The following is a 41,278-nucleotide window of genomic DNA, read 5'->3' as shown; positions in this document are numbered from 1 at the left end:
TACCAGCGTCGTCGAAGGCATCAACAACACCATCAAGGTCATCAAGCGTCGGGCCTACGGGTACCGCGACGAGGAATACTTCTTCCTCAAGATCCGCGCCGCGTTCCCCGGTAATCCTCGATGAACCTTTTTTATTCCAGCGGGAGCGCTCGCGCGGCTGCGTCAGGCCGCCGTGACGACGAGCCGTTCCGGCGCGAGTACGCCGTTCGCCTTGCGAGCCACGCCGAGCAGCCGAGTAGCGTCATAGACGCGCACACGCTCACCCTCGGCCGCCTCGATCGGATCGAGCGCCGACAGCGGCAGACGCTGGCCGTGCAGGAACCGCTTCGCGCTGGTTTCATCGAGACGAACCAGCGGAAACGTCGACAGCAACGCGTCGACTGGCTGGAGCCACGCATCGCGCGACGCTTCGTCCGCATCGGACAGCGCATCGAGCGTCACCGCATGCTCGAGCGTCAGCTCACCGACGCCCGTGCGGCGCAGCATCGTCAGATGCGCACCACAACCGAGTGCCTCGCCGATATCCTCCGCCAGCGTGCGCACGTACGTGCCCTTGCTGCAGGTCACGCGAAACGTCACGTCGGGCACGTCGCACGCGAGCAGGTCGAGTGCGAGAATCGTCACGTTGCGGCCCTCGCGCTCGACGGTTTGCCCCGCCCGCGCATATTCGTACAGCGGCTTGCCATCTCGCTTGAGCGCCGAATACATCGGCGGCACCTGCACGATCTCGCCGGTGAAGCGCACGAGCGCGGCTTCCACCGCCGCGCGATCGCACTCGACCGGCCGCGTGTCGATCACCTCGCCTTCCGCGTCGCCGGTAGCCGTACGCTGGCCCAGACGCATCGTTGCTTCATAGGTCTTGTCCGCTTCGAGCAGATCCTGCGAGAACTTCGTCGCCTCGCCGAAGCACAGCGGCAGCAGGCCCGAAGCCAGCGGATCGAGCGTGCCGGTGTGACCGGCTTTCTTCGCGAGCAGCAAGCGCTTCGCGCGAATCAGCGCGTCGTTGCTCGACAGGCCGACGGGCTTGTCGAGCAAGAGGACGCCATCCAGCACGCGCCGGGGCACGCGCGGACGTTGGGATGCTGCAGTCGTCATAGGTCGAGCTCAGTCGTCCTTGGCGGCCGCGTCGGCCTCGTCGTCATCCTTCGCGCGCGTCGAGTTCGCTTCCTTGATCAGGCGCGACATTTCCACGGCCTTCTCGATCGTCTGGTCGTAGTGGAAATGCAGCGTCGGCACCGTATGGATGTGCAGGCGCTTGAACAACAGGTTGTGCAAGTGACCCGACGCGTGGTTCAGCGCTTCCTGCGTCTTGTCCGGATCGCCGGTCAGCGCGGTGAAGTAGACCTTCGCATGTGCGTAATCCGGCGTGAGCTCTACGCTCTGGATGGTCACGATGCCGATGCGCGGGTCTTTGACCTCGCGCATGATGAGTTCGGACAGATCGCGCTGAATCTGGTCAGCGATCTGCACGTTGCGATTGGGGGAAGTACGTTTCCTGGACATGATCGATCCGTGATCCGTTTATCAGGATAAAGCGGCGGCCAGTGTTGGCACGCCACCATGAAAATGGGCGGGACAGGCCCAAGCCTGCCCCGCCCATGAGCCGATGCGCGAGGGTTACAGCGTACGCGCGACTTCGGTCACTTCGAAGACTTCGAACTGGTCGCCTTCGACGATATCGTTGAAATTCTTCACCGACATACCGCACTCGAAGCCTTGCTTCACTTCCTTCACGTCGTCCTTGAAGCGCTTCAGCGATTCGAGTTCGCCCGTGAAGATCACGACGTTGTTGCGCAGCACGCGCACCGACGACGAGCGCTTGACGACACCGTCCGTCACCATACAGCCGGCGACTGCACCGATCTTCGGTACCTTGAAGACCTGGCGCACCTCGACCATGCCGGTGATGACTTCGCGCTTTTCCGGCGCCAGCATGCCCGACATCGCCGCCTTCACCTCATCCACTGCGTCATAGATGATGTTGTAGTAACGGATGTCGATGCCATTCGATTCGGCCAGCTTGCGCGCCTGTGCATCCGCACGCGTGTTGAAGCCGATGATGACAGCCTTCGATGCCGTTGCGAGGTTGACGTCGTTTTCGCTGATGCCGCCCACCGCGCTGTGCACGATCTGTACGCGCACTTCGTCGGTCGACAGCTTGAGCAGCGATTGAACGAGTGCTTCCTGCGAGCCCTGCACGTCCGCCTTGATGATGAGCGGCAGGTTCTGCACTTCACCTTCGCCCATCTGCTCGAGCATGCTTTCCAGCTTCGCGGCCTGCTGCTTCGCAAGCTTGACGTCGCGGAACTTGCCCTGACGGAACAGTGCGATTTCTCGCGCCTTGCGCTCGTCCGGAAGCACGATCACTTCTTCGCCCGCGCCCGGCACTTCCGACAGACCCTGGATTTCGACCGGGATCGACGGGCCAGCTTCCTTCGTCGGCTTGCCGTTCTCGTCGAGCATCGCGCGCACGCGGCCGTAGGCCGTACCCGCCAGCACGACGTCGCCTCGGTTCAGCGTACCGGACTGCACCAGGATCGTCGCGACCGGGCCCTTGCCCTTGTCGAGCTTCGCTTCGATCACAATGCCCTTGGCCGGCGCCTCGACCGGTGCCTTCAGTTCCAGCACTTCGGCTTGCAGCAGCACGTTCTCGAGCAGATCGTCGATACCCGCGCCCGTCTTCGCCGAAACCGGCACGAACGGCGAATCGCCGCCGTACTCTTCCGGCACGACGCCTTCCGCGACCAGTTCCTGCTTGACGCGATCGAGATTCGCGTCCGGCTTGTCGATCTTGTTGATCGCGACGACGATCGGCACGCCGCCTGCCTTCGCGTGGGCGATGGCTTCCTTCGTCTGCGGCATCACGCCGTCGTCGGCTGCCACCACCAGCACCACGATGTCGGTCGCCTTCGCGCCGCGTGCACGCATTGCCGTGAACGCTTCGTGACCCGGCGTATCGAGGAACGTGATGACGCCGCGCGGCGTTTCGACGTGGTATGCGCCGATGTGCTGCGTAATGCCGCCCGCTTCGCCAGCCGCAACCTTCGCGCGGCGGATGTGGTCGAGCAGCGAGGTCTTGCCGTGGTCGACGTGACCCATGACCGTGACGACCGGCGGACGCGGCAGTTGCTCCGCATCGGTACCCGTTTCGCCTTCGACGAGCAGCGCTTCCGGATCGTCCAGCTTCGCGGCAACCGCGCGGTGGCCCAGTTCCTCGACGATGATCATCGCCGTTTCCTGGTCCAGCACCTGGTTGATCGTGACCATCTGGCCCATCTTCATCATCACCTTGATGACTTCGGAGGCCTTGACCGACATCTTGTGCGCGAGATCGGCAACCGACACGGTTTCCGGCACGTGAACTTCACGGACGATCGGCTCGGTCGGCGCCTGGAACGTGGAGCTGTCCTGGTGACGGCCGCGACCCTTCGGGCCGCCGCGCCAGCCGCGGTCGACGCCACCGCTCGAATCGCCGCGCGTCTTGATGCCGCGACGCTTCGACGCGTCGTCCTGCCAGCCGCCCTTGCCTGCGCCCGGCTTCTTGTTGCGGTCGCCCGCGCCTGCCGGCGCAGTCGTAGCCGGCGCTGCAGCACCGGCCGGCTTCTTCACGGCCGGACGCGCCTGCGCACCTTCCGGCTTTGCCGGCTTGTGCAGCGTGCCCTTCGCTTCGGCCGGCTTCGGCGGCTCGACCGGCTTCGGCGGCTCGACTGCCTTGACCACGGCCTTGCGCGGCGTGTTCATCATCTCGCGAATCGCACGCGCTTCGGCTTCTGCCGCCGCACGACGCTTGCTGATCTCTTCCTGCTCGGCGCGCGCCTTGTCCGCCGCCTCGCGGGCAGCGTCTTCAGCCTTCTTCGCCGCTTCACGCTGAGCCGCACGTTCGGCGGCTGCGCGTGCTTCGTCCTGCGCGGACTGCGTGCTCGCCGCCTCCTGCTGCTCGGCTGCAGCAGCCTGCTGTGCGGCTGCCTGCTGCTGTGCCGCCACAGCTTCGGCCGCAGCACGCTTCGCCGCTGCCTCTTCCTCGGCGCGACGACGCTCGGCTTCGGCCGCTTCCTCGCGGGCGCGGCGCTCTGCTTCCTCGCGCTCGAGACGTTCCTGACGCTCGCGAAGCTCCTGCGCCTGCTTCTCGAGCAGCTCGGCCTCGCGGCGCGCTTCTTCTTCACGACGCTTCAGATCCGCATCGTCGTCCGCTTCGGCGACCTGCGCCTGACCCTGCTCCGCACCCTCGCTCACGTCGTCGCGCTTGACGAACGTACGCTTCTTGCGGACCTCGACCTGAATGGTGCGAGCCTTGCCCGTCGCGTCAGATTGCTTGATCTCCGACGTATGCTTGCGGGTCAGCGTGATCTTGCGCTTGTCGCCGTCGGTTGCGCCGTGCGACTTGCGCAAATGATCGAGCAGACGCGCCTTGTCCGTTTCGGACAGCGCATCGTCTTCACTCGCTTTCTGGACGCCCGCTGCCTGCAGCTGTTCGAGCAGCACACCAGCAGGCATTTTCAGTTCCGCGGCAAATTGGGCTACGTTGTTACTCGCCATTCATTCCTCTTAGTGCAAGGACCGATTCCTTGCGGTTAGCATCGGGTCAGGCCATACGGCCGCCATCAAATCAGTGCGCCATGGTCATTTCTCACTGGAACCAGTGTTCACGTGCTTTCATGATCAACGCCTTAGCGGCATCCTCTTCCATCCCGGTCATGTCGACCAGTTCATCTACAGCCAGCTCGGCGAGATCGTCGCGCGTCTGCACGCCGTGTTCGGCCAGCTTCGCGAGCAGCTCCGGCGTGATGCCGTCGAGGCTCTTGAGATCCAGCGCTGCGTTCTCGACCTTTTCTTCGTTCGCGATGGCCATCGTCAACAGCGCGTCGCGTGCGCGGTTGCGCAGTTCGTGCACGGTGTCCTCGTCGAACGCCTCGATTTCGAGCATTTCGTTGAGCGGCACGTACGCGATCTCTTCCAGGCTCGTGAAGCCTTCGTCGATCAGGATGTCGGCAACTTCTTCGTCGACGTCGAGACGCGCCATGAACAGTGCACGCAGCCGGTCGCGCTCTTCACCCTGCTTCAGGGCGGATTCGTCCGGCGTCATGATGTTGATCTGCCAGCCGGTCAGTTCGCCTGCAAGACGAACGTTCTGACCGCTGCGGCCAATCGCGACAGCCAGCTCGTTCTCGTCGACGACGACGTCCATCGAGTGCTTTTCTTCATCGACGACAATCGATTGGACAGCTGCCGGCGCGAGCGCGCCGATCACGAACTGGGCGGGATCCTCCGACCATAGCACGATGTCGATGTTTTCGCCACCGAGCTCGTTGCGTACGGCCTGCACGCGGGAACCGCGGATGCCGACGCAGGTGCCGATCGGATCGATCCGCTTGTCGTATGCGATGACGCCGATCTTCGCGCGCACGCCCGGGTCGCGGGCAGCCGCCTTGATCTCGAGCAGGCCCTGCTCGATTTCCGGCACTTCCATCTCGAACAGCTTCATCAGGAACTCGGGCGCCGTACGCGACAGCTCGATCTGCGGGCCGCGCGCAGTGCGGTCGACCTTCGCGATGTAAGCGCGCACGCGGTCGCCCACGCGCAGGTTTTCCTTCGGGATCAGCTGATCGCGGCGCAGCAGCGCCTCGACACGGCCCGATTCGACGATGAAGTTGCCCTTGTCGAGGCGCTTCACCGTACCCGTCATGATCTTTTCACCACGCTCGAGGTAGTCGTTCAGGATCTGCTCGCGCTCGGCATCGCGCACCTTCTGCAGGATCACCTGCTTGGCGGCCTGCGCGCCGATGCGACCGAACTCGATCGACGGAACGGGTTCCTCGACATACTCGCCGACTTCGACGTCGGGCTTCTGCTCACGTGCTTCGAACAGCAGGATCTCGCGATCCGGCTCCTGCAAGCCTGCCTCGTCGGGCACGACGAGCCAGCGACGGAAGGTTTCGTGCTCGCCGCTTTCGCGATCGATATGGACGCGGATTTCGGCGCCTTCGTCGAACAGCTTCTTGGAAGCGGACGCGAGCGCAGCCTCGAGGGCGCCCAGCACCACATCCTTGTCGACGTTTTTCTCGCGCGCCAGCGCATCCACCAGCATCAACACTTCGCGACTCATTATTTGCGGCTCCTAAAGTCAACTTGCGGAATCAGGCGGGCTTTGTCGATATCGGCCAGCGTGAAATCCAGCATGGCTGCCTCGCCCTTCTTCCCCTCAAATTCCAAACCGATCGTTTCGCCATTCGGCGCGTGCAGAATGCCCCGGTACGTCTTGCGCCCGTCCAGCGGCTTTTTCAAGGTCACGGAAACTTCGCTGCCGGCGAAGCGCTCGAAGTCGGCCAGCTTCTTCAACGGGCGGTCGAGCCCCGGGGACGAGACTTCGAGCCGTTCGTAATCGATATTTTCGACCGTCAAGACGTGCTGGAGCTGACGCGTAACCTTTTCGCAATCTTCGAGCGAGATGCCGGCAGGCTGATCGATGTAGATGCAAAGCATGCCGCGCCCGGTGCGCTCGAGTTCCACCAGCTCGTAGCCGAGCCCGGTGACCGTGGTTTCTATCAGTTCCGTCAGTTGCACAGTGTCCTCTCAGGTGTTCGCGCCCGCCGCTCGCGATTACACCCGCGGGCGCGCGCCTTAGCCGGCGCAGGAAGCGCTACCCGAGATGCCTAACCGTTTCAGCAAAAAAAAATGGGCGGAACGCCCATCTTCTTACTGGTGGTCGCACCTGAGCCGCACATTGAATCCGTACGCCCAGCGACTCCGCGATTATAGCGATTTTTGGCGCAAACGCCAAGCCAGCCGGTAAAAGCAGCGCGTCGGCTGCCTTTACGGACCGAAAATGCGAAATCGGGCTGGTCGGTCGACCGGCGCATTCCGCCGCGCCGGTAATCGGCATTGCTGCGGCACGCGGCATGGATACAGCCGAAATCATCGGCGCGATGCGTCGTGCCGGCAAAAACCGGCCGGACGCCGATCGAACCGGCACGCCGGCGGCGCTACGCCGCCGTGCGCCAACAGACGCTTAGCGGCCGCGCGTGCGACTGCGCTGCGGACGCTGGCCACCGCGCGCGCCGCCGCCGTTACCGGCGCCGTCCGCGCGATTGCCGTTCGGATTGCGATTGCCGCCGCCCTTGCTGCCGCCGCGCTTGCCGCCCGCGCCATCGCGCTTCGGGCCTGCGCCATACGACGCGCGATTGCCGTCGACATCGCGACCACCGCCGGTGCGGTTGCCGTCACGGCCGCCGCCCGCTCGGTTGCCATCGCGGCCACCGCCCGCGCGGTTGCCGTAGCCCGACGGCGCAACCGGCAGGCTGCCGTAGCCGCTCAGGCCCGGCAGACCCGGCCCGCCGCGTCGACCACCACCGCGACGCGGCTGGTCGAGTTGTCCGTGCGTCGTCAATACGGGCTCGCGATTGATGAAGCCCATCGACGTCTGCATCGGATCGGGCTGGCGACGCTCGGCCGGAGCGGCACTGCCGCGCTTGCCCTTCTCCTCGGATGGCGCCTTCAGACCAACGGTCGCCATCAGCTTGCGCACCTGCGCGTCGTCGAGCTCTTCCCAACGGCCGCGCTTCAGGCCGCGCGGCAGCGGAATCGGGCCGTGACGCGTACGGATCAGCCGGCTCACCATCAGGCCGACCGCCTCGAACATCCGGCGCACTTCGCGGTTGCGGCCTTCGGCCAGCGCGACGTGATACCAGTGGTTCGTGCCTTCGCCGCCGCCATCACGGATGCGCAGGAAATTCGCCGGACCGTCGTCGAGCTCGACGCCGTGCAGCAGCTTCTGCCGCATGCCTTCGGCCAGCTCGCCGACGACGCGCACCGCGTACTCGCGCTCGACGCTGTAACGCGGATGCATGAAGCGGTTTGCGAGGTCGCCGGAAGTCGTCAGCATCAGCAGACCTTCGGTATTGAAGTCGAGGCGGCCCACCGCGAGCCATTTCGCCGTCTTCATCGGCGGCAGGCGGTCGAACACCGACGGCCGGCCTTCCGGATCCGCGTGACTGACGATCTCGCCCGTCGGCTTGTGGTACAGCAGCACGCGCGGCGGCTTGTTCGGCAGCTTGCGCTTGACCGGCTTGCCATTGATCCGCACCTGGTCGGTCGGCATGATGCGCTGGCCAATGTGCGCGGGTTCGCCGTTCACCGACACGCGGCCGGCGACGATCAGCTCTTCCATTTCGCGGCGCGAGCCCATGCCCGCTTCCGCCAGCACCTTGTGAAGCTTCGGCGCGTCGTCGTCCGGCGACAGCACGCGCTTGTTCGCCGGCTGGCTACGGCCGCGACGCAGCATGGGCGCACGCACGCCGCTACCGCCCGCGGAGTTGTCCGCGTCGAATGCCGGCGACGTCACGTAGGCGAACAGCTCATCCTGGGACGCATCGCCTTCCACCTTTGCCACGCCGCCCTCAGCCTTCGGTGCGCTGCCGCGACGCCCCTGGCCGCCTTGGGCGCCCTGAGCCTTGGCTGCGCCTTCGCGCTTGGCCGCCGGCTTGCGAGCACCCTTGGCTCCACCTTCCTTGCGCGGCGCACGCGTCGGCTGCTGCACTTCATTGGCCTCGGCCGGCTGCGCGTCAGCGCCTTCGCCGCCCTGCGGCTCGCCTTCAGCGCCCTTCGACTTGGCTGCCGCGCGACGCCGCGCGATCAGGCTGCGCGGGCCCCGCCGCAAACCGCGGCGGGGACGCTCGTCACCGCCCTCGGCCGAAGCGCCCTGCTCCGGTGCATCGTCGGCACGCGCTGCCTGCACGGCAGGCGCGGACGATTCAATATCGTGGATATCTGTCAAAACAACCTCAAAATGTCAGGTCTCGCGCCCGGCGCGGGCGCGGCAAGAAATTGGCCGCGATCAGGCGCGACGCTGTTCAGGTTCTGCTTCGTCGTCCGGCAGCGCATCGGCACCGATGGGTGCACTGGCGCTTCGCACGGCATCGGCGAGACTGTCGGACGTGTCGTCCAGCATCTCGTCGTCCGCAGGACGGGAACGGGGGGCGTCGGCCTGGCCAGCCTCGCCGGTCATGTCGCCGGCCGCTTCCGCTCCGTCTCCGGCAGCAACGTCGGCAGCCGGCTTGCGATCTTCCTCGCTCCAATCCGCATGCAGCGGCTCGCGGTGCACACCGGCTGGCACTGCTTCGGCGCCAGCCTGTTCCATTTGTTCCGTTTGCCCGCGAACAACATCGAGCGTATCGCGGCTCGCGATTTCATGCGTCGACGCGACATCCGCTGCGGGATCATCCGGCAATCCTGCCGATTGACCGGCGGACGCCTCATCCGTTTGCGCCACGTCACCCGTTGCGTCATCGGCAAGCGGCGTACCCTCGTCGAAATCCATCGCCTGCTGCGCCAGCAGCGCGGCCTCGATGTTCGCGGCCGGCTCTTCGAGCGCAGGCAGATCATCGAGCGCTTTCAGGCCGAGGTCGTCAAGGAACTGCTTGGTTGTCGCATACAGCGCCGGGCGCCCCGGCACGTCGCGATGACCGATCACTTCGATCCAGCCGCGATCCTCGAGTTGCTTCACGACCTGCGTATTGACCGTCACGCCGCGAATCTCTTCGATGTCGCCGCGCGTGACAGGTTGCCGGTACGCGATGATCGCGAGCGTTTCGAGCACCGCACGCGAATATTTCGGCGGCTTCTCAGGATGCAGGCGATCCAGATAGTGACGCATCGCCGGCTTGCTCTGGAAGCGCCATCCGGTCGCCAGCGCCACCAGTTCAACGCCGCGGCCGGACCAATCCTGTTTCAGATCTTCGAGCAACGTGCGGACCGTGTCAGCCGACACGCCGTCGGCAAAGAGCTTGCGCAAATCGCCGAGTTTCAGCGGTTCCTGCGCGCAGATCAAAGCAGTCTCGAGGACGATCTTCGCCTCTTGGGTATTCATGCAGCTAGGCCAGACCCTGTGGTCAAACGAACCGGATCAACAAACAGACGAAAGGAACGGAAGACGCGCTCGCCCGATTCTGATCGGTCATATTGATGGGAGCACGAACCGGGGGCGGCGTACCAACTTCAGGCCAGGCCCAAACCGGACGGAACAGCACGGCTCAACGACGGAACCGCGTGACTGAGCGCCATATTACGCAAAATTGCCCGGTGCGTAAAGATGAGCCGAACGGGATGCCGCCGGCGCGCCGTGCCCGCTCCGGCCCCGCTTCAACGGCCAGCCGCAAAGCGCGCGAGGAACCGCCGCAACCGCTCGACACCCGCATCGAGGCGTGCCGGATCGCACGCGTAGCACCAGCGCACGAACCCTTCCCCCTCCGGGCCGAATGCACTCCCGGGCGCGAGGCCGAGCCCCGCTTCGCGCACCAGCGTCTTGCAGAACGCGAGGCTGTCTGACGCGCCCGGCAGGCGCAGAAACAGGTACATCGCGCCCGGCGGAGGCGGCACCTCGACACCCGGCAGGGTGCGCAGCGCGGCGACTAGGTGATCGCGCGCATCGCGCAGCGCCGCGACGAACGACCGCACGAACGACTCGCCATCGCGCAGCGCGACCTCACCCGCGGCCTGCACGAAGCCCGGCGCGCAGGACGTGTTGTATTCGACGAGCTTCGACAGGTCAGCCATGACCGCTGCCGGCGCGACAAGCCACCCCAGACGCCAGCCCGTCATCGCCCATGCCTTGGAAAACGAATTCACGACGACGACCCGCTCGTCGCGCGATGCGATGTCGAGGAACGATGGCGCGCCGTGCGCGTCGTCGGCGTCGAAAGCGAGCCGCTCGTACACCTCGTCGGCAACCAGCCAGATGCCGTGGCGGCGGCAATGGGCGAGCACGGCTTGCTGGTCGTCGCGCGACATCGTCCAGCCGGTCGGATTGTTCGGCGAGTTGATCAGCAGCATCCGCGTATCGGGCTTCAGCGCCGCAAGCAGCCGCCCGACATCGAGCTGCCAGCCCGCATCGCCATAGCCGAGCGGCACGCATTCGACCTGCGCCCCCAGGATCTTCGGAATCTCGACGAGATTCGGCCACAGCGGCGTGACCGCGACGACGCGCTCGCCCGGACCAACCAGCATCTGCGCGACCAACATCAGCGCGCTCACGCCCGAACTCGTCACGGCCACGGTGTCGGCCGCCGTCGCACCGTGCCGGGCGCTGACGTAGGACGCGATCGCGTCGCGCAGCGGCGCAGTGCCGAGGTTGTGCGTGTAGAAGGTTGCGCCATCGCGCAGCGCCGCCGCCGCCGCGTCGCGGATGAAATCCGGCGTCACGCGATCGGATTCGCCGAACCAGAACGGCAGCATGTCCGGCACGCCAAAGCCGGCGTTTGCCACTTCCCGGATCAGCGACGGACGCAACGCGTGCACTGCGTCGCGGGCCGCCGGCGAGCGAGCCGCCGGCGAGCCGGCCACCGGAAGAGAATCTGCGGGATGCACCATCGAGAGCCACCGTCGAGGAACACGATCCGCGTAGTGTACCGACCCGCAAGCAGGGCCGGCGCAGGTCCATCCGCATCAGTCGAGGTCCTCTGCCCTCGCCGGCATCTGCCGCACGAGTTCCCAGATCGCCTGCGCAGCGGGCGACAACGACCGGTCGCGGCGGCGCACGAGTTCGACCGTGCGTTCGGTGCGTGGGGTGAGCGGTCGGGCGACGAGCGTCGAGCCGGCAGGTAAAGGCAGCGACAGCCACGGCTGCACACTCACACCGACACCGGCCTCGACGAGTCCGAACACGGTCGCCGAATGCCCGAGCTCCTGCATGACCGTCGCATTGACACGATGGGCGGCCAGCGCGGCATCGATCAGCGGCCGGCTTCCCGATGCATGATCGAGGAGTACGAGGCGCTCACCGTCCAGCGCCGTCCAGGGCACCTCGGCACGCGCCGCGAGCGGATGGTCAGCGCGCGCGACCAGGCAGAACGAATCGGTCATCAAGGATTCGCAGACGAGGTCGGCCACCGCAAGCGGACCGATCACGACGCCGAAATCCACCTCGCTCGACTTCACCTTGCGCAACACGTCGCTCTGCACGTCGTCGCGCAAACCCAGCGTCACGAACGGAAACTGGCGCTCGCACGACGCAACCACGCGCGGCATCAGCCGGCACGCGATCGTCGGACTGGCCGCAACGATCACGCGCCCACGGCGCTGCTCGCCGATCTCGCGAATCTCGCGCAGCGTGTCGTCGAGATCGTCGAGCAGACGGGACACGCTCGCGATCAGGTTCGCACCGACATCGGTCAGCTGCACGTCGCGCGTCGTGCGGTCGATCAGCTTCAACCCGAGCTCGGCCTCGAGCTCGCGCACGCAGCGACTGACCGCGGACTGCGTGAGCCCGATCTCATCGCCCGCACGACTGAAGCTCTTGAGCCGCGCTACCTCGATGAAGACGCGAAGCTGGCGCAGCGTAACGTTCATTTCCCGACCTCATCAATCGTCGATATCGATGCAGGATTTTAATGCGCGATCCGGCTCCGAGGTACGAATCAGGCACCTGCCCCACATGTTTCGCTGCGGTGCAATACATCCGCGAACGCACGTGGTGCGGGCGAACTGCACAAGATTGGTGATTGTCCCGATTTGCTGGCGGGTTATTTTGGCGTCTTATACGCCCCTAGCTGACTTAGCCGTTAGCTCGCTGCCAAGCGGCTCTCAAGGGGATTACCTCCGACATGGCACGCTTCGTGCATTACCTGACGCACAGGGCGCAGGTTTCGTCGGACGGAAGAGCAGAAACGCCGCTGCCGGCCAACCGGACGCCCCCACCCGGCACTCGACGATCGAGTGCTTGAAGAGTGCGCGGCGCAGGGCAGCGCACCGGAGTTAGCTTCGCTGAGGTGAGGACATGATGCTGTTCGACGATTTGAGAGATAACGAGTGGGCGCTGGTCGAGGGTCTGTTTTGCTCGGAACCCGCACGGAGTGAGCGGCGCGGCCGCCCCCGCGTGGAAGCCCGCTCGGTAGTGAACGCCGTGCTGTGGGTGTTGTCGACGGGTGAAGGCTGGTCGAAGCTGCCGGGCCGCTATCCGTCGCCGCCGACTTGCCGCCGTCGCTTCGACGAATGGCAGGCGGACGGCACGCTCGCCGAAATCGTGAAGCGACTCGGCACGAGCGGCCGGCAGATCTCCTTGCGCGGGCGCATCGGCGCAAGCGCTGCGAAGCCGCCCGCACCGCCGAGCCGCGACCGGCTGCGCGGCGCCTTCTGGACCAATCCGGAATCCTGGCGCGCACCTGTCAAGATGGCGTAACGAATGCTCGATCGGGCGGCTTCGGCCGCCCGGTTTCTTTCAGCGACGCGACCTGATCGCGACGCCCGCGTTGCCGTCGATTACCGCTGTCGTGCCGCGATACATCTATTTACCAATATTTACAGCAAGCCTGCACTCCCACGCTTACCTTAGCGAAATATCAACAGGCCGCGTCGACGGCTTGAAGGGAGCCCCCGCCATGAAACCAATGTCACTGCTCGTTGCATGCGGCATTGTCATCTCCGTGGCGTTGTCCGCTCCAGCCCACGCCGACGATCGCGTGAAGCCGCCCCATCGCCAGCAGGATCATCGGAACACCCTCCGCCAGCCGCCGTCCGTCAACCCGCCCAGCCGGCAAACCGTGCCGCGTGGCGACCTGCGCGGAGACATCGCCAGCAACGCGCGAGCGCGCATCGGCTCGCAGCCGACCGACGTACCGCGTCATCCGTAGTCCTGCCAATTTCGGGATTTCGCCAAAGAAAATGCCTGCGTTCGGGAACTGCGCCGCGCGCGACGAGTCACAACGTTGCCATGAGCACAGCGTGGCAACAGCAAAAGTATCCGGTACGCCCGTATCCTCGCGATACGGGCTTTTTTTTGGGTATCGCCAGCCGCGCGGCGATGCGCGTGACGGATGATCTGCCGCTACAGGCGGCTTTCGAGAATCGCCACGGCACTCGCTTCGCTCAATGCGTAGTCGGCCATGCGGCGATCGGTCCAGGAAAGTAATTTCTCGTCGCGCTCGAGGCGCGAGAATTCGGCTCTGCCGCTTTCGGTCAGCACGGCAATGTCGACCGGCGCATGGAAGCCTGGTGCGGGGGCAACGGTCTTCTGCCTGACCGTGTCCATCAGCCCGAGCGAACGGAGATACTCGAACACGCCCGGGCGGCGCGCCCACGGTACCTGGCGGTACTGCACTCGTCTCAATGCGTCGAGCACCGCTTCGTTGGAATACGTGGCCATCTCGATTCTTTCTTAAAGTGCAGCGACAATGCGAAGCGGCGCGCCGGGCGGCGTCTCCGCCCGCCTATACCGCCACCGATTCTGGACGCCGACGTTCGGCGTCGCGTCAGGGCCGGATCGTCAGCCGTCCATAAAAAGACACCATACCCCAATCAAATTGATTCTGTTCGATTCATTTGTACTTCTCTTCATCTGTTTCATGCTCTGCCGCAAGCGGCGACGAATCATCGCGATCGCCGCCGTTGCGCTGTTCTGGCTGCTCGCGACAGGCTGGCTCGCAGCCCCGCTGATCGCCTGGACCGAGGCGGGCGTCACCCCCGTCGAGCACCCGGACATGCATGGACGAACCACACTGATTCTCATCGGCGCAGGTACGAAGCGCACCGACTCCGGGCTGCGGCCGCCACCTGACGGCACCGCCCGCATCCAAAAGGTCGCAGCGCTCTACCGCACCTGCCGGCAGCAAGCCGACCACTGCACCGTGGTGATGTCGGGCGGCGATCCGCAGCATCACGGCGAAACCGAGGCTGCCGTATACGGGCGCCAGCTCGTCGCCGAAGGTGTCGCGCCCGCGGACCTCGTTCTGGAACCGGATAGCCGCACAACCTACGAAAACGCGAAATTCACTGCATCTATACTACGCCCACAGTATGACGACGCACGCATTCTCGTCACTTCGTCATACCAGATGCGCCGCGCGCTGCTCGATTTCCAGCGGTTCGGGATCGATCCGCAGCCCGTTTATGCGAATCGCCGGCGTGCACAAACAGGCTGGCTGCCGCGCTGGTGCAATGTAGTCAATGCCGAGCAGGCATTGCACGAACTGGTCGGCATCGCGCAGTTCCATGTCTATCGATGGCTCGGGTGGTTCTGACGGCTCCGGGGAAACCGGAGCGGAAATGACTGCGGCGGCGACGATGGCAGGCGCGTGACGAGGGGTGCGAAGTGTTGCGCGACTTCAACGGGGCCTTGCGTAGCGCCACGATCCGATGCACATTGATCCGTCACTTTTGTTACACTCGACACGCACTCGATTGCAGTCGCCAGACAAAACGGCAACACTCGGGTTCATCACCACTTAGCGGAGGTAAAGCAATGAAGAAGACGTCCCTGGCTATCCTGGTAGCGATGTCGGCGCTGACTGGCGCAGCGTATGCGCAAGAGAGCACGGAAATCAAGACGATTACCGATCCGGCCAAGATCTCCGAGATCGAGCAACGCGCACAGGCGCTGCAGCAGCAGCAAGCGGCTGAAGCCGCTAAGCCGGCGGTGCAGGAAGAGCATCACCACGGCAAGAAGGCTGCTCACCACAAGGCAGCTGCGAAGAAGGCCGGCAAGAAGGCTGCCAAGGCTGCAGACGCTGCCAGCCAGTAAGTTTGGCGGCACCGCACAAGCGAAAAGCCGAATCCGGGCAACCGGGTTCGGCTTTTTTGGTTGCGGTGCCCGTGCGCTGTGCTAAAGTCGCGCACCGAAATTTTCCACCCGTGCGCACCCCGGTGCGGAGGACAGCATGAGCAACATTCAACTCGACATCGAGTGGACCGAAGCCGCCACTCGCCAGATCAAGCAACTGATGCCCCGCGGCTCGGCTGACGCGTTCCTCGCGCTGCCGCCGATTGAGTGCCTGCCGATGGAGGGCGACGTGCTTTTCCTCGGCCCGCAAGGCAAGCAGCAGCCGTTCATCGTCGCCGAGCGCCAGTACCATCACGACGGCGACGCCGACTGGACGATCATCCTGATCCTCGACGTACCCAACACGTCGCACTGACGCACGCCGCGACCGGACGTGTCCGGTCGCCCCACCCGGCTCAGACGAGCTTCGACAGCACGCGGATTTCGGAACGCTCGATCCAGTCCGCGGCCGCTTCCCGATAAGCGAGAATGTGCGCAGAACGCGCATGAGTAGCCAGCGCCTCCTCGCTTTCCCAGCGCTCGACGAATACGAATCGCGCCGGTTCCTTCAGGTCCCGATGCAGGTCGTACTGCAACGCTCCTGCTTCGTTGCGGGTCGGCTCGACGATCGCTTCGAGCTGGGCACGCAACTTCTCCTCGGCGCCCGGCTTTGCCACGATCAGCGCCACGACTGCAATTTCCGCCATTCCCGCCTCCCCCTCATCCGGAAAAGTCCGAGAATACGCGAATCGCGCATTAGCTGCGCCGGCACGGTATCGCACGACAGCCCCAAAAAAAATAGCCCGCGCTTCAGAGAAGCGCGGGCGAAACCGTCGCCCTACGAGGATAGGCGACGGGGCCATCGAGATCCGCACGCTGGCGCGGATCGTCATCAGTTGCGCCGACGCTTGTCGCGTCGACATTCGAAGACATCGATATCGTTGATCGAGCGCTCGCGGCGCACCTCCGATATCTGACGTCACCCTCCCTGTTTCAACAATTCCAACATATAAAGCAGGTTGCGTGCCAAGTGTCACAAACCGACCACCCCATTGATTTATAAGGACAAATTTTTGGCCGTCGACGATGCGACATGGGTTTTCCCGCCGTAACGCGCGGATGTTACGTAACGTCACGAGGAGGGACCGAACGTTCAGCACGCGTGTGCGCCGGCGAGTGGCCAAGAAAAAAGCCCGCCATGTGGCGGGCTTTTCATTGATGCGGAGAAACGTCGAAATCAGCGAAGCTGATTCACGAGCAACCCCATGATCTGGCGAGCCGGCGACGACGTGTCGATCGCACCCGAATCGTCGACGATCGCCACGCGCGTCTGGTCGGCCGTGAGCGCCTTCACGTTGACACGGTATTGCTTGGCCTGCTTTTCCTTCTTGCCATGGAACAACTGGCTCCAGAAGCCCTGCTCGGCCGAAGTCAGATCCTTCGGATCGACATAACGCACGAAATACAGGCCCTTCGTGCGATCACGATCGTCGACCGTGAAGTTCGCACGATCAAGCGCGAGACCGACGTGCAGCCACGACCGGTCGTACGGCTCGCCGAGCGTGACTTCCGACGGGACGGCAGCATCGGCCGCATCGTTGCCTTGCGCCGACGTGCGGGAGACGTTTTGCGCAGCAATTGCTGCAGCAGCCTTCGACGATGCGTCGTCGGCCTTCTTGTCCTTCGCCACCGGTACCGTGTTGTCCTTGATGTTCGCGATCGGCGGCTCGCCGTTCTTCGCGCGCTGCTCGTTCTGTGCGAGCACGGCCATCAATCGCTTCAGGTATTCGGTTTCGAGCGCCGGGTCATTCGGCTTCGCTTCCCACTTGCTCGAATCGTTGTTCGAGCCCGTGATCGCTTCGCGCATCCCCTTCTGGCTGATGAACACGTAGGTGCCGCCATTCGGCGCCGAATCGAGACGCGTACGGTACTTGTTGCGCTCGGCCGTCACGTACGAGTTGCCCATCGCCTTCGAGATCACGCTACGGATCAGGCCGTCATTGATCTGCGGATGGGTTTCGTTCCAGTCGGTTTCCATCACACCCTTGTCGCGCTGGTCGACGACGAGCAGGAAGCCCTGTTCCTGCCAGAAGCGGCGAACCTGCGGCCAGACGTCGGCGGGCTGCTTGCCGTCGATCACGAGCCAGCTCTCGGTGCCGTCGCGCTGGATATGCATGCCGGCGACAGCCGGAGCAACGGTGTCCAGCGCAGGCGCTGCCTGCTGGACCTGCTGAAGCGCGGACAGGGAAGTCGCGCCGCCCTGGGGCGGCAGCGAACGCTGATCGGCCGTCTCGTCGAGCATGTTGGGCGGCACTGCGAGCGACGCTTCCTTCGATTTCGAATCGCTCTTGTAGTCCACTTTCGTGGGCGACGACGTACCGCAACCGGCGACGAGCGCGCCGGTGGCGAGCACTGCAGCGAACCGCATGGTAAGACGAAGATCAGTCATGTTCGGGGAATCCTCTTCCGCTAAATCACGGCGCTTTCCGTGGATCAACCTTGCATTTTACCGGGGCCGCGCCGCGATGTGCAAAAAAGCGACCGGCAAGAAAAAACCCGCGTCAGCCTGAACTGACGCGGGTTCTTTGTCTGGTCGGGGCGAGAGGATTTGAACCTCCGACCACCTGCACCCCATGCAGGTACGCTACCAGGCTGCGCTACGCCCCGAAAGAAAAAAATTATAACAGACAGTTTTCCGATTTAGAACGGGTCGCATGCATTTTGGGAACATTCTTGTGAAATTTTTTGGCGTGAAGACGCCGAGGCGAGCAACGACGGGGCAATTTGCGCACCGATTACACGCCCCCACCTCGCATTCACCGCTTGCGCGCAACACAGATGACCGTCAGCCCGGCGACGCGGTTGAAACGGAATATCGGTAACTCGATCCGGCAGATCGACTTGAGCAGGCTGTTGACGAACGGATGGTGACGACGCAATTGCGAGGCCGGCTCGCTCGGCTGCCGACGCACCCGCTCGCCGAGCCGCAACGCTGCCGCAAGCGGAAACGTGAGACCGAAATAATAGGCGCCGTGTTCGACCTCGAGCCCCGAGCGACGCACTACATCTTCGAGACTGCCGAGCGTATATCGACGCTTGTGCTCGAGAAAATCGTCATGACCGCTCCAGAGAAACTGGAACGCGGGAACCGTGATCAGAAAGCGGCTGCCCGAAGGTGCGCCCTTTACGTACTGTGTGAGCAGACCGACATCGTCGTCGACGTGCTCGAGCACGTCCATCAGCAACACGAGATCGGCGTCGAATCGGTCAACGGACCGCCGAAAGTGGATGGGCTTGCCGGACGCCTCGCCGTCGGTATCGTCGGCGTAGCTCGTATCGACACACCACGCCTCCGTCGCCTGCGTACGCTCCAGCAAGTGCTTCGAGAAGAAGCCCGAGCCCGCACCGACATCGAGTATCCGGTTCGCGCCTGGCGCCCCCAGGAACCGACGGATCGCACTCGCCTTCGACGCGTAGTACCAGTGATCGCCCACGCCCGCACCCAATACGTCGACTTCCTTGAGATCCATGACGTTTCCCCGTGACGGCTACTGTGCTTTGGTCGTTACAGCCACTGATGCCGATCTTACCTCGCTGCTGCCGCCGATCCTACCTGTCGACAACGCGCAGCCGACACCCGCGACCCACATTGCGACCTAATCGAAAAGGACGATGGCCGGTTCGCCGTAAATCGCTACCGTGCGGTTACCCGGTGCGAGATCGATGCGCACGGTCGAACCGTCCGACTGCATGTCGATCGATCCGGCCGCCTCGGCTTTGCCGCGTCGGGTGATACGGGGGCGGCTTCCGACACCACCGCAATCGCGACCTCTTGTAACCGTCTCCGACACAGGGCATTGAATGCATCGAAAAAACGAAATTACCCGTCGACATTTTCTCCGGCTGGGCGCCGGTACGATAGGCATGGCGCTGGGAAGCGCATCGCTTCTGACGGCATGCGGAGGCGACTCGATTTCGGTCGCGCCGGTCACGACACCGCGGTTGCGTTCCGCATCGAATTTTCGCGACACGGCCGGGCCGGATGAAACCGGCTACGTGACAACGAGCGGCGCGAAGATGAAAAAAGGCGTGATCTATCGCTCATCCGCGCTCGCGCTGTCGGCCGCGGACATCGCCACGGTCGGCACGCTCGGCATCAGGCAGGTCCGCGACCTGCGCACGCCCTCCGAGATCAAGACGCAACCGGATGTGCCGCTGGCCAGCGCCACCTGGCAAAACCTCAACGTGCTCGGGGCTGCCAGCATCGATCCGATCCCGACCACCGGCGCCACCGCGACGGCATTCATGTTGAGCATGTACCGCGCGTTCGTCACGTCGGACACCGCGCATGCCAGCTACCACGCGCTCTTCACCGGTTTCGCCGGCTCAGGAGAAAACCTGGTGTTCCACTGCACGGCCGGCAAGGATCGCACGGGCTGGGCAACCGCGATCCTGCACACGATCCTCGGCGCGTCCGAACAGACGATATTCGCCGACTATTTGCTGACGAACGTCTATAGCGCATCCGAGATCGCCGATTCGGTCGCCCAGGCGCAAAAAGCCGGCGGGCAAAATGCGGCAGACATGATGGCCGCGCTTCAAGGCGCGCACCCCGACTATCTGCAGGCGGCATTCGACCAGGTCACCGCCTCGTACGGCTCGATGGCGTCGTATATCTCGAACGGGTTGCAGCTCGACCAGGCGACGCTGAACGCGATCCGGCAGCACATGCTGGCCTGATCAATCCACGGGCTGCTGCGACGGGGTCGGATCGCCCCCTCGCCTCGACCGCCGCAGCCGCTACCCGTCGCATCCGGCGAAACCCGCATCGGCCAACGCTGCAGCGGCTTTTCCCGGTCGCAGAAACATTCGCCGACGACGGGCCGCGCAAACCAAACGACCGTTTGATTCAGCCGTCCAACCACCCCGAATCCATTGTCCGGAAGCCAGCCGGACCGCCGCACCCCGGCGCCCGTTGTTTGGTAACGCCGCTCTAGGGCGCTATGCCACACTGCACGGCATCGACGCTCGCGCCGTGCAGTGGTGCGCGCCGCCGTCGATCACGACAAGACATGGAGACAGACGATGCGGAATGCGGTCCGGCGCGGCCATCGCTCGCCTTTGGCAATTTTCGACTGGATTTCCGGCCCGCCACGCGCGGGCCGCCCCATCTCGCCCACGAGGTCCCGCGTGTTCGGCTGCGGCGTGCTGGCGCTCGCGCTGCTGTGCGCCGGTTGCGCGGAATCATCCGCGCAGCGTGACGGCAACACGTCGGTCGCGTCGACGAAGATCGAACGCACCAAGGCCGAACGTCTCGCCCGTGAGCAGCAGGTCGCACGCACAGTGCCGTCGCTCGCATCGATCAACCTCACGCAACCGCGCCCGTTCACGCTGCGCGACTCGGGCCAGAACGGCGCGATGACGTTCTTGCGTGACGTCGATTTCCGCATCGTCAACAACCTCGGCTTCTTCATTCATCAGTTGTCGGCCACGCTGGTGCCGACGCAAGCCGGCGCGCCGATCGTGTTCGACGATCCGACCAGTTTCCAGATCGACGTGCATGAAGGTACGGTCACGCTCGACGACGCGAAGCTCACCGCCCTCTTCAACACGTACATCTTCGGCTACCGCAACGCGCCGCTGCGCAAGCTCGCCGTATCGGCCGGCGACGGCGTGATTCACCTGCAAGGCGAGATGCAGCGCGACGGCTGGGTGCCGTTCTCGTTGACCGGTACGCTCGCGATCCGTGACGGCAGCCAGCTCGTGTTCCATCCGACGGGCGTGCGCGTATCGGGCATCAACGCACAGCCGGTGATGCGCGCGGCCAACGTGAAGATGGCCGACCTGCTGAAAGTCCAGACGCCGATCGCGCAACTCGCCGGCGACGATCTCGTGATGTCGGTCGACAAACTGATGCCGCCGCCGCGCCTGAAGCTCACGATCACCGCGCTGCGCGTGACGCCGGCCGGCCTCGACCTGAAGCTCGACGACGGCACGCATGCGGGCTTCGCAATGCCCGCGAATGCGCCGCAACAAGCGATGTACATTCGCGGCGGCGACGTGAAGTTCATGCGCTCGATGCCGATGAATGCGGACATCCTGATCGGCCCGGTCGATTCCACGAAGCGTGACCAGACTTTCGTGTTCGACCTGTATCACTATCGCGACCAGGTGTCGGCCGGTTACTTCAATTTCGACGAAAGCGGCGCGATGGCGATCCGGATGCCCTCATATGCAGGCCCGGCCAGCGGCGCGTTGCTCGGCAACGCAGCCGCGCGCCTGAACGACAGCTTCCTCGCCGCGCAACAGAATGCGCTGCGCGACATACGCCAGCACTGGGAAGCCTACGCACTCGCGGCGAACCCCGCCCACCCCGGCATGCAGAAGGTCGCGATGCGGCGCACGTCGACCACGCCGTTCAACGAGCGTCACGTGTCGAACCGCAACCCGACGATCCATCTGCGCAACGTCGATTTCAACCTGTCCGGGGATATCGGCTTCCACGTGGAGGACCTCGACGTGGAACTCGTATCGAAGCGGCCCGGCGAACCCGTCGATCTCGACGATCCGAACCAGTACGACATCCGCATTCTCGGCGGCACCGTCGTCGAGTCGTGGAAGGCGATGTCCGCGCTCTTCAACAACTATCTGCTCGACTACTCACCCCGCTCGCTCAACGACCTGCAACTGAGCGCGGACGGCACGAACCTGCGCGTCCAGGGCGGCATCAAACTGTGGAACCACGTGCCGGGCGTCTGGCTGCCGACCGACATGAAGGGCACGCTGTCCGTGCTCGACGACCGGCATCTCGCGTTCAAACCGTCCCAGGTGTCGGTGCTCGGCATCCCGCAGGCGAAGCTGCTGCGTTCGCTCGGCATCGAGCTCGCTTCGCTGACACCGTTGCAGCGCCGCGGCGCGGAACTGCGTGGCGACACGCTCGTGCTCGACCAGTACACCGTGTTCCCGCCACCCGTGCTGAACGGCAAGCTCGGACAGGCAACGGTCGAGCGCGACGGGCTGCGCCTCACGTTCAGGCGCGTGGCAGGCGCGCCCGCGCCGCAGCGGCCGCAGATCGATGCACCGAGCTACATGTGGATGGAAGGCGGCGACATGAAGATGTTCAACGTGCTCGAACTGAACGTCCGCGCGTTGATCCGGAATTCGGCCGAGGCCGGCCCGATGCGTTTCGACCTGTACGACTACCGCAACCAGGTCGCGCAAGGCTCGGTGCGGATGCTGCCGGACGGCACGCTGGTCGTCGACATGGGGCAGAAGAATCCGCTCGCGTCACGCTGAAACGCGCGCGACACGCATGAAAAAGCCCGGTGGCGCGCCGCCAACCGGGCTTTTCATTTCATCCTTCGCGCTTCGCGCTCAGTCGTGCTTCAGTCCGTCGATCACGTCGAGCAGCGCCTGTCGCAATGCAATGACGTCGACGGTCGAGCCCGGCTTGCCTGACACGCGCGCATCGGTGGCCGGCATCTCCGGCTCGACGGGTGCCGCCGCGGCCCGCTCGCCGGCCGGCGAATCGAGCCGGTTGCGCGCGCCGTTGATCGTGAATCCCTGCTCGTACAGCAACTCGCGAATCCGCCGGATCAGCAGCACTTCGTGGTGCTGGTAATACCGACGATTGCCACGCCGCTTCACCGGCCGCAGTTGAGTAAATTCCTGTTCCCAATAACGCAGCACATGCGGCTTGACCCCGCAAAGTTCGCTGACTTCACCGATCGTGAAATAGCGCTTCGCGGGAATCGGAGGCAAGACGACTTTCTCAACCGTAGTGGTCATCGTCGGTTAACCGTCGGTAAAGGGTGCGCGGCGGCCGCGCGGGTGCGTCAGCGGGGGGCTTACTCCGCGCCGTTTTCGACCAGCGCCTTCAGCTTCTGGCTCGCGTGGAAGGTTACCACCCGGCGGGCCGCGATCGGAATCGCCTCGCCCGTCTTCGGATTGCGGCCCGGACGCTGCGGCTTGTCGCGCAACTGGAAATTGCCGAACCCCGACAGCTTGACGCTCTCGCCGTTTTCGAGCGCGTCACGGATCACCTCGAAAAACGCCTCGACCATGTCCTTCGCTTCACGCTTGTTCAGCCCGACGCTGTCGAACAGCAGCTCCGCCAGCTCCGCCTTCGTCAGCGTGGGCGTCTCGGTGGACGCCGGCGCCGAAGCGTCGCGGTTCATGGCGCTGCGTTGCGCCGTCAGGAGGGCTTCGAATTCACTCGAGGTCATGTCGTTCATATCTGCCATACAGCGCGTTAAATCAAAACTTACGATCGGAACAGGCCGCCCGCAAGCGGGCGGACCTCCTCCTTAGCCGCGCAGGCGGGCACCGGTACGAGCCATCCGCTCGACCAGCGTCTGGATAGCCTGATCGACGACCTCGTCCTGTAGCGTGCCAGCCGCGTCCTGCAGCGTCACGCGGAAGGCAAGGCTCTTCTCGTGCGCGGCAAGACCACCGGAAGTATTTGATTTTGCACGAAATTCGTCGAAGAGTACAACCTTCTGAACGAATCGGCAGGCCTCTTCGGCAAGCGCCTTCTTCATTTCGTCGAAAAGTGCCTGAACCTCGACCGCCTGATCGACGACGACGGCGATATCGCGACGAACCGGCGGGAATTTCGATACGTCGGTCGGCGCGGGCAACGCACGTGCAATCAGCGCGTCCGCGTCGACCTCGAACATCACCGGCGCGTGCGGCAGTTCGTACTTCTGCATCAGGCGCGGGTGCAGTTCGCCGATCCAGCCGACCGCACGGCCATCGACTTCGATGCGCGCGCTGCGGCCCGGATGGAGGGCCGGATGCTCCGCCTTCACGAAGCGTGCGGTCGCGGGCGCAAGCAGTGCCTCGAGATCACCCTTCACGTCGAAGAAATCGACCGCGCGGGTCGCCGTGCCCCATTGCTCGTCGAGCGCCGGACCGTAGGCAAGCGCACCGACGCGCTTCGGCTGCACGTAGCCTTCGACCGTCAGCTCGCCGGCCTTCGCCGCCGTATCGGTGAGAAATACGCGGCCAGCCTCGAACACGCGCACGCGATCCGCGCGGCGGTTCAGGTTGTGGCGCAGCACGGAAATCAGGCTGCCGAACAGCGTCGTGCGCATCACCGACAGCTGGCTCGCGATCGGGTTCAGCAGGCGGATCGGGTGGTCGTTGCCCGCGAAATCCTGCTCCCACTCCGCATCGACGAAGCTGAAGTTGACGGTTTCCGCGTAGTCGCGCGCGGCCAGCGCGTGACGAATGTCGTGGATCGAGCGCCGCGTCTCGTTGGTCGCGCGCATTTCGCTCGTCGCGACCGGCGGACGCGCCGGGATCTTTTCAAAGCCGTAGATGCGCGCCACTTCCTCGATCAGGTCTTCTTCGATCTCGATGTCGAAGCGATGCGACGGCGGCGTGACGAGGAATGCGTCGTCTTCACGTTCGAACGGCAGGCCGAGGCGCGTGAAGATGCTGGCGATCTCGTCGGCACCGATCTGTACGCCGATGATGCGGTTCGCGCGCGATACGCGCATCTTCACCGGCGCGCGCTGCGGCAGGTTCACGGACTGATCGTCGACCGGGCCGGCCTTGCCGCCGCAGATTTCGAGAATCAGTTGCGTGATGCGCTCGACGTGCTCGACGGTCGTCGCGTAGTCGACGCCGCGCTCGAAGCGATGCGCCGCATCGGTCGAGAAGTTGTACTTGCGCGCACGGCCGCGGATGCTGTCCGGCCACCAGAACGCGGCTTCGAGGTAGATGTTGGTCGTATCGAGCGTGACGGCCGTGCTGTCACCGCCCATGATGCCGGCCAGGCTTTCGACCTGCCGGTCGTCCGAAATCACGCCGACCGTTTCGTCGAGTTCGACCGTGTTGCCGTTGAGCAGCTTCAGCGATTCGCCGCGCTTGCCCCAGCGCACCTCGATACCGCCGTGGATCTTGTCGAGATCGAACACGTGCGACGGGCGGCCGAGCTCGAACATCACGTAGTTCGAGATGTCGACGAGCGCCGATACGCTGCGCTGGCCGGAACGCTCGAGGCGCTCGACCATCCACTGCGGGGTCTTCGCATGCGCGTTCACGCCGCGGATCACACGCCCCGAGAAGCGGCCGCACAGATCGGGCGCGGCAATGCGCACCGGCAGCGTTTCGTCGAGCTCGACGCGCACCGGGCGGATGTCGACCGGCGTCAGCGGTGCGCCGGTGATCGCAGCCGTCTCGCGGGCGATACCGAACACGGACAGGCAGTCGGCCTTGTTCGGCGTCAGCTTGATTTCGAAGATCGTGTCGTCGAGGTTCAGCGTCTCGCGGATGTCCTGGCCGACCGGCGTATCTTCCGGCAGCACCAGCAGGCCGCTGTGATCCTCGGACAGCTTCAGCTCGCGCGCCGAGCACAGCATCCCCTGGCTCTCCACGCCGCGCAGCTTCGACAGCTTGATCGCGAACGGCTTGCCGCCCTCTTCTGCCGGCGGCAGTTCCGCGCCGACCAGCGCGACCGGTACCTTGATGCCGGGCGCGACGTTCGGCGCGCCGCAGACGATATTCAGCGTCGCGCCGGTGCCGGCGTCGACCTGGCAGACATTGAGCTTGTCCGCATCCGGATGCTTGACGACTTCGAGCACGCGGCCGACGACGATCTTCGACGTCGGCGGCGCAGCCTTGCTCAGCGATTCGACTTCGAGCCCCGCCATCGTCAGCGCGTGCGACAGTTCGTCGGTCGTCAGCTGCGGGTCGACAAAGGTTCTCAACCAGGATTCAGGGAATTGCATGGATGTCTACGTTCGAAACAGGTTAGATCGACGCCCGGGCCCCTCGGAAACGTCCGTCGAGGCGTGCACGGGCACAGGTCGGCGCGGCGCGCGGCGTTACGCGAACTGGCGCAGGAAACGCAGGTCGTTCTCGAAGAACAGCCGGAGATCCTGGACGCCGTAGCGCAGCATCGTCAGGCGCTCGAGGCCGCTGCCGAACGCAAAGCCGATGTAGCGCTCGGGATCGAGGCCCATGTTGCGAATCACGGTCGGATGCACCTGCCCCGAACCGGAGATCTCGAGCCACTTGCCGGCGTTCTTGCCTTGCTCGAACATCATGTCGATCTCGGCCGACGGTTCCGTGAACGGGAAATACGACGGACGGAAGCGCACGAGGATGTCGTCGCGCTCGAAGAATTTCTTCAGGAAGTCGGTATAGACGCCCTTGAGGTCGGCGAAGCTGATGTTTTCGTCGATCCACAGCCCCTCGACCTGATTGAACATCGGCGAGTGGGTCGCATCGCTGTCGACGCGATACGTGCGGCCCGGCGCGATCACCTTGATCGGCGGACGGTTCATGCGCGCGTAACGCACCTGCATCGGGCTCGTGTGCGTGCGCAGCAGCAGCTGGCGGCCGTCGGCATCCTTGCCTTCGACGTAGAAGGTGTCCTGCATCGAACGCGCCGGATGGTTCTCCGGGCTGTTCAGCGACGTGAAGTTGTACCAGTCGGTCTCGATTTCGGGGCCATCGGCCACATCGAAGCCGATCGAGCCGAAAATCTGTTCGACACGCTCCCACGTGCGCATCACGGGGTGCAGGCTGCCTGCACCGGCGCCGCGGCCCGGCAACGTCACGTCGATCGCTTCGGCAGTGAGGCGCTGATTCAGCAGCGCGTCGGCCAGTGCCTGGCGACGGGCGGTCAGCGCAGCTTCAACCTGCTGCTTCACGACGTTGATGCGTGCGCCTTCGGTCTTGCGTGCTTCGGGATCGAGCTTGCCGAGGCCCTTCAGCAACTCGGTCAGCGCACCCGACTTGCCGAGAAATCGTGCTTTCTCGTTTTCGAGCGTGGTGATGTCGGCAGCCTGTTCGAAGGACTGCTGCGCGTCGGCGACAATCTGGTCCAGATCCATAGATCCCATCATTTCCAACGTCATTCGGTCTTGGCGAGCGAAATCGCCCACCAAACAAAAAAGGGGCTCGGAAGAGCCCCGTTTTCGCTGCAGCGGCCGAGACTACCGGAACCTCGCTGCAACTAACCACGCAGTGCTAATTTCGCAATTAGGCTGCAACGGCGGCTTTCACCTGCTTGACGATCGCAGCAAAAGCAGCCTTGTCGAACACCGCCATGTCGGCCAGCACCTTACGGTCGAGTTCGATCGACGCCTTCTTCAGGCCGTTGATGAACACGCTGTAGGTCATGTCGTGCTGGCGAACTGCCGCGTTGATACGCGTGATCCACAGTGCGCGGAACACACGCTTCTTGTTGCGGCGATCGCGGTACGCGTACTGACCAGCGCGCATCACCGCCTGCTTGGCGATGCGGTAGACGTTATTGCGACGGCCGCGATAACCCTTGGCCAGGTTGATGATCTTCTTGTGGCGGGCCCGTGCGGTTACCCCACGTTTGACTCGAGGCATGTTTCTCTCCTTAGAGTATCAGTTAGGGGTTACGCGAACGGCAGCATCGCGCGGACGGAGTTCAGATCGGAATCATGAACTGCCGTTGCGCCGCGCAGGTGACGCTTGTTCTTCGTGGTTTTCTTGGTCAGGATGTGACGCTTGAAGGCTTGACCGCGCTTGACGGTACCGCCCGGACGCACCACGAAGCGCTTTGCAGCACTCTTCTTGGTCTTCATCTTAGGCATGACGAACAACTCCAGTTTATTAGATGGCGATGGGTGTGCGGTTGGCTTGCGCCCTTGACCCGCCCTTCGAAACCCAGTCCACTTGTGTACGGCGGACCACTTGCGCAGCCGCCGTCATTGTTGGCACGCCGCCCTGACAGGGCAACGCGCCGAACCACTTCGAACCTGCGCGCGACGCGCGCGGGCTCGTTACTTCTTTTTCTTCGGCGAGAGCACCATGATCATCTGGCGCCCTTCCATCTTCGGCATCTGCTCGACCTGGCCGACTTCCTCGAGATCCGTGCGCAGACGCTCAAGCATCCGCATACCGATTTCCTGGTGAGCCATTTCGCGGCCGCGGAAACGCAACGTGATCTTCGTCTTGTCGCCTTCTTCGAGGAAGCGCACGAGATTGCGGAGCTTGACGTTGTAATCCCCGTCATCGGTACCCGGCCGGAACTTGACTTCCTTGACCTGGATGACCTTCTGCTTCAGCTTCGCTTCGTGCTGCTTCTTCGATTCCTGGTACTTGAACTTGCCGTAATCCATCAGACGGCAAACCGGGGGAACCGCTTGCGGCGCGATTTCCACCAGGTCAACATCCAGTTCTTCCGATTTACGGAAAGCATCAGCGAGTTTTACGATACCGAGCGGTTCGTTCTCGATCCCGACCAGACGCACTTCCGGCGCAGTGATTTCACCGTTGATGCGGTGCGACGACTTATCAGTAGCGATGTTACGTTTCCTCTAAAAATTAAAAAAACGAGCCGCGCTGCCAGGGCGGTTACTTGAACGAGCGCAGGTCTTCCTGCAGACGCTCAACGAAGGCTTCGACCGGCATCACGCCAAGATCGACGCCGCCACGGGCACGCACGGCTACCGTTTGCGCATCACGCTCCTTGTCCCCCACGACGAGGAGATAAGGCACCTTTTCCAGCGTGTGCTCGCGTATTTTATAGCTAATCTTCTCATTGCGCAAATCGGCCGTCACTCTAACCCCTTGTTTTTGCAACGATTGGGCCAGAGATTGCGCATATTCGGCCTGACTTTCGGCGATATTGAGCACAACTGCCTGGAACGGCGCGAGCCAGGCCGGCATCGCGCCAGCATGGTGCTCGATCAAAATGCCGAGGAAACGCTCCATCGAACCGACGATCGCACGATGCAGCATCACCGGACGGCGACGGCTGCTGTCATCCGCGACATACTCGGCGCCGAGGCGCTCCGGCAGGACCATATCCAGCTGCAGCGTGCCGCACTGCCACGAGCGGCCGAGCGCATCCTTGATGTGGTACTCGATCTTCGGACCGTAGAACGCACCTTCACCCGGCAGCTCTTCCCACGTGAGGCCGCAGGCCGTCAGCGCGTCGCGCAGGCCCTGCTCGGCGCGATCCCACGTCTCGTCCGTACCCGCACGCTGGTCCGGGCGCAGCGACAGCTTGATGTCGATGTGCTCGAAACCGAAGTCCTTGTACACGCTCATTGCCAGCGTGTTGAACGCGATCGATTCCGAGATGAACTGGTCTTCCGTACAGAAGATGTGCGCATCGTCCTGCACGAAGCCGCGCACGCGCATCAGGCCGTGCAACGCGCCCGACGCCTCGTTGCGGTGGCACGAACCGAATTCCGCGTAACGCAGCGGCAGGTCGCGGTACGAGCGCAGGCCGTGCTTGAACACCTGGACATGGCCCGGGCAGTTCATCGGCTTGATCGCGTAGTCGCGCTTCTCCGACTCCGTCGTGAACATGTTCTCGCGGTAGTTCTGCCAGTGGCCCGACGCTTCCCACAACGAGCGGTCCATGATCATCGGCGTCTTGATCTCGAGGTAGCCGGCTTCGTTCACGCGGCGGCGCATGTACTGCTCGACCTGCTGCCACAGCGCCCAGCCCTTCGGATGCCAGAACACCATGCCCGGCGACTCTTCCTGCATGTGGAACAGGTCGAGCTGCTTGCCGAGCTTGCGGTGATCGCGCTTTTCCGCTTCCTCGAGCATGTGCAGGTACTGGTCCTGATCTTCCTTCTTCGTCCAGGCCGTGCCGTAGATGCGCTGCAGCTGCTCGTTCTTCGAATCGCCGCGCCAGTACGCGCCCGCGACCTTCATCAGCTTGAAGACCTTCAGCTTGCCGGTGGACGGCACGTGCGGGCCGCGGCACAGATCGGTAAAGCCGCCGTGCGAATACAGCTTGATTTCGTCGCTTTGCGGAATCGATTCGATGATCTCGGCCTTGTACTTCTCGCCGATGCTGCGGAAGTAGCCCGCCGCTTCGTCACGCGACACGACACGGCGCGTCACGGGCTCATCCTTCTTCACGAGTTCCTGCATGCGCTTTTCGATCTTCTCCAGATCTTCGGGCGTAAACGGGCGGTTATACGAGAAGTCGTAATAGAAGCCGTTGTCGATCACCGGGCCGATCGTCACCTGCGCGTCCGGATACAGTTCCTTCACCGCGTACGCGAGCAAGTGCGCCGTCGAGTGACGGATGATGTCGAGGCCATCGGCATCCTTGTCGGTCACGATCGCGAGCGACGCGTCGCGGTCGATCACGGCCGACGTATCGACGAGCTCGCCATCGAGCTTGCCACCAAGCGCAGCCTTCGCAAGACCGGGACCGATCGAGGCCGCAACCTCGGCAACTGTCACCGGATGCTCGTATTGTCGAACTGAGCCGTCAGGCAAGCGTATCGAAACCATAGCAATCTCCGTGATGCCGACAGTGGGCGGCAGACCAGGTGCGCGACATAAAAATCACGCGGGAAAAATTCGCGACAAAAAAAATGCGGCCCCGCTTTCGAGGGGCCGCATTCGATACTTCACTCAAACTGAAAGGGCGAAAGGGTTCCTCGACTAGCGTCGCTCCGAAAAAGTTTCGGTCAACGTTCGCGGTGTCATAACCGTATTCGCCTTGTTCGCGTTGAGTTATTTGCTGCATCGAACACCCGGAGACCGGGCATTCTCAATTCGTTGGTAGGCTCGATTGGACTCGAACCAACGACCCCCACCATGTCAAGGTGGTGCTCTAACCAGCTGAGCTACGAGCCTAGTGAAGCTAAGATTATATGGAGCCGTTACCGGCTTGGCAAGGATTTTTATGCGACCGCAGCAAAATAACGGTGTTCGAACCCCACATCACGCCTTCCGCCCCGCCCGCACGACGCCCTGCACCTCACCAAGCAACGTGCACGCGCGCTGCACCTGCGCCGAGTTCGACACCTCGACCGTGAACTGCATGAATGCCGCATTGCGGCGACTCTGCGTTTTCACGCCGACCACGTTCATCTTCTCGCGCGCGAACACTTCGGAGATGTCGCGCAGCAATCCTTGCCGGTCGCTCGCTTCGATCATCAGGTCGACCGGATAGACGGACGCACCGCGCCCGCCGAGCACGTCGGCCGACCAGGTCGTCTGCAGCACGCGCTCCGGCGCACGCTCGACCATCCGGCGGAACGTCGGGCAATCGGTGCGGTGGATCGACATTCCCTTGCCGCGCGTGACGAATCCACTGATCGGATCGGGCGGCGCCGGACGACAGCAGCGCGCGAGCTGGGTCAGCAGCGCGTCGACGCCCACGACCAGCACACCGGTCGACGCGCCATGCGCCACGCTCGCGCCACTGCTGCGCTTCTCGAAATCGGCAGGCGCCTCGGGCGCCGGTTCGGGCGGCGGCGCATCGGACAGCGCGTGCTCGACATTGCGCAGGCTGAACTCTTCCTTGCCGACGACCGAGAACAGCTCCTCCGGCGACTTGAAGCCGAGCTTCGCAGCGAGATTGTCCAGACTGACCGACGTCTTGCCCTCGCGTTGCAGCGTCTTTTCGACGAGCGCGCGGCCATGCGCGACGTTTTCTTCCTGCTCGATCGAGTTGAACCACGCCCGCACCTTCTGACGGGCGCGCGGGCTCTTCATATAACCGAGCTGCAGGTTCAACCAGTCGCGCGACGGCCCGCCCTCCTTCACTGCGACGATCTCGACCGTCTGGCCGTTTGCGAGCGGCGTATTGAGCGGCACCATCGCGCCGTCGACGCGTGCGCCACGGCAGCGATGCCCGAGCTCGCTGTGCAGGTGGTACGCAAAATCGACGGGGGTCGCGCCCTGCGGCAACGCGATCACGCGCGCCTGCGGCGTCAGCACGTAGATGTGATCGTCGTCGAGCGACGTCTCGCGCAATTGCGCCCACGCCTTGTCGCCCGACTTTTCCGCGCCGTCCTCGACGTCGTCCTTCCACGCGAGCAGCTGGCGCAGCCATGCAATCTTCTCGTCGTACTTGTCGCTTGCCGAGAACTGGCCGCCGTAGCCGCGCGCGCCGGCTTCCTTGTAGCGCCAGTGGGCGGCGACGCCGTACTCGGCGAAACGGTGCATCTCCTGCGTGCGGATCTGCACTTCGAACGCGCGACCGTCGTCGCCGATCACGACCGTGTGCAGCGACTTGTAGCCGTTCGGCTTCGGCCGCGAGATGTAGTCGTCGAATTCCTTCGGCACCGGCTGCCACAGGTGATGCACGATGCCGAGCACCGCGTAGCAATCCTTGATGTCCGGTACGATCACGCGAAACGCGCGCACGTCGTACAGCTCGGAGAAGTCGAGTTCCTTGCCGCGCATCTTGCGCCAGATGCTGTAGATATGCTTCGGCCGGCCGCTCACGTCGGCCTGGATGTGCGCGTCCGCCAGCTCCTGCTGCAACCGGTCGATCGCCTGCGTGACGTATGCTTCGCGCTCGATGCGCTTCTCGTCGAGCAGCTTCGCGATCCGCTTGTAGGTGATGGGGTCCTCGAAGCGGAACGCGAGATCTTCGAGCTCCCACTTCAGTTGCCAGATACCCAACCGGTTCGCGAGCGGCGCATAGATCTCGAGCGTCTCGCGCGCGACGTCGGGCGGCGGGTCGATCTTCGCGGCCGCGTAGTAGCGCAGCGACTGCAAGCGCGACGCGAGCCGGATCAGCACCACGCGGATGTCTTGCGCGAACGCAAGCAGCATCTTGCGCAGCGCCTCGATCTGCGTGCGCCGCTCTTCGGCCGCATCGCGCCCGGCGTCGGCCCCCGCGTTCTGCGCGGCACGGAGGCTGACGGTGCCGAGCCGCAACAGCTTGCGCACGTCGGACACGAGCCGCGCCACTTCGTCGCCGAAACGCTCGGTAAGCTCACGCTCGGGGTCGCTCAGGTGCGGCGTCAGCACGAACAGCGCGGCCGCCTGCATCGCGGCCGGATCGACGTTCAGCGTGCGCATGATCGACGCCGTGCCCGCCGAGTGATCGGCGAGCAGTTCGCCCGACGACAGGCGCACGTCGCCGGCCCGCTCGCGCACGAACGCGAGCACGTCGTCGAACGACGGCGCCGCAACGGGAGAAGCGGAAACGGACTCGGTCATTGCTCGGCCTGGCGGAATACGGTCATCGTCGAATAACGCTCAGCTCCGCTGCGCAGCGACGACCACGATCTCGACGAGCAGCGCAGGATCCGCGAGCTTCGCCTCGACGGTGGCGCGCGGCGGCGTGTTGCCCGGCGCGACCCATGCATCCCACTCCGCATTCATGCCTTCGAAGTTCGCGAGATCCGAGATGTAGATCTGCACCGACAGCAGATGCGCCTTGTCGCTGTTCGCTTCGGCGAGCAGGCGATCGATGTGGCCGAGCACTTCGCGCGTCTGGCCGCGGATGTCCTGCGTGGTGTCTTCGGCGATCTGGCCGGCCAGATACACGGTACCGTTGTGGATCGCGGTTTCGGAGAGACGGGCCCCGACGTGATGACGAATGACTGCCATGGAATGTTCCGGTCGTGAGTAGATGGAGATTCGGGCGGCGGCACGGCCCGCGTGCCGCCGAACCGCATATTATGACGCGTTTATGCGCCGCCTTCGACGAAAAACCGCCGCGCGAGCGCAATCTGGTCGGCGCTGACGAACGCCGGCGCGTGGCCCGCACCCGGAATCTCGACCTGCGTCACATGCCGGCCGCGCCGGACCATTTCGGCCGCCGTCTCGCGCGACAGCAAGTCGGATGTCTCGCCGCGCACGACGAGCACCGATGCGTCCGTCGTCTCGATCGCGCGCCACAGCGCGGCCTCGCCGAGCGCGGCCAGCTCGGGCGTCGTCGCCTTGAACGGCTCGGCGATGCGCGGGTCGTAGCGCATCGTCCAGCCGCCTTCGGGCAGTTCGTGCAGCAACGGCCCGTTGATCTCGCGCCACTCGTCGGCGCTCAGCGCACCGAACGGCAGCGACAGCGACGTCAGATAGTCGATCCCCTCCTGTTCGGTCGCAAAGCGCGGCTGCACGCCGAGGTATTCGCCGATGCGCGTCAGCGAATCCGGCTCGATGCGCGGGCCGACGTCGTTGACGATCATCCGGCGCAGCGGCGAACCGGGCAGCCCGGCGAGCGCCATGCCGATCAGGCCGCCCATCGACGTGCCGAACCAGTCGACCGATTCGACGTCGAGCCGTGCAATCAGCGTCACCATGTCGGCCACGTACTGCGGAATCGCATAGAGCCGCGGATCGGCCAGCCGGTCGGACCGGCCACGCCCAGCGACATCGGGACACACGACGCGATACGTATCGGACAGCGCGGCGGCAAGCCGGTCGAAATCGCGCCCGGAGCGGGTCAGCCCGTGCACACAGACCAGCACGCGCGGATTGGCGGGATCCCCCCATTCGGTATAGGCGACGTGGTGAAGGCCGGCCGCGCTCGCGCACTGCACGCGCCGCGCGCGGGGGATCGGAGAATTCACGGAAGAAGTGGGCATCGGAGGCATCCTGTCGAACGGTGCAGTGCGACGCGATGACGTGCGCCGGCCCGGCCCGAACGGTGGGCGGGGACGCAATCGATTGTAAACCCGTTCCGGATCACGAGTCGGTTCGTCGCGCCCGCAGGCGCCCGATTCGCGTGCGGTACCGGTGAATCGGGCGCCTGCGGGCGCGACCGGGGAGACAGAAACCGCGGACGGCAACAGACTGCTCCTCTCACCGCTCGCCTGCCTCGCCCATGCCGTCGCGAGCGGCGCTTCCGCCAAACGGTCGCGCGGCCAGCCCCGACGACTCGGCACCGCTGCGTCGGCCCGCGTGTAACGGCAGCCGCGCAGCGCCGCACCGATCGCCCGCTCGATCTCGTTCCCCGACGCACCGCAACAGCGGAACCTTGCGAGAGCCGCGTCGAAGATCCGATCGCGCTTCGGCACGACGGTGTCGTACGGCGTGGGCCCCGACAAACCGGTTGTCGGCCGGCTCGGGCAGCATCAGGACGCCACCGCGCCGGGGCGATGCCGACGCGACGCACACGCTCTCACGCGCTGAAGCGCGCCACATCGTCGTTCAGGCCGCACAACTGACAGGAAAAAGATAGCGTGGCTGCCGGCACGACGTCGCAAATACAGCTTCCTTGCGCCGGTTTGTCATGGCCGGACCGTCCTGGCGACTTCATCTTCACTTCTGCACGACCGCACCGATGCTCGCGCCGACCACGCACAGCGTGCCGGCAATCTGCAGCGCCCCCATCGGCTGGGCCAGCACGACGAAGCCGATCGCCGCCGCGATCGCGGGCTCGGCGCTCATCAGGATGCCGAATGCCGACGCGCTCATCCGCCGCAGCGCGATCAGTTCGAGCACGTAAGGAAACAGCGGGACCAGCACCGCCAGATACGCGGCATCGATCATTTGCCGGGCCGGCAGATGGCCGCCGCTTTGCGCGAGCCCGAACGGCGTGGTCACGAGCGCGGCCACGATCAGCGATGTCGCGAGCCCCTGCAACCCGTCGAACAGCGTGCCGACGCGCTTCATCAGCAGGATGTACGCGGCCCAGCCGAGCGCTGAGCCGACCGGAAAGATCAGCGCGGCCGGCGTCGCTACCCACATGCCGTCCTGCCGCGCCAACAGCAGCACGCCCGTGAGCGCAAGCACCGGCCATACCAGCATCGCCGGCTTGCGCACGCCGAACGTGGCGACCGCCAGCGGCCCGAGGAAGTTAATCGCAACGGCCAGCCCGAGCGGCACACGCCTGACCGCCGCGAAAAAGCACAGCGTCATCGCGGCCATCGCACCGCCGAGCGCGATCGCCGCAATCCAGCGCTGCCGGGAATACATATGGAGCGGCGGCCGCACGACGATCGCCAGCACGAGCGCGGCGAAGCAAAGCCGCAACCAGGTCGTGCTGAGCGTACCGTACTCGATCGTCGCCGGCCGCGACAGCGCGGCGCCGAGTTGCACGCTGCACATCGCCGCAACGGCAAGCAACGGCGCGACCGCATGCGCAAACGACGGGGCCGCGCGCTCGGCGCCACTCGGTCGTGCAGTACTCAATTCGTCGCTCATACGGTCGCTCCAGATCGATGACACGACGATGCTAACCGCGCTCGCGCGCTTGATATAAGCTGCTAATTCTTATGCCCGCATCAGGAAAATTGATGGCCCGCGATCTCGACAGCACGCTGCTGCGCACATTCGTGACAGTGGTCGAAACAGGCAGCGTCAGCGATGCGGCAACGGCACTCCATCGCACGCAGGCGGCCGTCAGCATGGCGCTGCGCCGACTCGAGGACGAAGTCGGACAGCGCCTGCTCGAACGCTCGCCGCGCGGCGTGAAGCCGACGGCGGCCGGCAGCGTACTGCTGCCCTATGCGCACCGGTTGCTCGACGTCGGGCTCGCCGCGCGTGCCGCGCTCAACGCCGGCGACATCTCGGGCACCGTGCGGCTCGGCATCCTCGAGGACATCGCCGTGGGCCATCTGCCGCATGCGTTACGGCAGTTCGCAGCCTCGTTTCCGCGCGTCGCGCTCGAGATCGTCGTCGATACGAGCCCCTCGCTGTCGCAGCGGCTCGCGACCCGCACGCTCGACTTCGTCATCGGCGACCCCGCACTAATCCTGGCCGAACCGCTCGCCGCCTGGCGGCATCCACTTCGCTGGGCCGCCGCGCGTGCGCAGGACGCACTGCCGCGCGACGAACCCTTGCCGATCGTCGCATTCGGCGGCACATGCCCGTGGCAGGAGAAACTGTTCACGGCGCTGCGTGAAGCCGGGCTCGCGTGGCGCGTCGTCTGCACGAGCACGAGCCTGTCGGCCATCCAGTCGGCGGTCGAAGCCGGCCTCGGCGTCGCGGTGCTGCTCGACCGGAACGTGCGCGGCGACACGATGCGTGTGCTCGACCCTCAGGCCGCCGGGCTACCCACGCCGCCTGCCGCGGACTTCGGCCTGTTCAGCCATGCGGATGCCGGCGACCGCACGTCCGCGGCCGCAACGCTGCAACGCTTCCTGTTTCATGCGTTGCAACTCGATTCGCCCGACGCTGATGCCGACACGCCGGCAGCCGGGCGCAGCGTCGCCTCGTTGCAGGTTGCCGTCTGACGCGCCCGCCGCAACCTCCGGAGAACTGCTGCTGCGGCCCGGAAACGAAAACGCCCCGCATGCCTGCCGGCATGCGGGGCGAATCGCTTCGCGCCGAAAGACTCAGCCCACCGCGCTCACGTCGAGCGGTGCGCCCGTCTTCGCCTTGATTTCTTCGACGCTCACGCCATCGGCGAGTTCGAGGACCTTCAGACCGCTCGGCGTCACCTCGATCACGCCGAGATCGGTAATGATCAGGTCGACCACGCCGACACCCGTCAACGGCAGGTTGCACTCCTCGAGGATCTTGTGCTGGTCGCCCTTCGCGACATGCTCCATCAGCACGACCACGCGCTTCACGCCGGCGACGAGATCCATTGCGCCGCCCATCCCCTTGATCATCTTGCCGGGGATCATCCAGTTCGCGAGGTCGCCCTGCTTGCTGACCTGCATCGCGCCGAGGATCGCGAGGTTGATGTGGCCGCCGCGGATCATCGCGAACGAATCGGCCGACGAGAAGATCGACGAGCCCGGCAGCGTCGTGACGGTCTGCTTGCCGGCGTTGATGAGGTCAGCATCGACTTCGTCTTCGGTCGGCGACGGGCCGATGCCGAGTAGGCCGTTCTCCGACTGCAGCCACACCTCGACGCCTTCCGGTACGTGGTTCGCGACGAGCGTCGGCAGGCCGATGCCGAGGTTCACGTAGAAGCCGTCCTGCAGTTCCTTCGCCGCGCGCGCGGCCATCTGGTCACGATTCCAGGCCATGTCAGTCTCCTTTCGCGCGTACGACGCGTTGTTCGATGCGTTTTTCGGGCGTCGCGTTCAGCACGATGCGCTGCACGAAAATCCCCGGCGTGTGGATGTGGTCCGGATCGAGTTCGCCGTTCTCGACGATCTCCTCGACTTCGGCGACGGTGATCTTGCCGGCCATCGCGCACATCGGGTTGAAGTTGCGCGCGGTGCGGCGAAAGATCAGGTTGCCGGACTTGTCGGCCTTCCAGGCCTTCACGAGCGCGACGTCGGCCGTCAGCGACGGCTCGAGCACGTAGTGGCGATCGCCGAACTGGCGCGTTTCCTTGCCTTCCGCGATCACGGTGCCGTAGCCGGTATTCGTGAAGAACGCCGGGATGCCCGCACCGCCCGCACGCAGCTTTTCGGCGAGCGTGCCCTGCGGCGTGAATTCGAGCTCGAGTTCGCCGGCCAGGTACTGGCGCTCGAACTCCTTGTTCTCGCCGACGTACGACGAGATCATCTTCTTGATCTGGCGCGTTTCCAGCAACAGGCCGAGGCCGAAACCGTCGACGCCTGCGTTGTTGCTGATGCAGGTGATGCCCTTGACGGCCGAATCGCGCAACGCCGCGATCAGTGCCTCCGGAATCCCGCACAGGCCGAAGCCGCCCACCGCGAAGGTCTGTCCGTCGCGGACGATCCCTTCCAGCGCGGCAGCCGCGCTTGGATAGACTTTGTTCATCAGTTGTCCCTTCCTCTATGGAAACCAGCGAAACCGGTTCACGCGCCCACGTGGCCCGCAAGCCCGCCGCATCATTCTATGCATGCACGGCGATGCCTGCGTCGAGGCGCGCTGTTTTTATGTCGCGGCCAACCGCCACGAGATGCCTGAAAGGGTACGATGCGGCGCGGATGCGGCACAATACGCAAAAATACATAAGCGTTTGCCTCCGCTTGCCCGCGCCATGCCCGCTCTCGATTACCAGACTGCCTTCCACCTCGCGCCGCTCGGCCTCGTCCTGTCGCGCGACCGCGTGATCGAGGACTGCAACGACGCGCTCGCGTCGATCTTCCGCTGCGCGCGGGCCGACCTGATCGGGAAATCGTACGAGGTGCTGTACCCGTCGACGGACGAATTCCAGCGCATCGGCGAACGGATCGCGCGCGTGATGGCTGCGAACGGCATCTACTCGGATGACAGAATCATGAAGCGGGCGGACGGCGAGCTGTTCTGGTGCCACGTCACCGGCCGCGCACTCGACCGCACCGCGCCGCTGGCGGCGGGTGTGTGGACCTTCGAGGATTTGAGCGCGACGCGCCGGGTCGCCGTCGAACTGACCCCGCGCGAGCGCGAGATTGCCGCGCAGCTCGCGACCGGCAAGACCAGCAAGCAGATCGGGCGGGTGCTCGACATCAGCTCGCGCACGGTCGACATCTATCGCGCACGGCTGATGCGCAAGTACGGGACCAACAATACGCCGGAACTGCTGCAGCGCCTGCTCGGGCAGTGACCGACGGCGGCCGATTCGGGAAACGACGGGCATGGCGTATCGCCGGCGAGCTGGTGCCGGCCTCGCCGTATCGGCGCTCAACCGATCTTCGTCGCGAGCGAGCGCTCGATCGTGTCGCGCAGCAACTGGGGCAGCGGCACCGACTTGCCGAGCGCGTAGTCGACCCACACGCAGCGCGCTTTGCCGCGCGCATAGAGGTGCTGCGGATCGTCGGCGCGCGTCAGCTCGAAACCGGTGTCGAAGCTGCTGCGGCCAGGTTTCGCAGCCGACATCCTCGCGATCACGTCACCCGGATAGTGCAGTTGCTTGAGAAACTCCATCGACGCGGTGACGATGACGGGCCCCTGCCCCTCGCCGTTGCCGCCGGCGATGCCGAGTTCCTCGAACCACGAGATCCGCGCCTGCTCCATGTAGCGGAAATAGACCGTGTTGTTCACATGGCCGAACGCGTCCATGTCGCCCCAGCGGATCGGCATCGACATCTCAAAAACGGGTGAATAATCGCTCATTGCAGTCTTCTTTGTTGCTGAATGTCATCCGCTCAGGCGAGGCCGAAGCCATCGTCGGCGGAGATAATCGAGCCATTGATGAACTGCGACTCGTCGGCCGCGAGCAGCAACAACAGCCCGTCGAGATCCTGCGGCTTGCCGACGCGCCGGCGCGGCAGCATCGACTGCAGCTTCTGGCCCTGCTCGGTTTCCCACAGGTAATGATTGATTTCGGTATCGATATAGCCCGGACAGATCGCGTTGACGTTGATCCCGTGGCGCCCCCATTCGAGCGCCATCGCGCGCGTCATCTGCACGACCGCGGCCTTGCTCATCGCGTACAGCCCGATCTGCGGAAACACGCGCAGCCCGGCCACCGACGCAATGTTGATGATCCGGCACGGCGGCTTGCCGTTGCCGCTTCCGTTCGCGCGCATGATCATCCGCTTCGCGACTTCCTGCGCGACGAAAAATGCGCCGCGCGTATTGGTGTCGAATACGAACTCGAAATCCGCCGGCGTCACGTCGACGAGCTTCTGCATCGTCGACACGCCCGAATTGTTCACGAGGATGTCGATCGTGCCGGCTTCCGTCTCCGCGTGCGCGACCGCCGCCTTGATGCTCTGGACGTCGGTGACGTCGAGCGACACGACGTGCGCGGCGCCACCCGCCGCCTCGATCTCGGCACGCAGCTCCTTCAGGCGCTCGACGCGACGGCTCGCGAGCACGACCTTCGCACCGGCCTGCGACAGCACCTGCGCAAAGCGCTGCCCGAGGCCACTCGACGCGCCCGTGACCAGCGCAACCTTGCCTTCCAGATTGATCGACCGACCCATTTGCACTTCCCCTTTCGATGTCGTTTCGCCGCCACGGGCAGCACGGCCCGAGCGGCATTACCCTAGCACGAAAATAGAACGATCGTGCTAATCTAGTCGCATGCTGTTGCGGCAAGCGTTTCGTTTCGCAGACAATACGCTCCCGAATAAAAGCATTCTAACGGTTAGAGGAACGCCAATGACCCCCGCAAGCCTCATCGAGCAATACGGCCCGCGCGAATCGATGGAATACGACGTCGTGATCGTCGGCGGCGGCCCCGCCGGGCTGTCGGCGGCGATCCGGCTCAAGCAGCTGGCCGCCGAGAAAGGCACCGAGATCGGCGTGTGC

The 41,278-nt window shown here is 64.5% G+C and carries 39 protein-coding genes, 2 tRNA genes and 1 pseudogene; 11 read left to right on the top strand and 31 right to left on the bottom strand.

The annotated features are described in order from the left end of the window. On the top strand, positions 1 to 124 hold a 124-nt coding region (locus C5O79_RS37065; RefSeq protein WP_143329487.1), incomplete at its 5' end, for a transposase. A 38-nt stretch (positions 125 to 162) separates the two neighbouring features. On the opposite strand, the gene truB is transcribed toward C5O79_RS37065, so the two are convergent. The 9 genes from truB to C5O79_RS37020 form a co-directional block, all read right to left on the bottom strand. Then, the gene (gene truB / locus C5O79_RS37060; protein WP_122473846.1) at positions 163 to 1,095 is read right to left on the bottom strand and encodes a tRNA pseudouridine(55) synthase TruB; all 933 of its coding nucleotides are present in this window, start codon (positions 1,093 to 1,095) and stop codon (positions 163 to 165) included. 9 nt (positions 1,096 to 1,104) lie between these two features. Then, positions 1,105 to 1,503: a 30S ribosome-binding factor RbfA gene (gene rbfA / locus C5O79_RS37055; RefSeq protein ID WP_039339297.1), complete on the bottom strand. Its 399-nt coding sequence runs from the start codon at positions 1,501 to 1,503 to the stop codon at positions 1,105 to 1,107. Positions 1,504 to 1,617: 114 nt separating this feature from the next. Then, the gene (gene infB, locus C5O79_RS37050) at positions 1,618 to 4,536 is read right to left on the bottom strand and encodes a translation initiation factor IF-2 (protein WP_046545494.1); all 2,919 of its coding nucleotides are present in this window, start codon (positions 4,534 to 4,536) and stop codon (positions 1,618 to 1,620) included. 91 nt (positions 4,537 to 4,627) lie between these two features. After that, complete coding sequence (nusA, locus tag C5O79_RS37045; protein ID WP_006476166.1) at positions 4,628 to 6,103, bottom strand: transcription termination factor NusA; 1,476 nt, start codon at positions 6,101 to 6,103, stop codon at positions 4,628 to 4,630. Next, positions 6,103 to 6,561 (bottom strand): ribosome maturation factor RimP, encoded by a 459-nt coding sequence (gene rimP / locus C5O79_RS37040; RefSeq protein WP_006476167.1) that lies wholly within the window; start codon positions 6,559 to 6,561, stop codon positions 6,103 to 6,105. The genes nusA and rimP overlap by 1 nt, the downstream gene beginning before the upstream one ends. A 445-nt stretch (positions 6,562 to 7,006) precedes the next feature. Beyond that, positions 7,007 to 8,770, bottom strand: coding sequence for a 23S rRNA pseudouridine(2605) synthase RluB (gene rluB, locus C5O79_RS37035; protein WP_122473845.1), 1,764 nt, complete (start codon positions 8,768 to 8,770; stop codon positions 7,007 to 7,009). Positions 8,771 to 8,830: 60 nt separating this feature from the next. Then, entirely contained in the window at positions 8,831 to 9,862 is a 1,032-nt protein-coding gene (scpB, locus tag C5O79_RS37030; protein ID WP_047850341.1) for an SMC-Scp complex subunit ScpB, read from the bottom strand. A gap of 272 nt (positions 9,863 to 10,134) precedes the next feature. Beyond that, positions 10,135 to 11,361, bottom strand: coding sequence for a pyridoxal phosphate-dependent aminotransferase (locus C5O79_RS37025; protein WP_122473844.1), 1,227 nt, complete (start codon positions 11,359 to 11,361; stop codon positions 10,135 to 10,137). Between the two features lie 75 nt (positions 11,362 to 11,436). Further along, entirely contained in the window at positions 11,437 to 12,339 is a 903-nt protein-coding gene (locus tag C5O79_RS37020) for a LysR family transcriptional regulator (protein ID WP_011351793.1), read from the bottom strand. A gap of 430 nt (positions 12,340 to 12,769) precedes the next feature. On the opposite strand from C5O79_RS37020, the pseudogene C5O79_RS37015 reads away from it, so the two are divergent. Both C5O79_RS37015 and C5O79_RS38765 read left to right on the top strand, forming a co-directional pair. Then, positions 12,770 to 13,156 (top strand): annotated as a pseudogene (locus C5O79_RS37015) (transposase); the annotation flags it as partial. Between the two features lie 211 nt (positions 13,157 to 13,367). Then, positions 13,368 to 13,619 carry a hypothetical protein gene (locus tag C5O79_RS38765; RefSeq protein ID WP_047850343.1) on the top strand — a complete coding sequence of 84 codons (252 nt, stop codon included), beginning with the start codon at positions 13,368 to 13,370 and terminating at the stop codon, positions 13,617 to 13,619. A gap of 194 nt (positions 13,620 to 13,813) precedes the next feature. On the opposite strand, the gene C5O79_RS37005 is transcribed toward C5O79_RS38765, so the two are convergent. After that, positions 13,814 to 14,131 carry a hypothetical protein gene (locus C5O79_RS37005; RefSeq protein WP_011351791.1) on the bottom strand — a complete coding sequence of 106 codons (318 nt, stop codon included), beginning with the start codon at positions 14,129 to 14,131 and terminating at the stop codon, positions 13,814 to 13,816. 157 nt (positions 14,132 to 14,288) lie between these two features. On the opposite strand from C5O79_RS37005, the gene C5O79_RS37000 reads away from it, so the two are divergent. From C5O79_RS37000 to C5O79_RS36990, 3 genes are all read left to right on the top strand, one after another. Beyond that, entirely contained in the window at positions 14,289 to 15,005 is a 717-nt protein-coding gene (locus C5O79_RS37000) for a YdcF family protein (protein ID WP_122473843.1), read from the top strand. Between the two features lie 221 nt (positions 15,006 to 15,226). Continuing rightward, positions 15,227 to 15,505 (top strand): hypothetical protein, encoded by a 279-nt coding sequence (locus C5O79_RS36995; protein WP_122473842.1) that lies wholly within the window; start codon positions 15,227 to 15,229, stop codon positions 15,503 to 15,505. 136 nt (positions 15,506 to 15,641) lie between these two features. Beyond that, positions 15,642 to 15,899 carry a hypothetical protein gene (locus tag C5O79_RS36990; RefSeq protein WP_021162409.1) on the top strand — a complete coding sequence of 86 codons (258 nt, stop codon included), beginning with the start codon at positions 15,642 to 15,644 and terminating at the stop codon, positions 15,897 to 15,899. A gap of 40 nt (positions 15,900 to 15,939) precedes the next feature. Here the strand turns inward: C5O79_RS36990 and C5O79_RS36985 are convergent, their stop codons facing one another. From C5O79_RS36985 to C5O79_RS36970, 4 genes are all read right to left on the bottom strand, one after another. After that, positions 15,940 to 16,230: a putative quinol monooxygenase gene (locus tag C5O79_RS36985; protein WP_046545487.1), complete on the bottom strand. Its 291-nt coding sequence runs from the start codon at positions 16,228 to 16,230 to the stop codon at positions 15,940 to 15,942. Between the two features lie 530 nt (positions 16,231 to 16,760). Continuing rightward, positions 16,761 to 17,972: an outer membrane protein assembly factor BamC gene (gene bamC, locus C5O79_RS36980; protein WP_046545486.1), complete on the bottom strand. Its 1,212-nt coding sequence runs from the start codon at positions 17,970 to 17,972 to the stop codon at positions 16,761 to 16,763. Positions 17,973 to 18,113: 141 nt separating this feature from the next. Beyond that, a tRNA-Pro gene (locus C5O79_RS36975) sits at positions 18,114 to 18,190 on the bottom strand. A 149-nt stretch (positions 18,191 to 18,339) separates the two neighbouring features. Then, the gene (locus tag C5O79_RS36970; RefSeq protein ID WP_046545485.1) at positions 18,340 to 19,053 is read right to left on the bottom strand and encodes a methyltransferase domain-containing protein; all 714 of its coding nucleotides are present in this window, start codon (positions 19,051 to 19,053) and stop codon (positions 18,340 to 18,342) included. Between the two features lie 394 nt (positions 19,054 to 19,447). Between C5O79_RS36970 and C5O79_RS36965 the strand changes: the two genes are divergently transcribed. Together C5O79_RS36965 and C5O79_RS36960 are read left to right on the top strand one after the other, a co-directional pair. After that, positions 19,448 to 20,263: a tyrosine-protein phosphatase gene (locus tag C5O79_RS36965; RefSeq protein WP_236862315.1), complete on the top strand. Its 816-nt coding sequence runs from the start codon at positions 19,448 to 19,450 to the stop codon at positions 20,261 to 20,263. A gap of 345 nt (positions 20,264 to 20,608) precedes the next feature. Continuing rightward, a complete protein-coding gene (locus C5O79_RS36960; RefSeq protein ID WP_046545483.1) occupies positions 20,609 to 22,819 on the top strand; it encodes a lipoprotein in 2,211 nt (736 codons plus the stop codon). 78 nt (positions 22,820 to 22,897) lie between these two features. Here C5O79_RS36960 and C5O79_RS36955 read toward each other — a convergent pair whose 3' ends face one another. The 13 genes from C5O79_RS36955 to C5O79_RS36890 form a co-directional block, all read right to left on the bottom strand. Then, positions 22,898 to 23,311, bottom strand: coding sequence for a MerR family transcriptional regulator (locus C5O79_RS36955; protein ID WP_046545482.1), 414 nt, complete (start codon positions 23,309 to 23,311; stop codon positions 22,898 to 22,900). A 59-nt stretch (positions 23,312 to 23,370) separates the two neighbouring features. Continuing rightward, complete coding sequence (locus tag C5O79_RS36950) at positions 23,371 to 23,757, bottom strand: integration host factor subunit alpha (protein WP_006486093.1); 387 nt, start codon at positions 23,755 to 23,757, stop codon at positions 23,371 to 23,373. Positions 23,758 to 23,829: 72 nt separating this feature from the next. Beyond that, positions 23,830 to 26,259: a phenylalanine--tRNA ligase subunit beta gene (pheT, locus tag C5O79_RS36945; protein WP_122473840.1), complete on the bottom strand. Its 2,430-nt coding sequence runs from the start codon at positions 26,257 to 26,259 to the stop codon at positions 23,830 to 23,832. 96 nt (positions 26,260 to 26,355) lie between these two features. Continuing rightward, complete coding sequence (gene pheS, locus C5O79_RS36940) at positions 26,356 to 27,369, bottom strand: phenylalanine--tRNA ligase subunit alpha (RefSeq protein WP_041492813.1); 1,014 nt, start codon at positions 27,367 to 27,369, stop codon at positions 26,356 to 26,358. A gap of 148 nt (positions 27,370 to 27,517) precedes the next feature. Beyond that, the gene (gene rplT / locus C5O79_RS36935; protein WP_004192938.1) at positions 27,518 to 27,877 is read right to left on the bottom strand and encodes a 50S ribosomal protein L20; all 360 of its coding nucleotides are present in this window, start codon (positions 27,875 to 27,877) and stop codon (positions 27,518 to 27,520) included. A 29-nt stretch (positions 27,878 to 27,906) separates the two neighbouring features. Beyond that, complete coding sequence (gene rpmI, locus C5O79_RS36930) at positions 27,907 to 28,104, bottom strand: 50S ribosomal protein L35 (RefSeq protein ID WP_004191477.1); 198 nt, start codon at positions 28,102 to 28,104, stop codon at positions 27,907 to 27,909. A gap of 189 nt (positions 28,105 to 28,293) precedes the next feature. Further along, positions 28,294 to 28,818 carry a translation initiation factor IF-3 gene (infC, locus tag C5O79_RS36925; protein WP_071734130.1) on the bottom strand — a complete coding sequence of 175 codons (525 nt, stop codon included), beginning with the start codon at positions 28,816 to 28,818 and terminating at the stop codon, positions 28,294 to 28,296. A gap of 49 nt (positions 28,819 to 28,867) precedes the next feature. Further along, positions 28,868 to 30,775 carry a threonine--tRNA ligase gene (gene thrS, locus C5O79_RS36920; RefSeq protein WP_046545479.1) on the bottom strand — a complete coding sequence of 636 codons (1,908 nt, stop codon included), beginning with the start codon at positions 30,773 to 30,775 and terminating at the stop codon, positions 28,868 to 28,870. 271 nt (positions 30,776 to 31,046) lie between these two features. Continuing rightward, positions 31,047 to 31,123: transfer RNA gene (locus C5O79_RS36910), tRNA-Val, on the bottom strand. An 87-nt stretch (positions 31,124 to 31,210) separates the two neighbouring features. After that, positions 31,211 to 33,445 (bottom strand): bifunctional (p)ppGpp synthetase/guanosine-3',5'-bis(diphosphate) 3'-pyrophosphohydrolase, encoded by a 2,235-nt coding sequence (locus C5O79_RS36905; RefSeq protein WP_046545478.1) that lies wholly within the window; start codon positions 33,443 to 33,445, stop codon positions 31,211 to 31,213. Between the two features lie 39 nt (positions 33,446 to 33,484). Next, the gene (locus C5O79_RS36900; protein ID WP_006486103.1) at positions 33,485 to 33,838 is read right to left on the bottom strand and encodes a RidA family protein; all 354 of its coding nucleotides are present in this window, start codon (positions 33,836 to 33,838) and stop codon (positions 33,485 to 33,487) included. An 80-nt stretch (positions 33,839 to 33,918) separates the two neighbouring features. After that, the gene (locus tag C5O79_RS36895; RefSeq protein ID WP_122473839.1) at positions 33,919 to 34,815 is read right to left on the bottom strand and encodes an alpha/beta hydrolase; all 897 of its coding nucleotides are present in this window, start codon (positions 34,813 to 34,815) and stop codon (positions 33,919 to 33,921) included. Between the two features lie 676 nt (positions 34,816 to 35,491). Beyond that, positions 35,492 to 36,376: an EamA family transporter gene (locus C5O79_RS36890; protein ID WP_131932283.1), complete on the bottom strand. Its 885-nt coding sequence runs from the start codon at positions 36,374 to 36,376 to the stop codon at positions 35,492 to 35,494. Positions 36,377 to 36,468: 92 nt separating this feature from the next. On the opposite strand from C5O79_RS36890, the gene C5O79_RS36885 reads away from it, so the two are divergent. Next, the gene (locus C5O79_RS36885; protein WP_122473837.1) at positions 36,469 to 37,407 is read left to right on the top strand and encodes a LysR family transcriptional regulator; all 939 of its coding nucleotides are present in this window, start codon (positions 36,469 to 36,471) and stop codon (positions 37,405 to 37,407) included. Between the two features lie 102 nt (positions 37,408 to 37,509). Here the strand turns inward: C5O79_RS36885 and C5O79_RS36880 are convergent, their stop codons facing one another. Beyond that, positions 37,510 to 38,151: a CoA transferase subunit B gene (locus C5O79_RS36880; RefSeq protein WP_122473836.1), complete on the bottom strand. Its 642-nt coding sequence runs from the start codon at positions 38,149 to 38,151 to the stop codon at positions 37,510 to 37,512. 1 nt (position 38,152) lies between these two features. After that, entirely contained in the window at positions 38,153 to 38,857 is a 705-nt protein-coding gene (locus tag C5O79_RS36875; protein WP_043182547.1) for a CoA transferase subunit A, read from the bottom strand. Positions 38,858 to 39,080: 223 nt separating this feature from the next. On the opposite strand from C5O79_RS36875, the gene C5O79_RS36870 reads away from it, so the two are divergent. Further along, the gene (locus C5O79_RS36870; RefSeq protein ID WP_039371401.1) at positions 39,081 to 39,626 is read left to right on the top strand and encodes a LuxR C-terminal-related transcriptional regulator; all 546 of its coding nucleotides are present in this window, start codon (positions 39,081 to 39,083) and stop codon (positions 39,624 to 39,626) included. A 77-nt stretch (positions 39,627 to 39,703) separates the two neighbouring features. On the opposite strand, the gene C5O79_RS36865 is transcribed toward C5O79_RS36870, so the two are convergent. Together C5O79_RS36865 and C5O79_RS36860 are read right to left on the bottom strand one after the other, a co-directional pair. Continuing rightward, positions 39,704 to 40,135: a thioesterase family protein gene (locus C5O79_RS36865; RefSeq protein WP_046545474.1), complete on the bottom strand. Its 432-nt coding sequence runs from the start codon at positions 40,133 to 40,135 to the stop codon at positions 39,704 to 39,706. A 32-nt stretch (positions 40,136 to 40,167) separates the two neighbouring features. Further along, entirely contained in the window at positions 40,168 to 40,950 is a 783-nt protein-coding gene (locus tag C5O79_RS36860) for an SDR family oxidoreductase (protein WP_011351770.1), read from the bottom strand. Positions 40,951 to 41,056: 106 nt separating this feature from the next. Between C5O79_RS36860 and C5O79_RS36855 the strand changes: the two genes are divergently transcribed. After that, positions 41,057 to 41,278, top strand: a 222-nt coding sequence (locus C5O79_RS36855; protein WP_226111393.1) for an FAD-binding protein, incomplete at its 3' end; no start/stop codon positions are given.

The sequence above is a fragment of the Burkholderia sp. SRS-25 genome, assembly GCF_004343765.1.
GTDB lineage: Bacteria > Pseudomonadota > Gammaproteobacteria > Burkholderiales > Burkholderiaceae > Burkholderia > Burkholderia contaminans.
The sequence above is the reverse complement of the archived record's forward strand: the minus strand, read 5'-3'. Positions and strand labels throughout refer to the sequence as shown.

Excerpts from the sequence above, each read along its gene's own strand:
- truB (WP_122473846.1), bottom strand. The coding sequence starts at position 1,095 with ATGACGACTGCAGCATCCCAACGTCCGCGCGTGCCCCGGCGCGTGCTG.
- rbfA (WP_039339297.1), bottom strand. The coding sequence starts at position 1,503 with ATGTCCAGGAAACGTACTTCCCCCAATCGCAACGTGCAGATCGCTGAC.
- infB (WP_046545494.1), bottom strand. The coding sequence starts at position 4,536 with ATGGCGAGTAACAACGTAGCCCAATTTGCCGCGGAACTGAAAATGCCT.
- nusA (WP_006476166.1), bottom strand. The coding sequence starts at position 6,103 with ATGAGTCGCGAAGTGTTGATGCTGGTGGATGCGCTGGCGCGCGAGAAA.
- scpB (WP_047850341.1), bottom strand. The coding sequence starts at position 9,862 with ATGAATACCCAAGAGGCGAAGATCGTCCTCGAGACTGCTTTGATCTGC.
- C5O79_RS37025 (WP_122473844.1), bottom strand. The coding sequence starts at position 11,361 with ATGGTGCATCCCGCAGATTCTCTTCCGGTGGCCGGCTCGCCGGCGGCT.
- C5O79_RS37020 (WP_011351793.1), bottom strand. The coding sequence starts at position 12,339 with ATGAACGTTACGCTGCGCCAGCTTCGCGTCTTCATCGAGGTAGCGCGG.
- C5O79_RS38765 (WP_047850343.1), top strand. The coding sequence starts at position 13,368 with ATGAAACCAATGTCACTGCTCGTTGCATGCGGCATTGTCATCTCCGTG.
- C5O79_RS37005 (WP_011351791.1), bottom strand. The coding sequence starts at position 14,131 with ATGGCCACGTATTCCAACGAAGCGGTGCTCGACGCATTGAGACGAGTG.
- C5O79_RS36995 (WP_122473842.1), top strand. The coding sequence starts at position 15,227 with ATGAAGAAGACGTCCCTGGCTATCCTGGTAGCGATGTCGGCGCTGACT.
- C5O79_RS36990 (WP_021162409.1), top strand. The coding sequence starts at position 15,642 with ATGAGCAACATTCAACTCGACATCGAGTGGACCGAAGCCGCCACTCGC.
- C5O79_RS36985 (WP_046545487.1), bottom strand. The coding sequence starts at position 16,230 with ATGGCGGAAATTGCAGTCGTGGCGCTGATCGTGGCAAAGCCGGGCGCC.
- bamC (WP_046545486.1), bottom strand. The coding sequence starts at position 17,972 with ATGACTGATCTTCGTCTTACCATGCGGTTCGCTGCAGTGCTCGCCACC.
- C5O79_RS36970 (WP_046545485.1), bottom strand. The coding sequence starts at position 19,053 with ATGGATCTCAAGGAAGTCGACGTATTGGGTGCGGGCGTGGGCGATCAC.
- C5O79_RS36965 (WP_236862315.1), top strand. The coding sequence starts at position 19,448 with ATGGCGCTGGGAAGCGCATCGCTTCTGACGGCATGCGGAGGCGACTCG.
- C5O79_RS36960 (WP_046545483.1), top strand. The coding sequence starts at position 20,609 with ATGCGGAATGCGGTCCGGCGCGGCCATCGCTCGCCTTTGGCAATTTTC.
- C5O79_RS36955 (WP_046545482.1), bottom strand. The coding sequence starts at position 23,311 with ATGACCACTACGGTTGAGAAAGTCGTCTTGCCTCCGATTCCCGCGAAG.
- C5O79_RS36950 (WP_006486093.1), bottom strand. The coding sequence starts at position 23,757 with ATGAACGACATGACCTCGAGTGAATTCGAAGCCCTCCTGACGGCGCAA.
- pheT (WP_122473840.1), bottom strand. The coding sequence starts at position 26,259 with ATGCAATTCCCTGAATCCTGGTTGAGAACCTTTGTCGACCCGCAGCTG.
- pheS (WP_041492813.1), bottom strand. The coding sequence starts at position 27,369 with ATGGATCTGGACCAGATTGTCGCCGACGCGCAGCAGTCCTTCGAACAG.
- rplT (WP_004192938.1), bottom strand. The coding sequence starts at position 27,877 with ATGCCTCGAGTCAAACGTGGGGTAACCGCACGGGCCCGCCACAAGAAG.
- rpmI (WP_004191477.1), bottom strand. The coding sequence starts at position 28,104 with ATGCCTAAGATGAAGACCAAGAAGAGTGCTGCAAAGCGCTTCGTGGTG.
- thrS (WP_046545479.1), bottom strand. The coding sequence starts at position 30,775 with ATGGTTTCGATACGCTTGCCTGACGGCTCAGTTCGACAATACGAGCAT.
- C5O79_RS36905 (WP_046545478.1), bottom strand. The coding sequence starts at position 33,445 with ATGACCGAGTCCGTTTCCGCTTCTCCCGTTGCGGCGCCGTCGTTCGAC.
- C5O79_RS36900 (WP_006486103.1), bottom strand. The coding sequence starts at position 33,838 with ATGGCAGTCATTCGTCATCACGTCGGGGCCCGTCTCTCCGAAACCGCG.
- C5O79_RS36895 (WP_122473839.1), bottom strand. The coding sequence starts at position 34,815 with ATGCCCACTTCTTCCGTGAATTCTCCGATCCCCCGCGCGCGGCGCGTG.
- C5O79_RS36890 (WP_131932283.1), bottom strand. The coding sequence starts at position 36,376 with ATGAGCGACGAATTGAGTACTGCACGACCGAGTGGCGCCGAGCGCGCG.
- C5O79_RS36885 (WP_122473837.1), top strand. The coding sequence starts at position 36,469 with ATGGCCCGCGATCTCGACAGCACGCTGCTGCGCACATTCGTGACAGTG.
- C5O79_RS36880 (WP_122473836.1), bottom strand. The coding sequence starts at position 38,151 with ATGGCCTGGAATCGTGACCAGATGGCCGCGCGCGCGGCGAAGGAACTG.
- C5O79_RS36875 (WP_043182547.1), bottom strand. The coding sequence starts at position 38,857 with ATGAACAAAGTCTATCCAAGCGCGGCTGCCGCGCTGGAAGGGATCGTC.
- C5O79_RS36870 (WP_039371401.1), top strand. The coding sequence starts at position 39,081 with ATGCCCGCTCTCGATTACCAGACTGCCTTCCACCTCGCGCCGCTCGGC.
- C5O79_RS36865 (WP_046545474.1), bottom strand. The coding sequence starts at position 40,135 with ATGAGCGATTATTCACCCGTTTTTGAGATGTCGATGCCGATCCGCTGG.
- C5O79_RS36860 (WP_011351770.1), bottom strand. The coding sequence starts at position 40,950 with ATGGGTCGGTCGATCAATCTGGAAGGCAAGGTTGCGCTGGTCACGGGC.